Source organism: Flavobacterium gossypii, from assembly GCF_014138495.1.
In the GTDB taxonomy this organism is placed as follows: Bacteria; Bacteroidota; Bacteroidia; order Flavobacteriales; family Flavobacteriaceae; genus Flavobacterium; species Flavobacterium endophyticum.
This window is the reverse complement of the sequence record NZ_JACJIS010000004.1, coordinates 288,358-346,028: the sequence shown is the minus strand read 5'-3', so window position 1 is coordinate 346,028 and position 57,671 is coordinate 288,358. Positions and strand designations below refer to the sequence as shown.

General features: G+C 35.7%; 61 protein-coding genes, 1 tRNA gene and 1 other RNA gene (2 of these 63 only partly in view). 40 read left to right on the top strand and 23 right to left on the bottom strand.

What is annotated here, in order from left to right:
- The 3 genes in view from GGR22_RS16295 to GGR22_RS16285 are tightly spaced (at most 45 nt apart) and all read left to right on the top strand, a layout consistent with a single transcriptional unit that may run on beyond the window.
- Positions 1-39: the 3' portion of a SixA phosphatase family protein gene (locus GGR22_RS16295; protein ID WP_121376955.1), read on the top strand. 465 nt of this gene lie to the left of the window's left edge; only the last 39 of its 504 coding nucleotides appear in the window; its start codon lies off the left edge, out of view; its stop codon occupies positions 37-39.
- Positions 23-2,191, top strand: a complete 2,169-nt coding sequence (gene ppk1, locus GGR22_RS16290; RefSeq protein WP_121376956.1) for a polyphosphate kinase 1 — start codon at positions 23-25, stop codon at positions 2,189-2,191. Before GGR22_RS16295 ends, ppk1 begins: the two co-directional genes overlap by 17 nt.
- A gap of 45 nt (positions 2,192-2,236) precedes the next feature.
- Positions 2,237-3,127, top strand: coding sequence for a Ppx/GppA phosphatase family protein (locus GGR22_RS16285; protein WP_121376957.1), 891 nt, complete (start codon positions 2,237-2,239; stop codon positions 3,125-3,127).
- 10 nt (positions 3,128-3,137) lie between these two features.
- On the opposite strand, the gene GGR22_RS16280 is transcribed toward GGR22_RS16285, so the two are convergent.
- The 5 genes from GGR22_RS16280 to GGR22_RS16260 all read right to left on the bottom strand — a co-directional run bounded on the left by GGR22_RS16280 (position 3,138) and on the right by GGR22_RS16260 (position 6,959).
- Entirely contained in the window at positions 3,138-3,599 is a 462-nt protein-coding gene (locus tag GGR22_RS16280; protein WP_246336975.1) for a hypothetical protein, read from the bottom strand.
- Positions 3,600-3,772: 173 nt separating this feature from the next.
- The gene (gene dnaX, locus GGR22_RS16275; protein ID WP_121376958.1) at positions 3,773-4,858 is read right to left on the bottom strand and encodes a DNA polymerase III subunit gamma/tau; all 1,086 of its coding nucleotides are present in this window, start codon (positions 4,856-4,858) and stop codon (positions 3,773-3,775) included.
- A gap of 86 nt (positions 4,859-4,944) precedes the next feature.
- The gene (locus GGR22_RS16270) at positions 4,945-5,553 is read right to left on the bottom strand and encodes a hypothetical protein (RefSeq protein ID WP_182494512.1); all 609 of its coding nucleotides are present in this window, start codon (positions 5,551-5,553) and stop codon (positions 4,945-4,947) included.
- A gap of 13 nt (positions 5,554-5,566) precedes the next feature.
- Positions 5,567-6,646, bottom strand: coding sequence for a DNA topoisomerase IB (locus GGR22_RS16265; protein ID WP_182494511.1), 1,080 nt, complete (start codon positions 6,644-6,646; stop codon positions 5,567-5,569).
- Positions 6,647-6,650: 4 nt separating this feature from the next.
- Positions 6,651-6,959 (bottom strand): hypothetical protein, encoded by a 309-nt coding sequence (locus GGR22_RS16260; protein WP_182494510.1) that lies wholly within the window; start codon positions 6,957-6,959, stop codon positions 6,651-6,653.
- 193 nt (positions 6,960-7,152) lie between these two features.
- Here GGR22_RS16260 and rnpB point away from each other — a divergent pair.
- Positions 7,153-7,467: RNase P RNA component class A (rnpB, locus tag GGR22_RS16255), an RNA gene on the top strand.
- A gap of 2 nt (positions 7,468-7,469) precedes the next feature.
- On the opposite strand, the gene GGR22_RS16250 is transcribed toward rnpB, so the two are convergent.
- Both GGR22_RS16250 and GGR22_RS16245 read right to left on the bottom strand, forming a co-directional pair.
- Positions 7,470-8,168 (bottom strand): response regulator transcription factor, encoded by a 699-nt coding sequence (locus GGR22_RS16250; protein WP_317169799.1) that lies wholly within the window; start codon positions 8,166-8,168, stop codon positions 7,470-7,472.
- 45 nt (positions 8,169-8,213) lie between these two features.
- Positions 8,214-9,584 (bottom strand): sensor histidine kinase, encoded by a 1,371-nt coding sequence (locus GGR22_RS16245; RefSeq protein ID WP_182494509.1) that lies wholly within the window; start codon positions 9,582-9,584, stop codon positions 8,214-8,216.
- Between the two features lie 154 nt (positions 9,585-9,738).
- On the opposite strand from GGR22_RS16245, the gene GGR22_RS16240 reads away from it, so the two are divergent.
- Positions 9,739-10,713: an alpha/beta hydrolase gene (locus tag GGR22_RS16240; protein ID WP_182494508.1), complete on the top strand. Its 975-nt coding sequence runs from the start codon at positions 9,739-9,741 to the stop codon at positions 10,711-10,713.
- A gap of 1 nt (position 10,714) precedes the next feature.
- Positions 10,715-12,811, top strand: a complete 2,097-nt coding sequence (locus tag GGR22_RS16235) for an outer membrane beta-barrel family protein (protein ID WP_182494507.1) — start codon at positions 10,715-10,717, stop codon at positions 12,809-12,811.
- Between the two features lie 70 nt (positions 12,812-12,881).
- On the opposite strand, the gene GGR22_RS16230 is transcribed toward GGR22_RS16235, so the two are convergent.
- Both GGR22_RS16230 and GGR22_RS16225 read right to left on the bottom strand, forming a co-directional pair.
- Positions 12,882-13,472: an RsmD family RNA methyltransferase gene (locus GGR22_RS16230; protein ID WP_182494506.1), complete on the bottom strand. Its 591-nt coding sequence runs from the start codon at positions 13,470-13,472 to the stop codon at positions 12,882-12,884.
- Positions 13,473-14,291 (bottom strand): DUF3822 family protein, encoded by an 819-nt coding sequence (locus tag GGR22_RS16225; RefSeq protein ID WP_182494505.1) that lies wholly within the window; start codon positions 14,289-14,291, stop codon positions 13,473-13,475.
- A gap of 105 nt (positions 14,292-14,396) precedes the next feature.
- Here GGR22_RS16225 and GGR22_RS16220 point away from each other — a divergent pair, with 105 nt between their 5' ends.
- The gene (locus GGR22_RS16220) at positions 14,397-15,821 is read left to right on the top strand and encodes an ATP-dependent DNA helicase (protein ID WP_182494504.1); all 1,425 of its coding nucleotides are present in this window, start codon (positions 14,397-14,399) and stop codon (positions 15,819-15,821) included.
- A 69-nt stretch (positions 15,822-15,890) separates the two neighbouring features.
- Positions 15,891-16,616, top strand: coding sequence for a 3-deoxy-manno-octulosonate cytidylyltransferase (gene kdsB / locus GGR22_RS16215; RefSeq protein WP_182494503.1), 726 nt, complete (start codon positions 15,891-15,893; stop codon positions 16,614-16,616).
- Here the strand turns inward: kdsB and GGR22_RS16210 are convergent, their stop codons facing one another.
- Positions 16,617-17,279, bottom strand: coding sequence for a spermidine synthase (locus GGR22_RS16210; RefSeq protein ID WP_182494502.1), 663 nt, complete (start codon positions 17,277-17,279; stop codon positions 16,617-16,619).
- 58 nt (positions 17,280-17,337) lie between these two features.
- Here GGR22_RS16210 and GGR22_RS16205 point away from each other — a divergent pair, with 58 nt between their 5' ends.
- The gene (locus GGR22_RS16205; protein WP_182494501.1) at positions 17,338-17,889 is read left to right on the top strand and encodes a 1-acyl-sn-glycerol-3-phosphate acyltransferase; all 552 of its coding nucleotides are present in this window, start codon (positions 17,338-17,340) and stop codon (positions 17,887-17,889) included.
- 66 nt (positions 17,890-17,955) lie between these two features.
- Positions 17,956-18,975, top strand: coding sequence for a YncE family protein (locus tag GGR22_RS16200; protein WP_182494500.1), 1,020 nt, complete (start codon positions 17,956-17,958; stop codon positions 18,973-18,975).
- A 75-nt stretch (positions 18,976-19,050) separates the two neighbouring features.
- On the opposite strand, the gene GGR22_RS16195 is transcribed toward GGR22_RS16200, so the two are convergent.
- Positions 19,051-19,452, bottom strand: a complete 402-nt coding sequence (locus GGR22_RS16195) for a helix-turn-helix domain-containing protein (RefSeq protein ID WP_121376972.1) — start codon at positions 19,450-19,452, stop codon at positions 19,051-19,053.
- A 304-nt stretch (positions 19,453-19,756) separates the two neighbouring features.
- Between GGR22_RS16195 and GGR22_RS16190 the strand changes: the two genes are divergently transcribed.
- From GGR22_RS16190 to GGR22_RS16175, 4 genes are all read left to right on the top strand, one after another.
- A complete protein-coding gene (locus GGR22_RS16190) occupies positions 19,757-20,911 on the top strand; it encodes a M14 family metallopeptidase (RefSeq protein WP_182494499.1) in 1,155 nt (384 codons plus the stop codon).
- A 76-nt stretch (positions 20,912-20,987) separates the two neighbouring features.
- Positions 20,988-21,467 (top strand): Lrp/AsnC family transcriptional regulator, encoded by a 480-nt coding sequence (locus tag GGR22_RS16185; protein WP_056067456.1) that lies wholly within the window; start codon positions 20,988-20,990, stop codon positions 21,465-21,467.
- Between the two features lie 79 nt (positions 21,468-21,546).
- The gene (locus GGR22_RS16180; protein WP_182494498.1) at positions 21,547-24,126 is read left to right on the top strand and encodes a phosphoenolpyruvate carboxylase; all 2,580 of its coding nucleotides are present in this window, start codon (positions 21,547-21,549) and stop codon (positions 24,124-24,126) included.
- A gap of 12 nt (positions 24,127-24,138) precedes the next feature.
- Positions 24,139-24,654, top strand: coding sequence for a DinB family protein (locus tag GGR22_RS16175; RefSeq protein WP_182494497.1), 516 nt, complete (start codon positions 24,139-24,141; stop codon positions 24,652-24,654).
- Here GGR22_RS16175 and GGR22_RS16170 read toward each other — a convergent pair.
- The 5 genes from GGR22_RS16170 to aroB all read right to left on the bottom strand — a co-directional run bounded on the left by GGR22_RS16170 (position 24,649) and on the right by aroB (position 29,437).
- Entirely contained in the window at positions 24,649-24,966 is a 318-nt protein-coding gene (locus tag GGR22_RS16170; protein WP_182494496.1) for a hypothetical protein, read from the bottom strand. The genes GGR22_RS16175 and GGR22_RS16170 overlap by 6 nt on opposite strands.
- Positions 24,967-25,165: 199 nt before the next feature.
- Positions 25,166-25,564 (bottom strand): DNA primase, encoded by a 399-nt coding sequence (locus GGR22_RS16165; protein ID WP_121376977.1) that lies wholly within the window; start codon positions 25,562-25,564, stop codon positions 25,166-25,168.
- A 9-nt stretch (positions 25,565-25,573) separates the two neighbouring features.
- Positions 25,574-26,545 (bottom strand): deoxyhypusine synthase family protein, encoded by a 972-nt coding sequence (locus GGR22_RS16160; RefSeq protein ID WP_182494495.1) that lies wholly within the window; start codon positions 26,543-26,545, stop codon positions 25,574-25,576.
- Between the two features lie 130 nt (positions 26,546-26,675).
- On the bottom strand, positions 26,676-28,076 hold the full coding sequence (locus GGR22_RS16155) for a type III PLP-dependent enzyme domain-containing protein (RefSeq protein WP_121376978.1): 1,401 nt from the start codon (positions 28,074-28,076) through the stop codon (positions 26,676-26,678).
- Between the two features lie 293 nt (positions 28,077-28,369).
- Entirely contained in the window at positions 28,370-29,437 is a 1,068-nt protein-coding gene (aroB, locus tag GGR22_RS16150; protein WP_182494494.1) for a 3-dehydroquinate synthase, read from the bottom strand.
- Between the two features lie 173 nt (positions 29,438-29,610).
- Here aroB and GGR22_RS16145 point away from each other — a divergent pair, with 173 nt between their 5' ends.
- Positions 29,611-30,780 (top strand): proline dehydrogenase family protein, encoded by a 1,170-nt coding sequence (locus tag GGR22_RS16145; protein WP_182494493.1) that lies wholly within the window; start codon positions 29,611-29,613, stop codon positions 30,778-30,780.
- A 96-nt stretch (positions 30,781-30,876) separates the two neighbouring features.
- Here GGR22_RS16145 and GGR22_RS16140 read toward each other — a convergent pair whose 3' ends face one another.
- Positions 30,877-31,530, bottom strand: coding sequence for a YceI family protein (locus GGR22_RS16140; protein WP_182494492.1), 654 nt, complete (start codon positions 31,528-31,530; stop codon positions 30,877-30,879).
- 185 nt (positions 31,531-31,715) lie between these two features.
- Between GGR22_RS16140 and GGR22_RS16135 the strand changes: the two genes are divergently transcribed.
- Entirely contained in the window at positions 31,716-32,606 is an 891-nt protein-coding gene (locus GGR22_RS16135; RefSeq protein WP_182494491.1) for a winged helix-turn-helix domain-containing protein, read from the top strand.
- Between the two features lie 62 nt (positions 32,607-32,668).
- Here the strand turns inward: GGR22_RS16135 and GGR22_RS16130 are convergent.
- The 5 genes from GGR22_RS16130 to porX all read right to left on the bottom strand — a co-directional run bounded on the left by GGR22_RS16130 (position 32,669) and on the right by porX (position 36,506).
- Positions 32,669-32,743, bottom strand: a tRNA-Val gene (locus GGR22_RS16130).
- 60 nt (positions 32,744-32,803) lie between these two features.
- Positions 32,804-33,190, bottom strand: a complete 387-nt coding sequence (locus GGR22_RS16125; RefSeq protein WP_182494490.1) for a DUF4258 domain-containing protein — start codon at positions 33,188-33,190, stop codon at positions 32,804-32,806.
- A 29-nt stretch (positions 33,191-33,219) separates the two neighbouring features.
- The gene (locus tag GGR22_RS16120) at positions 33,220-34,413 is read right to left on the bottom strand and encodes an alanine dehydrogenase (RefSeq protein ID WP_121376985.1); all 1,194 of its coding nucleotides are present in this window, start codon (positions 34,411-34,413) and stop codon (positions 33,220-33,222) included.
- 120 nt (positions 34,414-34,533) lie between these two features.
- A complete protein-coding gene (tsaE, locus tag GGR22_RS16115; RefSeq protein ID WP_121376986.1) occupies positions 34,534-34,941 on the bottom strand; it encodes a tRNA (adenosine(37)-N6)-threonylcarbamoyltransferase complex ATPase subunit type 1 TsaE in 408 nt (135 codons plus the stop codon).
- Between the two features lie 11 nt (positions 34,942-34,952).
- Complete coding sequence (gene porX, locus GGR22_RS16110; protein ID WP_182494489.1) at positions 34,953-36,506, bottom strand: T9SS response regulator signal transducer PorX; 1,554 nt, start codon at positions 36,504-36,506, stop codon at positions 34,953-34,955.
- Between the two features lie 305 nt (positions 36,507-36,811).
- Between porX and GGR22_RS16105 the strand changes: the two genes are divergently transcribed.
- A complete protein-coding gene (locus GGR22_RS16105) occupies positions 36,812-37,063 on the top strand; it encodes a hypothetical protein (protein WP_121376988.1) in 252 nt (83 codons plus the stop codon).
- Between the two features lie 412 nt (positions 37,064-37,475).
- On the opposite strand, the gene GGR22_RS16100 is transcribed toward GGR22_RS16105, so the two are convergent.
- Complete coding sequence (locus GGR22_RS16100) at positions 37,476-37,796, bottom strand: hypothetical protein (protein WP_182494488.1); 321 nt, start codon at positions 37,794-37,796, stop codon at positions 37,476-37,478.
- A gap of 175 nt (positions 37,797-37,971) precedes the next feature.
- Between GGR22_RS16100 and GGR22_RS16095 the strand changes: the two genes are divergently transcribed.
- The 23 genes from GGR22_RS16095 to GGR22_RS15985 all read left to right on the top strand — a co-directional run.
- Positions 37,972-39,210, top strand: coding sequence for an HD domain-containing protein (locus GGR22_RS16095; RefSeq protein ID WP_182494487.1), 1,239 nt, complete (start codon positions 37,972-37,974; stop codon positions 39,208-39,210).
- Positions 39,211-39,240: 30 nt separating this feature from the next.
- Positions 39,241-40,284, top strand: a complete 1,044-nt coding sequence (gene lpxD / locus GGR22_RS16090) for a UDP-3-O-(3-hydroxymyristoyl)glucosamine N-acyltransferase (protein ID WP_182494486.1) — start codon at positions 39,241-39,243, stop codon at positions 40,282-40,284.
- Positions 40,277-41,665, top strand: a complete 1,389-nt coding sequence (locus GGR22_RS16085) for a bifunctional UDP-3-O-[3-hydroxymyristoyl] N-acetylglucosamine deacetylase/3-hydroxyacyl-ACP dehydratase (RefSeq protein ID WP_182494485.1) — start codon at positions 40,277-40,279, stop codon at positions 41,663-41,665. Before lpxD ends, GGR22_RS16085 begins: the two co-directional genes overlap by 8 nt.
- 10 nt (positions 41,666-41,675) lie before the next feature.
- Positions 41,676-42,461 (top strand): acyl-ACP--UDP-N-acetylglucosamine O-acyltransferase, encoded by a 786-nt coding sequence (lpxA, locus tag GGR22_RS16080; protein ID WP_121376993.1) that lies wholly within the window; start codon positions 41,676-41,678, stop codon positions 42,459-42,461.
- Positions 42,462-42,509: 48 nt separating this feature from the next.
- Complete coding sequence (gene efp / locus GGR22_RS16075; protein WP_121376994.1) at positions 42,510-43,076, top strand: elongation factor P; 567 nt, start codon at positions 42,510-42,512, stop codon at positions 43,074-43,076.
- Positions 43,077-43,157: 81 nt separating this feature from the next.
- Positions 43,158-44,090, top strand: a complete 933-nt coding sequence (locus tag GGR22_RS16070; protein WP_121376995.1) for a UDP-3-O-(3-hydroxymyristoyl)glucosamine N-acyltransferase — start codon at positions 43,158-43,160, stop codon at positions 44,088-44,090.
- Positions 44,090-44,452, top strand: coding sequence for a nuclear transport factor 2 family protein (locus tag GGR22_RS16065; protein WP_182494484.1), 363 nt, complete (start codon positions 44,090-44,092; stop codon positions 44,450-44,452). Before GGR22_RS16070 ends, GGR22_RS16065 begins: the two co-directional genes overlap by 1 nt.
- A gap of 96 nt (positions 44,453-44,548) precedes the next feature.
- The gene (sucD, locus tag GGR22_RS16060) at positions 44,549-45,421 is read left to right on the top strand and encodes a succinate--CoA ligase subunit alpha (RefSeq protein ID WP_121376997.1); all 873 of its coding nucleotides are present in this window, start codon (positions 44,549-44,551) and stop codon (positions 45,419-45,421) included.
- A 118-nt stretch (positions 45,422-45,539) separates the two neighbouring features.
- Entirely contained in the window at positions 45,540-46,025 is a 486-nt protein-coding gene (locus GGR22_RS16055; RefSeq protein ID WP_182494483.1) for a DNA-deoxyinosine glycosylase, read from the top strand.
- Positions 46,026-46,065: 40 nt separating this feature from the next.
- Positions 46,066-46,941 carry a pirin family protein gene (locus GGR22_RS16050; protein WP_182494482.1) on the top strand — a complete coding sequence of 292 codons (876 nt, stop codon included), beginning with the start codon at positions 46,066-46,068 and terminating at the stop codon, positions 46,939-46,941.
- 153 nt (positions 46,942-47,094) lie between these two features.
- Positions 47,095-47,787, top strand: coding sequence for an HAD family hydrolase (locus GGR22_RS16045; RefSeq protein WP_394367924.1), 693 nt, complete (start codon positions 47,095-47,097; stop codon positions 47,785-47,787).
- Between the two features lie 9 nt (positions 47,788-47,796).
- On the top strand, positions 47,797-48,642 hold the full coding sequence (locus GGR22_RS16040) for a phosphoribosyltransferase family protein (protein ID WP_182494481.1): 846 nt from the start codon (positions 47,797-47,799) through the stop codon (positions 48,640-48,642).
- Positions 48,611-49,165, top strand: coding sequence for a TerD family protein (locus GGR22_RS16035; RefSeq protein ID WP_182494480.1), 555 nt, complete (start codon positions 48,611-48,613; stop codon positions 49,163-49,165). The genes GGR22_RS16040 and GGR22_RS16035 overlap by 32 nt, the downstream gene beginning before the upstream one ends.
- 5 nt (positions 49,166-49,170) lie before the next feature.
- Positions 49,171-49,782 carry a TerD family protein gene (locus GGR22_RS16030; RefSeq protein ID WP_182494479.1) on the top strand — a complete coding sequence of 204 codons (612 nt, stop codon included), beginning with the start codon at positions 49,171-49,173 and terminating at the stop codon, positions 49,780-49,782.
- Positions 49,783-49,793: 11 nt separating this feature from the next.
- Positions 49,794-50,882, top strand: a complete 1,089-nt coding sequence (locus GGR22_RS16025) for a toxic anion resistance protein (protein ID WP_182494478.1) — start codon at positions 49,794-49,796, stop codon at positions 50,880-50,882.
- Positions 50,883-50,894: 12 nt separating this feature from the next.
- Positions 50,895-51,872: a hypothetical protein gene (locus GGR22_RS16020; protein ID WP_182494477.1), complete on the top strand. Its 978-nt coding sequence runs from the start codon at positions 50,895-50,897 to the stop codon at positions 51,870-51,872.
- The gene (locus tag GGR22_RS16015) at positions 51,872-52,423 is read left to right on the top strand and encodes a TerD family protein (RefSeq protein WP_182494476.1); all 552 of its coding nucleotides are present in this window, start codon (positions 51,872-51,874) and stop codon (positions 52,421-52,423) included. Before GGR22_RS16020 ends, GGR22_RS16015 begins: the two co-directional genes overlap by 1 nt.
- A gap of 30 nt (positions 52,424-52,453) precedes the next feature.
- A complete protein-coding gene (locus tag GGR22_RS16010; RefSeq protein WP_182494475.1) occupies positions 52,454-53,113 on the top strand; it encodes a TerD family protein in 660 nt (219 codons plus the stop codon).
- A gap of 6 nt (positions 53,114-53,119) precedes the next feature.
- The gene (locus GGR22_RS16005; RefSeq protein ID WP_182494474.1) at positions 53,120-53,524 is read left to right on the top strand and encodes a hypothetical protein; all 405 of its coding nucleotides are present in this window, start codon (positions 53,120-53,122) and stop codon (positions 53,522-53,524) included.
- Entirely contained in the window at positions 53,525-54,160 is a 636-nt protein-coding gene (locus GGR22_RS16000) for a vWA domain-containing protein (RefSeq protein ID WP_182494473.1), read from the top strand.
- Positions 54,160-55,212 carry a TerY-C metal binding domain-containing protein gene (locus GGR22_RS15995; protein ID WP_182494472.1) on the top strand — a complete coding sequence of 351 codons (1,053 nt, stop codon included), beginning with the start codon at positions 54,160-54,162 and terminating at the stop codon, positions 55,210-55,212. The genes GGR22_RS16000 and GGR22_RS15995 overlap by 1 nt, the downstream gene beginning before the upstream one ends.
- Positions 55,212-56,603 carry a PP2C family serine/threonine-protein phosphatase gene (locus GGR22_RS15990; protein ID WP_182494471.1) on the top strand — a complete coding sequence of 464 codons (1,392 nt, stop codon included), beginning with the start codon at positions 55,212-55,214 and terminating at the stop codon, positions 56,601-56,603. The genes GGR22_RS15995 and GGR22_RS15990 overlap by 1 nt, the downstream gene beginning before the upstream one ends.
- Positions 56,604-56,612: 9 nt before the next feature.
- Positions 56,613-57,671, top strand: the 5' portion of a protein-coding gene (locus tag GGR22_RS15985) for a helix-hairpin-helix domain-containing protein (protein WP_182494470.1). Its footprint extends 459 nt past the window's final position; the window shows 1,059 of its 1,518 coding nt (coding positions 1-1,059); its start codon is at positions 56,613-56,615; its stop codon lies beyond the right edge, outside the window.

The window sequence follows — 57,671 nt, the reverse complement described above, 5'->3', positions numbered from 1 at the left end:
TTTCCTAGAGATTTAAGAAAATATGATTCAACCAATTGATTACCGTTATATTGATCGCGAAAAAAGCTGGCTTGCTTTCAATGCTAGAGTACTCCAAGAAGCCGCCGATAAAAATGTACCTTTATTAGACAGACTCCGTTTTTTAGGAATTTTTTCAAATAATCTTGATGAATTTTTCAGGGTACGATTTGCCGCTATCCGCCGCTTGAGCCATTCTGGTATTTCAGGAGAGAAGCTTTTAGGAGGCATCAGTTCTCAGCAATTGGTTAAGGATATTACAGAAATCGTTATCCAGCAACAGTCCGAAAGCCTTAGGATTTTGAGCAATATTGAAAATGAACTCGAAAACGAAAACATTTTCATCATTAATGAGACTGAAATTTCTAGGGAACAAGAGAATTTTATAAAAGACTTTTTCATTCAAAAAGTAAGCCCGGCTCTTGTAACCATCATCTTGAATGATTTGGCTGAATTTCCGGTGTTGAAAGATACTTCAGGCTATCTTGCCATTAAATTGGTCATGACCAAGCCAAAAGCAATCACCAAGATTGTCGTAAAGGATACAGTGCTGAAAATCAAGAAGCCTAAAAAAGATGTGCGTTATGCCGTTATCGAAATCCCGAAAACGATAAACCGTTTTGTAGTACTTCCGTCGAGCAATAACAAGCAGTATATCATATTGTTAGACGATGTAATTCGATACAATCTCAGTAGCATATTCAATATTTTTGATTACGAAAGCATTTCGGCTCACATGATAAAAATTACCAGAGATGCCCAGTTGGATATCGATAGTGATTTGAGCAAGAGTTTGATGGAGAAGATTTCTTCGAGCGTAAAAGATCGTCGAATCGGAGAACCTGTTCGTTTTGTATACGACCAATCGATCGAAAAAGATACGCTGAAATTTTTCCTGAATAAGATGGGAATCGATTCTACCGACAGTATCATTCCTGGAGGAAGATACCATAATCGCCGTGATTATATGGACTTCCCGAATCTTGGAAGATATGATTTATTATACCAATCAAATGTTCCGTTGCCCGTCGATGGGCTTAGCTTGGAAGGAAGCATGCTTGAAAAAATTGCCGAAAAAGACTATTTGGTAAATGCACCTTATCAGTCGTTTTCGTATCTGATTAAATTTTTGAGAGAAGCGGCGCTTGATCCTAAAGTAGTTTCTATAAAAATCACTTTGTATAGGCTGGCAAAAAATTCCCAAATTATCAGTTCCTTGATCAATGCGGCAAAAAATGGCAAAAAAGTAACCGTTCAGATTGAGTTGCAGGCGCGTTTTGATGAAGCCAGCAACATTTCCTATGCAGAACAAATGCAGACTGAAGGTATAGAACTAATTTTCGGAATAAAAGGCCTTAAAGTCCACAGCAAAATATGTGTCATAGAACGCTTGGAAGAAGGAAAAGTAAAACGCTACGGACTGATTTCTACGGGAAACTTTAACGAATCCACTGCTAAAGTCTATACCGATGTAACGCTATTTACGAGCCATTCTAAAATTCTGAAAGACGTTGCCAAAATCTTCGACTTTTTTGATATTAATTATAGAATACATCGCTACAAACACCTGATTGTTTCGCCACATTATACAAGAACGCGCTTTGAAAAGCTAATTGATAGAGAAATTGAGAATGCGTTGGCTGGAAAAGAAGCCTATATCAGCTTAAAAATGAATAGCTTGTCAGATTACGGAATGATTGATAAGCTATACGATGCCAGCAGGGCGGGAGTCAAGATTAGGTTGATAATTCGAGGGATTTGTTCCCTTATTCCTGGTATTCCTGGCATGAGCGATAATATTGAGGCTATCAGTATTGTAGATAATTATCTAGAACATTCTAGAGTATACATATTTGGAAACGAAGGCGATCCCGAAGTTTATATTTCCTCAGCAGATTTTATGACCAGAAATCTAGACGGAAGAGTAGAAGTTACCTGTCCGATTTACGATAAGAACATTAAACAAGAATTGATCGATACGTTCAATATCGGCTGGAAAGGAAATGTAAAAGTGAGGCTTCATTCCGAAAAATTAGACAATCTCTACAAAATGCGAAAAGACGACCGCGTTTTCAGGGCACAATTAGAAACCTACAATTATTACAGAGACAAGTTAGAAGTCATATCATCAGAAGAACTGACTCCCGGAACTGTAATCGAACCTAAAGAATAGCTATCATTTCTCAAGGTTCCATTTAAAAATGCTATAAAAGAATTTATGATTACGATAAAAAAATATGCGGCAATAGATATAGGTTCAAACGCAATGCGATTGCTTGTAGCAAATATTGTCGAGCAAAAAGGAAAAGAAACACAATTTAGCAAAAGTTCCCTTGTCCGAGTTCCGATTCGTCTCGGTCAGGATGCTTTCACGGTAGGAGAAATTACCGATGAAAATATCGAACGGATGATCGATGCCATGAAAGCTTTCAAGCTTTTGATGAAGGTACATAAAGTCGAAAAATATATGGCCTGTGCGACTTCGGCCATGCGTGAAGCCTATAACGGAAAAGAAGTAGTAGAACTGATCAAGAAAAAAGCGGATATAAAAATTGAGATTATCGACGGAAAAAAAGAAGCCGCGATAATTGCTTCTACAGATTTACATCATTTATTAAAAACCGACCAGACGTATCTTTATGTAGATGTTGGCGGCGGAAGCACTGAGTTTTCGCTTTTTGCTGAAGGAAAGATTGTAGCCTCAAAATCATTCAAGATCGGAACGGTCCGCTTGCTGAATAATATGGTCAATGATATCGTATGGCAAGAAATCGAAAAATGGATCAAGCACGTGACAGAAGATTACGAGCAGATAAACATGATTGGTTCTGGCGGCAATATCAATAAAGTCTTTAAGATGTCAGGAAAACTGCAGGAAAAACCTTTGTCTTATATGTACCTGAATTCCCAATTTTCTTTTCTTAATGGACTTTCGTATGAACAGCGAATTGCCGAATTAGGTCTTAATGCCGATCGTGCCGACGTCATTATTCCAGCGCTAAAAGTCTATCTGAATGCGATGAAATGGAGCGGTGCCCGTAATATTTATGTTCCAAAAATTGGACTGTCTGACGGTATAGTAAAAGCGATGTATTACAATAAAATTTAGAGAATTTGGTCTAGAAATCTAAATCAAAGGTCTTTCTCAAAAGATCCAAGCTCGGATTGATTTCATTCAATCTGTTGAATTTGTCTTGTGGCGTGAAAGCAAATTTGTTTTCTACAGATTCGTTAACGATGACCTCAATTTGGATATCATAATTATGAAGTTTTCCACGTAAGTGGCCCAAAAGATCATGTTTCTCGGATTCAAATTCGATTTTTGAACCTTCGTTAGGAAGTTCATGATAGATGGTAGTTTCTTTTAATTTTGGATCATTGATTAACAAGAGCGCTTCAAGAATTTTATAGCCTTTATCACCCAAACGCTGTGCATATTTGTTCCATTGCAAAAGCATGTCGGTTTCGGTAAAAGGCTCTTTTGGCAATTCAGCTTCATGTTTTACAATAGCACTATTTGCTTTTTCCAACTCGCGTTTCGCCTTAATGCTAGAAAGGGAAAGCGCTGAAACTTTCGGCAAGTTATTCTCAACGGGAGTTTCGATTTTTTGAACAGTAGCTATTTCTTTTTTAGGCTGTTTTTCTTCTTCTGCAGGAGCAGTTTCTTCAACAACAGGAGCAGTCTCTACTTGAATGATTTCTGGAGATTTTACAGGAATTTCGAATACTCTTCCGTAGAAGTAATTTGGAGGAATTATATATCCGTCAACTTTTTTTTTTCTCCATCAAAAGTGATAGAGGCTAATTGCATCAGGCAAAGTTCCACAAGCAAACGCTGGTTTTGGCTCGATTTGAATTTCAAATCACAATCGTTTGCCAAATCAATTCCTTTTAAAAGGAAATCTTGCGAAGCCTTTTGAGCTTGCAGTCCGTACATTTTTTGAGCTTGCTCGCCAGCTTCTAACAAAGCTAAAGTACTTGGTGTCTTTGAAACCAGCAAATCTCTAAAGTGAGAAGCAAGTCCGGCTATAAAATGGTGGCCATCAAAACCTTTAGAAAGAACTTCATTATATGCAATCAGCAATTCTGGAATCTTGTTTTCCAAAATCAGATCGGTCATATTGATATACGTTTCGTAATCCAGCACATTTAAATTCTCTGTAACCGCTAGACGCGTAAGATTGTTACCCGAAAAACTTACAACCCTGTCAAAAATTGACAAAGCATCACGCATGGCGCCGTCAGCTTTTTGGGCAATAATGTGCAAGGCATCGTCTTCAAAAGTGATTCCCTCGCTTTGCGCTACATCTGCCAAATGGTTTTTAGCATCTTTTACCGTAATTCTCTTGAAATCAAATATCTGACAACGTGATAAAATTGTAGGAATGATTTTGTGCTTTTCAGTCGTCGCCAAGATGAAAATGGCATGTTTTGGCGGTTCTTCCAACGTTTTCAAAAAAGCATTGAAAGCAGCCTGTGATAACATGTGTACCTCGTCAATGATATAGACTTTGTACTGTCCGGTTTGTGGTGGGATTCTAACTTGGTCAATCAGGTTTCTGATATCGTCGACAGAGTTGTTTGAAGCCGCATCCAATTCAAAAACATTGAATGCAAAATCTTCTGTAGGATCGTCATAACCTTCTTGGTTTATTTTTCGCGCCAAGATTCTGGCACAAGTCGTCTTTCCAACACCTCTAGGGCCTGTAAAAAGTAAGGCTTGAGCAAGGTGATTATTTTCTATGGCATTCAATAAAGTATTTGTAATAGCCTGCTGACCCACAACATCTTTAAATGTTTGCGGACGGTATTTGCGGGCTGATACAACGAAATGTTCCATAGAAATTTGACTGGAGGACAAATATAGTTTTAAATTTAAAGATTAGAAAAAATACTGATTGAAAAATTTAAAATTAATTTTTGTGCCTAAAACCGTTCCATATCAGGATGGAGAGTAATGTATTCTTCGGTCACTTTCTTGCCTGTTTCATGGATAATTATACCAATACACGAATCATTTTTAATTTCGAAAGCAACGCCTGCATCAGTAGCATCATACAATTGCATTGATTTGCCATCTGCATTATATTTTCCGACCAGTTTTATTTCTGGATAGCTTTTTTGAATGTCGGTTAGCAATTTTCCGATCGCAATTCCTTCCGAAGTTTTAAATTCAGGAGAAGTAATACGAATCTGCCGAATTACCTTTTCCTTCATTTCGGAATCTTTATATGTAGTGTAGATATTTAATTCCTTTTTTTGACCGTCTTTTGAATACCAAGTCGCCCAAGCCTTGCCCATAGCTGCATCGGAGAAATCGGGTTTTCCTAAAGACGAAAGTGTTTCGGCGTTTTGTCCTAATTGAGTAAGACCAATACTTTTCCCTGGAATGATGAGCTGTTTGCGGTCTATTATTTCTGGCGGAACGTATTTCACGATGCTGTCGGAAGTTTTTTCAGTTTCAACAGCGGAAGCTTTTTTATCAGAACAAGATAGAAGACTTATTCCAATCAAAGCTAAAGCGATTTTTTTCATAATTGTATTTTTATTATCCTAAAACTTCAGCTATGGTTTCTTTTTTCAAAAGCCTTACTAATGCTTCTTCTTCAGGATTTAGCTTATTATTTTTGATATTCTTTTTCAATTTGTAATTCCAAATAGAACCTTTTTCATACGAAGCGATAACAGTAGGATGGACGTAGTATTTCCTACAAACGGTTCTTGTATTGCCCAATTTTTTTGCCACGCAATCTACAACAGCCACGATATTTCTCTTGCATTCTGTTTCGGTTTCAAACCGACCGATTTGCTGAAAAGCAAACAATGCATTCACGCTTCCGGCCCAGACTCTGAAATCTTTGGCCGTAAAATCTTCTTGCGTAATTTCTTTAAGGTAGTTGTTGATATCGGCAGAACCAATTGAATGGTGTTTTCCATCATCGTCATAGTATTGAAAAAGTTCCTGTCCTGGAATTTCCTTGCATTTTTTGACGAGATTGGCCATTTTCCGACTCTGCAGGCTTATTTTGTGCGTGACGCCTTTTTTTCCTTTAAAGTCAAAATAGATGGTAGAATTAGAAAATTTGACATGTTTATCTCTTAATGTTGTAAGTCCAAAAGAGCCGTATAACTTTTTATAAGCATCATTTCCGATACGTATGTTGGTCATTTCTATAAGCTTTACGACCAAAGCCACGACTTTTTCATACGGAAGTCCTTTACGTTCCAAATCTTTGTCAATCTGTTTTCGTATAATAGGAAGGGCATTTGCAAATCGTCTCAATCTGTAAAATTTAGACTGATTCCGGATCTTGTTCCAATTCGGATGATAGCGGTATTGCTTCCTTCCTTTGGCGTCGATTCCGGTGACTTGCAGATGCCCATTTTCATAGGGAGAAATCCAAACTTCTTCCCAAGCTGGGGGAATGACCAGCTTTTTTATTCTTTCGATCGTAAGCTTGTCCTTGACAGTTTTATTGTTTTCATCTTTGTAGATAAAAGCACTATTCTTGTCCTTTTCACGATAATAACCTTTATGTGTAGGAGACGAATACCGCAATCCCACAGCTTTGGCTGTTATCTTAGGATCACTGCCTATTTTTTGGAGTTTTGCTTCTAATCGGTTCATGCTTTTAATTAGAAGATTGTCTGCCTTTGATGACTAGCTCGTGTAATGTTTTTGCGGCTTCGTCTTCTGAAAAAGATAAATCTCCAGAAACATAAACTCCTTTTTCTCCTTTGTCTGATTTGATGCCATAAACGGTAGCTTCGTCTCCAGGATCGGAAGCTCCTTCGTAACGATAAATATGTACGATTTCAAAACAATCGCCACAATCTTTGATACGATCTGACTCTAAATTAAAATCTACTGTAAATCCTTTTTCAGCCAATTCTTCTAAGGCTTTAGAAACAGTGGCATAATGATACATTTGATGGTCCATGACTTTTTCTTTTATAGTTGGTTTTTATTATTTCTAATTTACAATTTATATTTTTCCCTACCTGCCAATAGAATGTTAATAGAGTTTACAAGATTATGAGGTGAAATTATAGTTATACTCTTTTTAGAATAGAAGGCGAGCCACAATCTGAAATCTTATATCTCAAATCTTAAATTTATTATCTTACTTTTGCACCGCAGGCCGCCTTATCGCCGTCTTGAATAAAGAGGGAGGAAAGTCCGGGCACCATAGAGCAGCATAGCGGGTAACTCCCGTCACCAAAAGCAATTTTGGGAGGACAAGTGCAACAGAAAGTATGTACAGGTAATGCTGTAGTGAAACCAGGTAAACTCTATGCGGTGAAATACCAAGTATATCGGCATTTAAGGATTGCTCGTCCGTTGCCGAAGGGTAGGTAGATTGAGTTTGGCAGTAATGCCAAATCTAGATAAATGATAAGGATTCGCTTTCGCGGATACAGAACCCGGCTTATAGGCCTGCATTTTTTTGTTATAACTTCAGTTTAAACTCCAATCCGATATTCCGAATGCTTTCAATCGTGATTCTGGAATCTTCATTAAAATATTTTCGAAGTCGGCTGATAAAAACATCCATACTTCTTCCCGAAAAAAAGTCGTCGCTTCCCCAAACTGCTTTTAAGATTTCTTCGCGTTTGAGCAGCTGATTTTTATTTTTGTGTAAAAAGGAGATAAGAGCACCTTCTTTTTCCGTCAGTCTTTGAATGGAACCATTCATTTTTAACTCCAATCGCTGCGGATTAAAAGTATAATTGCCAATATGGATTTCTTCTGAAGAAAATACGTTTGTTTTCTGTTCGCTTCTCTTTAAGATGTTGTTCAAACGAAGAACCAATTCATCGGCTTCAAAAGGTTTTACGATATAATCGTCGGCTCCTAACTTGAGCCCTTTGATTTTGTCGTCTTTCAGTTTTCGGGCTGTCAGGAATACAAAAGGAACTTCAGGATTGATTTTGATGATTTTTTCGGCTAAGGTAAATCCGTCAATTTTTGGCATCATCACGTCGAAAATACAAATCTTGAAATCTTCTTTTTGAAAAATGTCTAAAGCCTCTTCACCATCTTTTGCCCAAAAAACTTCAAAATTATGGATGTCGAGATAGTGCTTTAAAATCATCGCAAAATCAAAATCATCCTCCGCTAAAAGTATTTTTCTTTTTATGTCTGACACGTTCCTGTAGTTTCAATAATAACCCTAAATCCTAAATCAAAAATCCTAAATCAAAAATCTCAAATCAAAAGTAGCTCCTTTCCCCAAATCACTGACTACATTAATGGTTCCCTGATGTGCCTTTATAATCTGGTCGACATAATAAAGTCCGAGACCCAAACCTTTAGCATCATGAAGATCGCCTTGTTCCACTCTGTAGAATTTATCAAATAGGAGGGAATGCTTGCTTTTTGAAATGCCGATTCCGTCATCGGAGATGCTTATTGAAAACTCATTATTGAGTAATGAAGCTTTGACAGCAATGTTTTTACAACCGTATTTTACGGCATTTTCCAAGACATTCGTTATTGCTGTTGTCAAATGGAATTTATCGAGATTGAGGCTGATTTTCTGCGTATCCAATTCTTTTGCAATTGAAATATCAGGATAGGCAATTTGGAAATCATTGACGATTGAATTCAAAAAATCGGGCATTAATACTTTTTCTTTGTGAAGCTCAATTTCTTCATAACCCAAAGAATTGGTCATTACTTGATCGATCAAATTCTGCAATCGGTTATTCTGACGATTGATTGTTCCTAAAACAGTAGAAAAAGTCGCATCATTTTCCCGAATTTCTTTTCGTTCAAGAATTTTCGTCGAAACAGAAAGTGTTGTCAGAGGCGTTTTTAATTCGTGGGTGATATTGTTGATAAAATCGGTTTTGATATCGCTGATTTTTTTCTGTTTGATCAATGCTTTTAATGCAATTACGAATAAGGTGATTAAGGTTAATATAGAGAAAATAGCCAATACCAAAAGCAGCGTCATTCTTTTCAAAACGATAAATTCCCAGTTTTTGATGGAGACGTATAAAGTGTCTTCTGTCAAAAGTTTATAATCAGAACTTAATTCTTGCTTTTTCAATGAACCGCTAGTCGTTCCGACATAATTCCGAATCAAGAAAGCATCGTCTAAGGAAGCCAAATCGCCATATAATTTATTTTCAATAAAAGGCTTTTCGGCAAAAATAGTATCGGCTTCTTTTGTCGCGTCATAAATGACAAACTTGTCCAAGACGATGGCAAAATCAATGGTCAAATCTGGAATCTCATTTTGGAATTCTTCTTGCAGTTTTCGAGTCAGTTCGCTTTTGAATTCGTTTTGCAATAAAGCATTTTTGATGTGAAAACGAGTGCTTTTATCCCGAATATAATTTTCAGCAAGCTGTTTGTATAACAAGTCCTTTTTGTTGAAAATAGTCGTATCGATGTCGCTGTAGTCGTTCGTTATCTTGGCAATTTTCGCCTTGATCTCTGAACGGAATTGCTCGACTTTATATTCATAAGTCGTCTTCACCAGATAATATTGTATGGCAGAAAGCACGACCAAAACAACAGCCGAAAATCCTATCAATAAGTTTATCTTTTTCTTCATGTTTAATGAATTACAAGCCAAAAATAAGCGATTTCTTCTTAAAAATAGACATTAACCCAGCATTAACCCAGCATTAACTTTCGCAATCTGTTTTTGAACCAATTTTGCCATAAACAATCGAATGACAATGCCAACTAATATAATAATGCTAGTTATGTTACTATTCTCAAAAATCTATTCGTATTCTCAAAAAGTTCCAGAAGATTTCGGCTACAGACACATCGCTATGAAGTATCAAGACGAACCCGTCGATATTATTGTTATTTCGAAAAAAGGCGAAGAAAAGATTGCCAAGCCTGTTTTCTTTTTCTGCCAAGGAAGCCTGCCGCAGCCGGTCGTGAAATACGACGAAAAAGGATTGTTCAGTACGTTGCCGTTTGATGAAAATCCCTTTTTAGAAGACTATCATATCGTTATTGTCGGAAAGCCATTTATCCCGATAATTTCGGATGTAAATAAGTTAGGTCCCAATTATATGTACCTAAAAGACATGGAAAAGGAGATTGCTCCGAAAGGATATACCGAAAGGAATTATTTAGATTATTATGTATTCCGGAACAATTTTGTGTTGAAGCAGCTAGCTAAAGAACGCTGGGTGAAAGGCAGAAAATTAGTCGTGGCAGGACATTCTGAAGGAAGTACAATTGCTTCAAAAATGGCTTCGATTAATAAAAAAATCACACATTTGATTTATTCTGCTGGCAATCCTTACGGAAGAATTATGAACATTTTGGCGCAAAGCAGAAGTTTCGATAATGATTCAATAAACGAAGGAAATAATACGATCGAATATTGGAAAAAAGTCGTGGCACATTCTAATGAAATCAATGCAACAAATGGTGATTCGTATAAAACAACCTATAGTTTTTCATTACCACAAAAGGAAAATCTCATGAGCTTGATGATTCCAGTCTTGGTTTCTTACGGAACAAAAGATTGGTCGGCTTCGTTTAATGATCTATTCCAGATTGAGGCCATTCGCGAGAAAAAAGACAATTACACTTTTAAAAGCTATCTGAATCTAGAGCATAATTATTTTCCGATCAACAATGACGGAACAGTCAACCAAGAAATCTACAATTGGGATACGATAGCTGCTGACTGGTTAAAATGGCTTCATACTTTATAAGATGAGATATACTATATTTTTAGCTGTCCTAGCTTTGGCTAGCAGTAGTTCTTTTGCCCAAAATACAACGGAAAACGATACTTTAAACCAGATGGATGAAGTCGTGATTGAAGGGAATACCAAGACTTTTATTTATAAAAACGGAAACATTAAAGTAGATGTGGCGAATTCTATTTATAAAACTCTTCCGAATACTTTAGATCTTCTGTCAAAACTTCCAAAAATCCAATTAAGCCCAGATTTAGAAAAAATCTCGGTCATAGGCAAAGGAACTCCATTGATTTATATCGGCAATCAGAAAGTAGAAATGAATGACCTGAAGGCTTTGTCTGTGGAAGATGTTAAAACGATAGAAATCATTGAGAATCCATTGTCTAAATATGAAGCCGAAGGCCGATCGGTTATTCTCATCACTAGAAAATTAAGCAAAAAAGAAGGTTTTCAGCTTGTTTTTTCTGAAACGGCGGCGTTTAAAAAGAAATTCAACAATTATTTAGGAGTAAACTCCAGCTTGAAATTAAGCAAGACCGAATTCAAAGCAAATTTCAATTATAATAAAGTAAATCCTTGGGAAAGCAACGGTAGCGATTATAGGATTCCGAGTAGCAATATCGAATCCGATTATCTGGTTGCAGGCTACACAAAACGTGATAAATATGTTTTTGGAGCAGGAATTTATCATCAGATCAATGAGAACGAAGATTTTTCGTTGACGGCAAACGGAAATTTTAAAAAAGATGACTTTGATTTTTCCACTGCGACGCATAGCAAAATTGATGAAGCTGAAAACAATATTAAGACTTTAGGAAAAACCAAAGGCGATGAAGGATTTATCAATTCCTTTCTCAATTATAATAAAAAGATAACCCAATGGGACGCTTCTGTTTTTGCTGGATTACAGTATTCAAATTACAATTCGGTATCTGCTAATAGTTCATCAAATAATTATAATGAAACCGTTTATCAGCCTTTCCAACAATTGAACGATGATTTTAATGTAAATGTTTTTTCGGGCCGAATTGATTTTGAGAAAAAATTCCATAACGAAATAAAACTAGAATTGGGAACCCAATATTCGTCAGCCGTTGCAAATACGAGTCTTGATATGGAGAATTTTGAACAGAATCTCAATCTAAATTCAAAATACAGGCTCAAAGAGAAGAACACGGCCGCATATGCTCAATTGTCAGGAACGCTTATGAAAATGTCTTGGACGGCAGGAATTCGAGCAGAGAAAACAATAATATCAGGTCGCTATGCAGATGAATCAGCAGCTTCTATTGATAAAAAATATACTAATCTTTTTCCAAAAGCCCAGATAACGATTCCCATAGACAGTACAAAAACGTTAAGTTTTAATTATGCCAGAAGTATTTCTAGACCTGATTATTCCTCTACAAGCCAAGGTTTTACATATATCAATCCTTATTTTGCCTTTTCTAGCAATATCAACTTGAATCCGGCTATTACTAATGAAATTGCGGCTAACTTCCAGTACAAAGACAAATCATTAAAGTTCGCCTACTTTGAAAATAGAGATGTGATCAACTACGGATTTTTATATGACGAACCGAAGCATTTATTGCTATACAGGCCTGAAAATTTTGATAAAGAAACAGGATATACTCTTGAAGCGACACTGCCTTTTAGCCAGGGATTCTGGACATCAGCAAATACAGTTAGCCTTATATTGAACAAGATTGAAGATGCCTCTGCTGTTGTAGGAAGTGCCAAGCCGTATGCGTACTATTATTCCAATCATGTTTTTAAGTTCGAAAATGAATGGCAGTTTTCGTTGACAGGCTGGGGACTCACAAACCGGAATGAAGGCGTTTTCCAAAGAAATTCTTTTTTCTTAATGGATATGGCGGTTTCAAAGACTTTTTTCAAGAACCTTTCTTGTACTATAAATTACAATAATGTATTCAAGAATAGGACGTTTACTGAAAATTTTGAAGTCAGTAAAGTGAATTCTAGAGCTATTTTCTTTGTGGACAATTGTGAATTCTCAATAGCAATCCGATATACTCTAGGGAAAGTAAAGGATTCGATTTTTAAAGAAAAAGAAGTAAACGAAAATTCAAATAGGATAAAGTAATGCCACGGATACACACATCAATCAATCAGAAAACAAACAGTTAACTAGTGAATTCGTGGGTTGCTCTATCTTAGCCTTCTTCTGTAGCGTCGATTTCATTTTTTACTTCTTCGTCATCATCACCATTCATCTCAAAAAATGAAAAAATGGAACCGCCATAACTTTTCTTAAAAGAAAAATTGATCATATGGTCCAGCTTTGTGTATTTTGAATGCTCGATAATCATCATTCCGTCTTCTTGCAGAAGTTCGTTGGCAAAAATAAGCTCGACCAATTTTTCAAAAGTAGCTTGGTCTAGATTATACGGAGGATCTGCAAAAATAATGTCGTATGAACTTTTGTTCTTTTCCACAAATTTAAATACGTCGCTTTTGATTCCGGCAATATTAAAATCAAATTCATCGGCTGTTTGCTTGATGAATTTTACGCAACCAAAATCGCCATCAACGCAAGTAATATTGTCGCTGCCGCGCGATGCAAATTCATAGCTGATATTTCCAGTACCTGCAAACAGGTCTAAAACTTTTAATCCTTCGAAACTAAAATAATTGTTCAATACATTGAACAACGCTTCCTTGCTCATGTCTGTCGTTGGACGGACTGGCAGGCCTTTGGGTGGAGAAATTCTTCTTCCTTTATATTTCCCGGATATGATTCTCATTTATGAATTGAATAGTATAAAATATTTTAAATTTTCTGCTGTTGAAAAATCGTTGTGCTTTTGCGTATGAAATACATTCATCAGCGCTATATTCCTAATATATCGATAAGCTGTCTTGAATAAATCGCTTTCTTCTGAAATTTCGCCTAATAATTGCAGTTTAAAGGTTTCCGGATTTAACTTTAGCTGTTCGGCTGTAAAAAGTATATAATAAATGAAATCCTCTTTTGTCTGGTATTCGAAAGAATTAAACAGTAACAGTTTTTGGTTTTCTATCACAATAATCTCGAAATGCTCTTTTCCAACATGGACAAACATTTGCGTTTCCGAAATATTTTTTGAGCTCTCTAAAAGCTTGGCAACTAAAATACTGTTCACGTGCAAATATTCAAAACTATCAAACTGATCCAGCAGATAATTGTTGAAATTCACATATGGAATGTAGACATTCACCATATCAAAAGGCTCTAAAGTGTCAAAAGCAAAAAAATCAGATTCAAAAACTTTTGTACTGTATTGCAGGTAGCTTCCCAAATAATTTTCATCAAATAGGGCTTTTGGCACAAATGCAGAAAGATTATTTTCGTGAATGACTACCACTTCGTCATAGGTTGTCGTGAGCTCTCTATGGTTGACAAAAGCCTGCCAATAGTGGTCTTCAACCTTGATTGATTTTTCAAAATCATTAAAATCAACTTCTTTTACGAACAAAACAACCTGATTCAGAGTGTCAAAACAGCAAAATCGAAATCCATTCAAAGATACTTGAATCGAAAGTTTTCTGTATTTTTTTTCTGTTATGTTTGTGTTAGCCGACATTGAATTTTACTGATGTTCGCAAACTTACAATTTTTTGCGTCATGCTCTCATATTTATGAAGCAAAACTTGTCTTAAAGCTATAACTTTACACCAAATAACAAACCATGAATACGGCACTTTTCTACAAAACTCTAAAATCAAAGTTTCCTTTTAATCCTACGGTTAAACAGGATATTTTTTTTCAGAAAATTGCTGAATTTTTGACCAATACCAAACAAGACGAAATCTTTGTACTGAAAGGGTATGCCGGAACGGGAAAAACAACTGTGATTTCAACCTTGGTCAATAATCTTACAGAGATTAATAAAAAATATGTACTTCTGGCGCCAACGGGTCGTGCAGCGAAAGTTATCGCCAACTATTCTCAAAAGCCAGCGCATACGATTCACAAGAAAATCTATTACCCGAAGACAAAAGCAGGCGGAGTCAGTTTTACGACACAGCAGAACAAGCACAAGAATACTATTTTTATTGTCGATGAATCTTCGATGATTTCAGATTCTAGCAACGAAACGAGCATGTATGAAAATGGTTCGTTACTCGACGATCTTATTTATTATGTGTATTCTGGAACCAACTGCAAAATGATTCTTTTGGGGGATACCGCGCAGCTGCCGCCTGTAAATCTTGATATTTCTCCAGCGCTTGACATTGACTTGCTCAATAGGAATTATGATATGGAGGTTTCTCATATCGAATTTGACGAAGTGATGCGTCAGGAAGAAAATTCTGGGATTTTATTTAACGCCACAGAACTTCGCGAACAGCTCAACGATGACTTCTTTGAAGATTTTAAATTCGACGTAAAACATTTCAAAGATATTGTACGGCTGACAGACGGTTATGATATTCAAGATGCGATTCATGGAGCGTATAGCAATTACGGATTGGAGGACACGGCATTTATCGTGCGTTCCAACAAAAGAGCCAATGCCTACAATCAGCAGATCAGGACCAGGATTCTCGATAAGGAAAGCGAACTTTCGACTGGAGATTTCCTGATGGTCGTAAAAAATAATTATTTTTGGCTCAAAGATTCCACCGAAACCGATTTTATTGCCAACGGTGATATCATTGAAGTGCTGGAAATTTATAAGATACAGGAATTATACAGTTTTAAATTTGCAACTGTAAAAATAAGAATGGTGGATTATCCGAACCAGATTCCTTTTGAAACCGTACTGATTTTAGATACGTTGACCAGCGAATCGGCTTCATTGACTTATGACGAATCCAATAGATTGTATCAAGAAGTAATGCTGGATTATGAGGACGAAAGAAGTAATTATAGGAAATTTCAAAAAGTAAAAGAAAACAAGTATTTCAATGCATTACAAGTAAAATTTTCATACGCAATTACCTGTCACAAATCGCAAGGCGGCCAATGGAATACGGTGTTTGTCGAACAGCCTTATTTGCCAAACGGAATTGACAGGGATTATATCCGCTGGCTATATACGGCAATTACGAGAGCAAAAGACAAGTTGTATTTGATTGGTTTTAAAGATGAGAATTTTATAGAGAGTTGATAGGTTATAGTTGATAATTGATAGCCAGAAATCTAAAATCAAAAATTTTAAAATGATAATTTCAAGTTAATGAAAATAATAGCAGTTATTCCAGCGCGTTATGCTTCAACACGATTTCATGCCAAGCTCATGCAGGATTTGGGAGGAAAGACAGTAATTACAAGAACCTATGAAGCAGCGGTTTCTACTCATCTGTTTGATGATGTTTTTGTAGCAACGGATTCCGATTTAATTTTTAATGAAATTGTTTCCAATGGAGGCAAAGCCATCATGAGTAAAAAGGAACATGAATCTGGAAGCGACAGAATAGCAGAAGCTGTTGAAGATTTGGATGTTGATATTGTTGTAAACGTGCAAGGCGACGAGCCTTTTATCAATAAAGAACCGCTTGAAAAACTTTTAGATGTTTTTAGAAATGATGCGTCACATCAGATTGATTTGGCTTCTTTGATGCGTGAAATAAAAGATAAGGAAGAAATTGCAAATCCGAATAACGTAAAAGTAATTGTTGACCAAAACGGATTGGCGTTATACTTTTCGCGTTCCGTAATTCCATATCCAAGAGATGAAAATGCAGGTGTTCGTTATTTTCAACATATCGGCATCTATGCTTTTAGAAAACCAGCTTTGTTGGATTTTTACAGCCTTCCGATGAAATCTTTAGAAGCTTCAGAAAAACTAGAACAGCTTCGTTATCTCGAATACGGCAAGAAAATAAAAATGGTCGAAACCACGCATGTCGGAATCGGAATTGATACAGCTGAAGATTTGGAAAAAGCGAGAAAGTTAGTGTAGCTATTTTTTCTCTAAAATAATCAGCTCATTATGCTCTTCGACTCTTGGAATCGTTCGGGCAGTATATAATTCTGTATTTACGCTTTCAAGGTATTTTTTATTTCGGAGATTGTCTTTGTCAGAAAGACACATCGTATTGAAAAGAATGATTCCTTTATTCTTTAAAAGAAAGCAAGTGCGATTTTGGAAAAATTCTTCGAAAAGAAAATTAGGCATGGTCGTATCCTGAAAAATATCAATAATGATCAGATTGTATTTGTTTTTGGTTTTTAAGACAAATTCAAAAGCATCATCAATGACGATTTCCAGATTAGAAATTTTGTCGAGATTAAAATAAGAGTTGGCAATTTTTATTATTTCGGGATCAATTTCTACGCCTGTAATTCTTCCTTTAAACTTGATTTCTTCAGTTAAAGTTTTGATTACGCTTCCGCCTGCAACTCCAAGAACAAGAATATGTTCCATTTTTAAAATAGTCTTAAAACCGATACTGTCTAATCCTTTACGGAGAATTCTCTGTAGGCTTCCGTAGGAGTAATTTGTGTTTTTAGAATCTAATACCAATTCGCCATTAGCCCATGTGATTTCTAGATTTTTACTCACGGATGACTTTTGCTTATGGATATTTATGGGGATGATGTAGCTGAATAATCGTTTTAGCACAAAATTTATTTTGCCCAAAAATAAGGATAAATGTTACATTTACAGAAAATAATACGGCATGAAGCGCTTTATTTATAAAATTATTTTTTTCAATATGATGGGATGGCGCATCACAGGAAAGATGGATCCCGAAACCAAAAAATGCATTATTATAGTTGGACCTCATACCAGCTGGCATGACTTTTATATTGGCCTTTTTGCCAGAGGAATAATCAGTCTTGAAATGCATTATGTAGCGAAAAAAGAACTGTTCAAATTTCCTTTCGGATTTTATTTCCGATGGATGGGAGGCGCACCGTTAGACAGAAACTCCAGACAGAACACGGTGGAGGCTATTGCCGAAATTTTCAAAAAAAGAGCAATTTTCCGATTGGCGATTGCTCCAGAAGGAACCCGTAAAAAGGTTTTCGACTGGAAGACAGGGTTTTACTATATTGCCCTAAAAGCAGCAGTTCCGATAGTTCCAGTTGCTTTTGACTATTCAAAAAAGGAAGTCGTACTTCACGATGCTTTTTATCCTACAGGCGATATACAAAATGACTTCTTATTGCTGAAAAATAACTATAAAGATGTGGTAGGAAGAATTCCAGAATATGGTTTTGAAGTTTAAATAAAACCATACTTTATTTTTTTTCGTAATTAAGGTTATGTCCAACCATTTAATAACCAAAAAATTATGAAAAAGAATTTATTTTTAACTGTATTGTCATTTGGAAGTCTAGGATTTGTCTCGTGTACAAGTGATGACGATTCTAATGGAGGCTCTACTATGCCGCAACTTGAATTATTTGCTTCAAGCAATACCAGCGGAACGATTACTTATACCGATTTATTAGCGTCAATGCCTACAGCCAGAGCTTTTACTACAGGTTCGGTAGATGCTGATGGTATTTATTTTGATGATGATCGCGATGAAGTAATTATTGCTTCAAGAACAAACAACAGGCTAGAGGTTTATGGCAATTTTAGGAATACATTGCTGACACCTGTAACATCTTTAATGATGACGGCAAGCAGTACGACTGGCGATTTTACCAATGCTAGAGAAATTGCTGTAGATGGAAGCAGGGTAGTTGTCGTGCAAGACCAAGCCGAAATCAATGGAAATGTGAACAAGCTTTTTGTGTATCAAAGAACCTCCACAGGATTTACGTTAGAAAAAACATTTACTATTGGATTTAAGCTTTGGGGAATCGATATCGAAGACGGAAACTTGTACGCTGTAGTTGATCTTACCGGAGATATTTCTGTCTTCAATTCTGTTTTTTCAAAACCAACAGGGGCGCTGTCGCCAGACAAAAGAGTCACTATCGAAGGATTAACCAGAACGCACGGAATTACCTATTCTGATGATGATAACACGATGATTTTAACAGATGTAGGTTTGGCTACTTCAGCTACTGATGGAGGTATTGTCGTAATTGAAAATTTCAATTCTGTCTTTTCTTCAACAGCATCAGGAGGAACTATTTCTTTGTCCAATCAGAAAAGAATTTACGGTCCGAATTCATTATTAGGAAACCCAGTAGATGTTTCTTACGATGATGAAACAAATAAGATTTATGTAGCTGAAAGGCTTAACGGTGGAGGACAAGTATTAAGTTTTGCTTATCCAACAACTGCTCAAGCAGATGCTACACCATTAACAACAAGATTAGAACCAGGTGTAACCGGAATATACTTAAGAAGGGATTAAACTTTGTGTTTGTTTTATTGGTTTGGAAAGCCTTAGCTCTTGTGGTGAGTTAAGGCTTTCCGTTTTTTATACGTCCTATTGAGGCTGGTATTCTTTAAAAGTCCCGTTTTTATAGAAGATAATAATCCTTTCCACTTTATCATCGTTGGAGAAGTTCACGGGATAAAGCGCATCTTTCTTAAAATCAGATTGATTTTTATGTTCGGTCGGATTTGAAATAGGAGCGTGGACTTCTGACTGAGTATTGTTATTTTTTGGAAAATCTCCTTTTCCGTTTAAAATCCAATACAAATCTACTTCGGGAAAAACTTCCAAAATTTTTAATATAAAATCAAGACTAGGCTTGTTTCTTCCTGATAAAAGATGCGACATGCTCGAGCGCTGTACGCCAATTTTATCAGCAAAGGAAGAAGCAGTAAGGCTATAATAGTCAAGTATTTTTTCTAGCCTTTTTATGAAATCTTCAATGTTTACCATTGTGAATTTGTTTTTAAAGAAATAAGAGTTACAAATGTAAACATAATAATGATTCTGAGGTAGTTTACAATTGTAACCAAGATAGAAATGTAACAATACAACTTTAATTAACTATGTATAAGTGATTGAATAAATGTGATTTAATTTGTTGTTTGCAAGGTAAAATAACGAATGTTAAAGTTTATACAAAAGTAAACTATCTAGCCGTACTTGATTGTTTACATAGTTAAACTACAGCGGTAAAAAATCAATTTACAATTGTAAAAAATAAGATGTTTACTTTTGTAAATCTAAATTTTCAACAATGGATTTCGAAAAACTCTTCAACGATAGCAAAGAAGAATCATTATATGGCAGATATATAACTCTTGAAAAAATAGAGCCGTTGCTGAAGGCCTTAAACAAAAATAATAACCTACATATAATTGGACAATCTGTCTTAGGAAATCCAATTTATTCCTATACTATTGGAACCGGCAAAACCAAAATACTTTTATGGTCGCAGATGCACGGGAATGAAAGCACGACTACAAAGGCGCTTTTTGACTTATTAAAATTGCTGAATAGTAATTCAGATCTTGCAGCTGAGTTATTGAAAAGTTTTACTTTTTTAGCTATCCCAATGCTTAATCCTGACGGCGCGGCAAGCTATACCCGAATAAATGCCAATGGAATTGATCTGAATAGAGACTTCCAAGATTTGACACAGCCCGAAAGTCAGTTGTTAAGGAAGGTCTATGAAGATTTTAAGCCCGATTTTTGCTATAATCTCCACGATCAGCGTACAATCTTTGCAGCTGGAGATACCAATAAACCAGCAACAGTTTCCTTTTTAGCGCCTTCTTTTAATAAAGCAAGAGACGTTAATAGTGTGCGTGAAAAAGCAATGGAGGTAATCGTTGCAATGGATGCTGTCTTGCAAGAATTTATTCCAAACCAAGTAGGGCGGTTTGATGATGGATTCAACCTAAATTGTGTCGGTGATACTTTTACCTATTTAGGAGCGCCGACGATTTTGTTTGAAGCTGGACATTATCAAAAAGATTACCAGCGAGAAAATACGCGAAAATTTATTTTTATTGCGCTTGTTTCAGGATTGAAATTCATTTACGAAAACGATATAGTTCGTAACGAAACAAATAAATATTTCAATATTCCTCAAAATAAACCTATTTTTTATGATTTGATTTATAAAAATATCAAAATTCGCTATGATAATAAACAAATTATTACGAATTTTGCAATTCAATTTTCGGAAGTTTTAGATAAAGGCGAGATAAAGTTTGTGGCCGTAATTGCTGAAATCGGAGAATTGTATCACAATTTCGGACATTTTGAATATGATGCTGAAGGTGCTGCATATTCTGATCAGAATGATAATATTCCGAAATTAGGTCAAAAAGCTGATTTTTATTTATCAGAAAAAGTTAAAATTGTTAATGGATTGCCAAATGTTTAACGATTTACTTTTTTTATTGAAAAAAAATTAATTTTTTTGTAGTCGAATTTGAAAACAAATACAAACATAAAATTATATGAATAAGTTTCGTTTAGATGAAGTTGATCATCAGATATTAGATATGCTGATTGACAATACAAGAGTTCCTTTTACAGATATTGCAAAAAAATTATTAATTTCTGCAGGAACAGTTCACGTGAGAGTTAAGAAAATGGAAGAAGCTGGTATTATCATGGGCTCTTCTTTGACGTTGAATTACGAGAAATTAGGATATTCTTTTATTGCATATGTGGGAGTTTTTCTTCATAATACATCACAAACTAAGTTTGTCTTGGAAAGAATCAACGAAATTCCTTTTGTGACAGTAGCTCACGTTACTACAGGAAAATTCAATATTTTCTGCAAAATCCGCGCAATGGATACAAAACATGCTAAAGAAGTCATCTTTATGATTGATGATATCGAAGGTGTTTACAGAACAGAAACAATGATTTCTCTTGATGAGAGCATCAACGATAAAAAACGCCTGATGCACACTATCTTCAAGGATATGTAATCTTTTGATAAAATATTTTTTAAGACCCTCTTGTGAAAACTTGAGGGTTTTTTTATTAATTTAAGGCAAAATTATTGAAATGTATACATCCCCAAAATTAGAAAGATTTGAAGAAAACGTACTTGCTAAGTATCAGATATACAATAGTATTTTAATTACCCTTCCATTCGATAATATTGGCAATACCGGAATCTTGTTGCCGCTTTTTGCCGAAGTCTGTGAGTCTGGCTTCAAAAAGCAATGGAAGCCGCAGCAGATAATCGACTATTTTTCAGAAAAATACCTAGATAATGCCTCTGAAAAAGAAAAAATCGATCTGATGTTCCGGTTTATTCAATATGTAGAAAGGCAGGTTGTTTTGTTTGATGCCATTGAAGACGCTGCTTTTTCAACTGTCAACAATTTAGATGGCGCAAATTCGCTTAGAAATACAAAAGATAAGGCGGAATCAAAAGACAATCTCAAAGAACTAAAAGCTTTTTTTGAAGAATTTAAAATCCGTACGGTACTGACGGCGCATCCTACACAGTTTTATCCAGGGTCAGTTTTGGGTATCATTACGGATCTCGAAGAAGCTATCAAAGGCAATAATCTAAAAAGGATTAAAGAATTATTAGCTCAATTAGGAAAAACACCTTTTATTAAAAAAGAAAAGCCTACTCCGTTTGATGAGGCCGTGAGCTTGACATGGTACTTGGAAAATGTCTTTTATGAAACAGCCGGAAAAATGATGCATTTCTTTCAGAAAAACATCTTTGAAGGTGAATTGCCGAAAAACCAGATATTGAATTTAGGATTCTGGCCAGGAGGCGATCGTGACGGAAATCCTTTTGTGACTACCGACATCACTTTGCAGGTAACAGAAAGGTTACGGACATCTATCTTGAAATGCTATTATAAGGACATCAGAAATTTGAAAAGAAAGCTCACTTTCCATCAGGTTGATAACCTATGGACAGAACTAGAGCACAAGATTTACCGTTCCGTATTTTATTCTGAAGGCGATCTTTATATAACGCTCGATGAGATGAAAGCGGCATTACAAGAAGTAAGAAACAGGATAATCGAAAATCACCAATCGTTATATCTGGATGATCTTGACGAATTCATCAACAAAGTAAATCTTTTCGGTTTTTATTTTGCGACTTTGGACATCCGCCAAAACAGTAAAATCCATGATGCCGTTTTTAAGGATATAGTCAAAGTGACTAATGAACGTAAACTGTCGCTTTTTCCTGAAAACTATTCTTCATTAGCTGAAAAAGAAAAAATTGCTATACTCACAGAAGCAAAAGCAAAATTGGATTCCGGATGGTTCGAAGACGATATAACAAAAGCAACAGTTGAATCAATCTATGCAATCAAGAAGATACAAGAACAGAACGGCGAGCTAGGGGCAAACCGTTATATTATCAGCAATAACCAAAGCGCTTTGAATGTTTTGGAAGCTTATGCTCTGTTTCAATTGTGCGACTGGGAAGACCCAGCAGTAGATATTGTGCCGCTTTTTGAAACAGTTGATGATTTAGAAAATGCTGAGCAAGTTATGAAGACTCTTTATACCAATCAGTCGTATTCTGCACATCTAAAACGCAGAAACAATAAACAGACAATCATGCTAGGCTTTTCTGACGGAACAAAAGATGGGGGATATTTGATGGCCAACTGGAGTATTTATAAGGCTAAAGAAGCATTGACTTCAATTTCAAGAGAATATGGAATTGAAGTAGTTTTCTTTGACGGAAGAGGCGGACCGCCAGCGAGAGGAGGAGGTAAGACGCATAAGTTTTATGCCTCACTTGGACCGAATATCGAAAATAATGAAATTCAGATTACCATACAGGGCCAAACGATCAGTTCTAATTTTGGCACTTTGGATTCTTGTCGCTATAATTTGGAGAATCTGTTGAGTGCTGGTGCGGCAAATCAAGTCTTTTATAAAGGAGAAAACGAACTTTCAGAAAAAGAAAAACAGATTTTGGAAGAACTTTCGCAGATCAGCTACAAAGAATACTCAGACTTTAAAAACCATCCGAAATTTATTCCTTATCTCGAAAGAAGAAGTGCGCTTAAATATTATGCGATGGCAAATATAGGAAGCCGTCCTTCAAAAAGAAGCCAATCGGCACAGCTTGATTTTAATGATCTAAGAGCGATTCCTTTCGTTGGAGCTTGGAGTCAGCTCAAGCAAAATGTTCCAGGTTTTTTCGGTGTAGGTTCTGCGCTGAGACATTTTGAAGAAAATGGCAACTGGCAGCAGGTAGAAGATCTGTATGCGCATTCGCTTTTCTTTAAGACGTTGATTGAAAATAGTATGATGTCTTTAGCAAAATCTTTCTTCCCGCTTACAGCTTATATGAAAGAAGATGCTGAATTTGGTGAATTTTGGGAAATTATATTTAACGAATTTAAAGAAACCAAAAGACTCCTCTTAAAGATATCCGGATTTGAGTCGCTTATGGAAAATTATCCTGACGGAAAAGCGTCAATACAGATGAGAGAGCAGATCGTACTTCCGCTATTGACGATCCAGCAATATGCTTTATCAAAGATTAACGAGTTGGGTAATAAAAACCAAGATGAACTGCTCAAAATATACGAAAAGATTGTAATGCGTTCTCTTTTTGGAAATATTAATGCCAGCAGAAATTCCGCTTAAAGATATTAAACTATGAAAACAAGCCAACTGTTACAGGCAGAATATGCACCTTATTACGCTACTTATATTTCAAAGGTAGAAGAAGCCGATTTAGTTGAAGAACTTGAAATTTCTGTACACGAATTTATAAAATTTGTACAAAATATTCCTTTAGATAAATATGATTACAGCTACGCTGAAGGAAAATGGACCATAAAAGATATTATCCAACATCTGATGGATTCGGAAAGGATTTTTGCTTACAGAGCTTTGAGAATTGCCAGAAACGATAAGACTCCGTTGGCTTCATTCGAAGAAAATGAGTATGCAGCAATAGCAGGTGCCAATCAAAGAAGCATTCGGGATTTATTGACAGAACTGTCGATCGTGAGACAATCGACTATAGCTTTATTCAAGACTTTTAGTGAAGATGTCTTGAAAAGAATTGGCGTAGCTTCCGGATATGACGTATCAGTCCGTGCTTTAGGAGTTATAATTATAGGACACCAAAAACACCATCAGAGAATATTTATGGAACGCTATTTATAGCTTGGAGAAATAACGCGTTCCTGTTAAGATATCGATTATCTGCACGATTGCAAACAAGATAAATACAAATAAAAACAGAACAATGCCTTTTTCTTTGACGTGTTTGTTTCTTGAAAATAGCGATATCACAAATAGGAGGAAAGCTATAGGTATTACAAGTTTGAAACCTCGCGTGATTTCAAACATTCTTAAGTAGATTCCTAAAATGGCCAGGCCCCACAATAAGAAGATTATTTTTAGCGCGATTAAAGTCTTAAAGTCAAACCATTCCTGGCAATGTTTCTCTTTTCCGTTGCTTCTAAATAAATGCATGATGTGTTTAGATTGGTGGTAGACTATAAAAATATAAAAATTCTATTTATTTTAAGATAAATATCGCTATAAGTATAAAAATAAACGATAAATTGCATGTATTTATTCTTTAAATTGTTAAAATTAAAACTTATAAGATTTGGTTTAAAATAGAAAAGGAGCTCCAATGGAGCTCCTTTTCTATTTATCGAGAAAGTGATTAGTCTTCGTCGTCTTCATCTTCATCGTCAGCGATATCAGAAATATCCCTGTCGTCTTCATCTTCGTCGTCAAGTTCTATTTTTTCTTCTTTTTCATCCTCGTCGTCATCGTCAGCATCATCATCTAGATCAAGATCTTTGATAGCGTCCATTGGCACTACTACATCTTCAAGATCATCATCTTCATCAAAGTTTTCAATTCTGCTGGCAAGCTTAGTACTCACTTTTACCAGATAGATAGTGTCTTCTGTTCTAACTTCGACAGCCTCAACCAATTCGTTTTTGGCATTCCTAAAGCGGATGATGTTGGAATCATCATATCCATCAGGAAATTTTTCGACGAGCAAAGTCAGAATTTCGTTGGTTAGTTTAGAATAATCTACAATAATTCTTTTCATAAATTTTTATTATAAGTCTAGTAGGTAAGCAAAAATTAATGGCGCCACAATGGTAGCATCCGACTCAATAACAAATTTTGGAGTGTTGATATCCAATTTACCCCAAGTAATTTTTTCATTTGGAACTGCTCCAGAATACGAACCATAACTGGTCGTTGAATCTGAAATCTGGCAGAAATAGCTCCAGAAAGGAACATCATGCATTTCCATATCCTGATAAAGCATTGGAACAACACAGATAGGGAAGTCACCGGCAATTCCTCCACCAATTTGGAAGAAGCCAACTCCGTTGCTGCTGTTCTTAGTGTACCAATCAGCAAGGAAAGTCATGTATTCGATTCCTGATTTCATGGTAGATGCTTTTAATTCTCCTTTGATAACATAAGAAGCAAAAATATTACCCATTGTGCTATCTTCCCATCCTGGTACGATGATAGGCAGGTTTTTTTCAGCAGCGGCATACATCCAGCTGTCTTTTAAGTCAATTTCATAGTATTCTTCCAGAACGCCAGAAAGTAACATCTTGTACATGAATTCATGCGGGAAATAACGCTCTCCAGCATCTTCAGCATCTTTCCAGATTTTATGGATGTGTTTTTGCAATCTTCTGAAAGCTTCATGCTCAGGGATGCAAGTATCTGTAACACGGTTTAATCCTCTTTCTAATAAATCCCATTCTTGCTGTGGCGTCAAATCACGGTAATTTGGAACTCTTTCGTAGTGAGAATGCGCGACAAGATTCATGATATCCTCTTCAAGGTTGGCTCCTGTACATGAAATAATCTGAACTTTATCTTTTCTGATCATTTCAGCGAAAATCTTTCCGATTTCGGCTGTACTCATAGCTCCAGCAAGAGTTACCATCATTTTTGCACCGTTCTGTAATTGTTGCTCGTAAGCTTTTGCTGCATCAACTACAGTTGCAGAATTGAAATGCAGGTAGTACTTTTCAATAAACTGACTGATTGGTCCTTTACTCATTTTGTTTTTTGTTAGTTTCTTTTTCAATGTTTGTTCCGAATCAATTCAAAATTTGGATTTTTTGAAAAGTGGTTAATCGGATGGTTTTGATACGAGACAAAATAGTCTCGAATTATTTTTCAAAAATAAATTATTTTTTGGCGTATCCTAATATTTTTAGAACATCTTCTGAACTTTGTTGCTCAGAAAAAACTTCGGTCGCCAAAATTCCATTTTCATCGCGATCAATCAAAATGTGTTTTGGCTGTGGAATCAAGCAGTGATGCAATCCTCCATAACCTCCAATGGTTTCTTGGTAAGCTCCTGTATTGAAAAATCCAATATACAAAGGCTTTTCTTTATTATACTTTGGAAGATAAATCGCGTTCATGTTCTGCTCTGAGTTGTAATAATCATCGCTATCGCATGTCATTCCTCCTAAAAGGACTCTTTCATATTGGTCGTTCCAACGGTTTACAGCCAGCATGATAAAACGCTTGTTTATAGCCCAAGTATCAGGAAGCGTGGTGATGAAAGATGAATCAATCATGTTCCATTTCTCTCTGTCGTTTTGCTGTTTTTGATATAACACCTGATAGATCGCTCCACCACTTTCGCCAACTGTAAACGAACCAAATTCGGTAAAAATGTTTGGAACGTCAACTTCTGCCTCGTCACAAGCAATTTTAATCTGATTGATAATTTCGTCAATCATGTATTGGTAATCATACTCAAAAGCTAGAGAATTTTTTATTGGGAATCCTCCTCCAATATTAAGACCGTCAAGAGTAGGACATTCCTTCTTAAGAGCAATATATACTTTGATACATTTTACAAGCTCATTCCAATAATAGGCATTATCATTAATACCAGTATTGATAAAGAAGTGAAGCATCTTAAGCTCCAGATTTTTATTTTCCTGAATCTGCTTTTTGTAAAAGTTTACGATGTTTTTATACCCTATTCCTAATCTTGAAGTATAAAACTCAAATTTAGGTTCTTCTTCCGCTGCAATCCTGATTCCAATTTTGAATTTTCCTTTTATTTCAGCTTGAAGAAGATCTAATTCTTCATAATTATCGATAATCGGAATAGCATTCTTGTGGCCATTATTGATTAGTCGCGCAATATTGGTAATATATTGGTCTCTTTTGAAACCATTACAGATTACATAAGTGCTCTTGTTAATCTTGCCATTTTCCAATAAGTTTTCGACAATATTGATGTCAAAAGCCGATGAAGTTTCGATATGGATGTTGTTTTTAAAAGCCTCATTCATCACAAATTCAAAATGAGAACTTTTAGTACAATAGCAATAGTAATATTTTCCTTCGTATTTGTTTTTTTCCATCGCTTTTCTAAACCAACCTTTTGCTCGGTTGATATTGTTGGAAATTTGAGGAAGATATGTGAATTTTAAAGGCGTGCCATATTGCTCAACAATTTTCATCAGGTCGATGTTGTGGAACAAAAGGTTGTCTTTATTTAGTTTGAACTCGTCTTGAGGGAAATAATAAGTTTGGTTGATTAGATCAAAATATTTTGTATTCATTTATTTGTCAGGATTTTAAATTAAAAATAAGAAAAAATAATTTTTTAATCTAAAGTTCAAACCCTAATATTTGCATAAATGATTGGCAACTTTTCCTGGTATGTATTGGAGTATTGAAAAATATCAAAATTTAAGATGCTTTTTATGCCAAAAGAACCTTTCAGGAAATACTGAAAAGCTGCTTTGTTTTCGCTACTGCAGGCGGAAAAAGGAATCGCGTTTTGACTTTTTTTCATTGGGGCAAATGTAAAAAATATTATAACTGATATGCAACGATTTTTATTAAAAATATATTAAGAATTGTATTCTAAAAACGAATCTACAATCAATTCATTGTCAATGATTTGTCCTGTTTTTATATTTCCGATTCCGTCAAGAAGTGCAAATTGGATTGTTCCGTATTCGTTTTTCTTGTCATGAACAAGTAATTCCAGTATGGGTTGCAGGTCTTTTTCTTCAAAAACGATGCGTTCGAAAATTGCATCAATCCCTGTCTTTATTTCTTCGTATTCTTCTTCAGAAATTAGATTTCTTTTTAAGGAGATATAGCTTTCAAGTATCATTCCTGCTGCAATCGCTTCGCCGTGGAGTAACGTGGTTTTACTTTCGCTTTCAAGGAAATAACCTTCAATTGCATGTCCTAAAGTATGTCCGAAATTTAGCGATTTTCGGATACCATTTTCTTTAGGATCTTGCATTACAATTGTATTTTTTATTTCAACTGACTGATAAATTAAAGTGTCTAAATCATCTGTATTTAAGTTGTTTAAGTCTAAAAATAAAGACCAATATCTTTTGTCAAAAATCAGTCCGTGTTTTAGCATTTCGGCTAGTCCTGAACGCATTTCGTTTTGAGGAAGCGTGGCTAAATAATGCGTATCGATCAAAACCAGTTGCGGTACATTTATAACGCCAATCTGGTTTTTAAGATTTCCCAAATCAATGCCATTCTTTCCTCCAACGGAAGCATCGACCATTGCTAATAAGGTGGTTGGGACATTGATAAAATCGATTCCTCTTTTAAATGTCGAAGCCACAAAACCTCCCATATCGGTCACGACACCGCCACCTACATTAATTATAAGGCTTTTTCTGTCGGCGCCCAGTTCTGTCAACACATTCCAAAGCTCGATGCAAGTTTCTATATTCTTATTGCTTTCGCCTGGTTCAAATTCGACAATCTCAATATTTAAGTCCGTTTCAAGATTAGGAAGAAATAGAGGAAGGCAGTGCTCATTCGTATCGCTATCGGCAAAAATAAAAATGGCAGAATATTTATTTTCTGCAAGATGCTTGTTTAATGCTTCGTAGGCGTTTTCATTAAAATGTATTGGGTAGCCGTTAGCTTGGATTGATTTCATCAAGGTATTTTTTCGTGCCATAAAAATTAAGCAGTATTCGTATGAGGAATACCCAGTCATATTAGTAGTTATGGCAAATTGTTTATTTCTAACTTTTAAAAGGCAAAATAAGGCAATTTTTAAGAAAAAATCACTTAGCTCTATTTATATTTGCAGCATTATTAAACAAACGAATGGAAAAGATTTTCAACAATACACAAGTTGCTTTTGCGCTAAAGAGTGATACTGAACTTGATAGGGCTTATTTTCTTTTTAAAATGATTGCATCGGAACCTTTGGTACGAATTGGTACGGCAGTTACGAATTTTGCCTTAAAGGCACATTTACCAGTAGAAGGTCTGATTAGGGCTACAGTTTTTGATCATTTTTGCGGAGGCGTAAATGAAGAAGATTGCCTGTCAGTCGTAGATAAAATGTTTACGAAAGGCGTTTCGTCTGTTTTGGATTATTCTGTTGAAGGAAAAGAAGAAGAGGAACAATTTGACCAGGCATTGGAAATGACCCTAAAAACCATCGAATTCGCAAAAGAAAGACTTGCTATTCCTTTTGCTGTTTTTAAGCCGACTGGCTTTGGAAGGTTTGAATTGTATGAAAAGCTAGGAGAAGGAAAAACTTTTTCTGTAGAAGAAGCGGCAGAGTGGAAGCGTGTAGTTGAACGATTTGATTTAGTATGCAAGACAGCAAATGCGAAAGATGTGGCTTTGCTGATTGATGGTGAAGAAAGCTGGATGCAAGACGCGGCAGATGATTTGGTACTGGAAATGATGCGTAAGTATAATAAGGAAAAAGCAATCGTATTTAATACCTTACAGATGTATCGTTGGGATCGATTGGATTATTTGAAAAAGATCCACGAAATAGCAAAAATCGAAAATTTCTATATCGGAATGAAGCTGGTTCGAGGTGCCTATATGGAAAAAGAAAACAAACGCGCTGAAGAAAAAGGCTATATTTCTCCGATTTGTATTTCAAAAGAAGCTACCGATATCAACTATGACGATGCAGTGATGTATATGGTGGAACATTTAGAAAAAATGTCAATTTTTGCAGGGACTCATAATGAGGAAAGCTCCTATAAGCTAATGAAGCTTATGGATGAAAACGGAATTGAAAAAGGCGATCACAGAGTTTGGTTCGGACAATTGTATGGAATGAGCGATAATATCAGCTATAATTTAGCATCTAATGGTTATAATGTTGCCAAATATTTGCCATTTGGTCCCGTAAGGGACGTGATGCCGTATTTGATTCGTAGGGCTGAAGAAAATACTTCCGTTGCAGGACAGACAAGCAGAGAGCTAAATCTTATTAAAACAGAAAGAGATAGGAGGAAAGGGAAATAAACTTTCTTTTAGATTACAAAACAAAGCCGGTTTCTTAGAAGCCGGCTTTGTTGTTTTATTTAGCAAAGATTAGACGTGCCTAAAACTTACAGCTGTTTATTTTTTTGCTATGATATTTATATTGAATTCAATGGAATCCGATATAGTCTGATCAGCTAAAAGATCATAGAATTTTCTCGATTTATATCGAATATCCCATGCTGTTCGATCAATGACCAATTTGCCATTCATTTTGACTATACTATCCTTAACTTCGATTTTGGCTGGAAAACTAACTGGGTGTGTAATATTTTTAATGGTCAAGTTTCCAGTAACTCTTTTATTCTCACCATTTATTGGTATGGCTTTGCTAAGTACAATTGTAGAAAAGGGGAATTTTTCAACATCGAAAAAATCAGGATCTTTTAAGTGCTTAATAAGCCCATCATCACTCTTATGGGCTTCGTCTTCAATCGTATTCATGTCGACTTCAGCTGTACCACCTATAAGTTGGCCGTTTTCAATTATCAATTTTCCTTTTGATATAGAAATATACCCTGTGTGAGTATTTAAACCATTTAGTGTTCCGCCTTTCCACATTACAACACTTTCTTTTGAATCTATTGTGAAATATTCTTCATTCCCATCGTGTAGGGATACGGAATTTGCCAATGCATTGTTTTTATTTTCCTCTTTTACAGTTCCGCGGCAACCGAAGAGCAAAGGAGTGATAATTAAAATTAAGTAATTGATTGATGTCTTGTTGTTCATACTACAGAAATTTATTGATTAATAATAATTGATTAAATGATTTTAAAATTTATTACTGACCGGCTGCATCTTTAAAACTTGTGACGGTCTTTCCTTCATAGTGCGAAACTACTTTGAAATTTTTCGGCTTGAAGGATCTGAATTGTAAATAAAATTGTAAACTTTGTAAATAAAAACTTGACGCTATGTATCATAGTCGAAATCACCTCTTTGGAAAACGCAAATACCTATTCGGATTGATATTACTTTTGTTTGTCTCAGTAATCTGCGTGGCTTTCAGTACGGAGGATAGTAATGATTTTGATATAGCCAAAAGAGAAGTTTTGCTCCGTAAAATCGGACATGAGCTACTTTTACAATCGGGAGACAATACTTCAAGAGTGCTTCCTGTAAAAAAGATCGCCGAAAATGAGTACCAGATTACGTTTGAGAATGACCTAACTTTTCAACCGGACTCGCTAATGAATACTACTAGACATTTTTTAGACAAAGCTCCGCTCGTAGGTGATTATATTGTTAACGTTCTGAACTGTAGTAATGGCAGTGTAGCTTATGGGTATACTATATCAAAAAATAAGGAAGATGAAATTGTAGCCTGTACGGGAAGAAGTCAACCTAGAGCATGCTACATAATCAATATTAAATTCAAACCAACTGGTATAAATACAGCTAAGAATGGGTACCTTCTGGCCAGCCTGCCATTTTTAGCATTTGTCGGGTTTGTTTTTTTTAAATCTGTTAAACCACGAAGAGTTTTGCGTGACAATCATCACGCAAATAAGTTCACTTTAGGCTCGGTGCTGTTTGATGCGAAAAACAGGAAACTCATCATAAATGAAAAGACAATAGATCTGACTGGAACTGAAACTCGTGTATTGCTCATTTTTGCGTTGTCTCCCAATGAGATTATAGAGAGAAGCCGGCTGCAAAAAGAAATCTGGGAAGATGATGGTGTTATTGTGGGACGTAGTCTGGATATGTTCATATCAAAACTTAGAAAAAAATTAGAAATTGATCCGAATATCAAAATTGTTGTTATACGTGGTAAAGGATATAGGCTTGAAATTAGCTCTTAAAAAAGTTTGTTTCGTAGTTTTGCAAAATGAAAAAAGCCGAAACTTTCGTTTCGGCTTTTTTGTGGGCGATGAGGGATTCGAACCCCCGACCCTCTGGGTGTAAACCAGATGCTCTGAACCAACTGAGCTAATCGCCCTGATTGCGAGTGCAAATATACACGAACTATTTGTATTTGCAAGGTTTTCTGTCGCTTTTTTTAATCTTTTTTTATCTCCTTTAAAATAACTTTGTCGGAGTAATTGACCATTGAAACCGTAATGGGTTCACCTTTAGTGTTTTTTCCTTTGATAAAATAAATTTTTCCGTGCTCAAAAGACTTATTGCTAATTGAAAAATCTACATCGCCATATTGCATGCAATTCTTCACGTCTTGTAAGGTTACCCAATTTTCTTTTAATATCGCTTCAGATTCTGGAGAATAATGCATCGGCTTGCTTCTCAAATCCTGTAAAACACGGCAGTTTGGGAAATAGCAGAAATTTACATTTCTTGATTCGGCTTTTGCTTGAAGGAAATAAACGACGATTATGGTTCCTAATAATAATCCTCCTAAATAATAGGCAAGGCGCTGTGAAAACTTCATTATATCTTAATTTTGGCGCAAAGATAAGATTAAAAAACAATTAAATTGATGTCGCTTCCTGGCAAATCAAACCAATCTCCAATAGCTTTGTTGGTTAAAATGCCATGATATAAATATACGCCGTTTTTTAATCCTTTATTGCAGCGAATAGCACTTTCGATGCCGCCATCTTCGGCAATTTGTAATAAATATGGCGTAATGATATTGCTAATAGAAAGCGAAGCAGTTTTTGAGTACCTTGAAGGAATATTTGGTACACAGTAGTGGATTACATTATTTTTGATAAAAGTAGGCTTTTCGTGTGTAGTAACTTCCGAAGTTTCAAAACATCCGCCCGTATCGATACTTACGTCGACAATCACGGCTCCCTTTTTCATGTGTTCTACCATGGTTTCTGTTACAACGACTGGGCATCGGTCTTTTCCTCTCATGGCTCCGATGGCGACATCACATCTACGCAAAGCTTTTAGAAGTGACTTGGGTTGTATGGTAGAAGTGAAGATTCTTTGATTCAAGTTGTTTTGTAATCTTCGCAATTTTGTGATGGAATTGTCAAAAACTTTTACGTTGGCACCTAATCCGATGGCGGTTCGGGTTGCAAATTCTGCTACGGTTCCAGCGCCGATAATTACGACTTCAGTAGGAGGTACTCCTGTAATATTGCCAAACAACAAGCCTTTTCCGAATTGATTGTTAATCATCAATTCTGCTGCAATCAAGATAGAACCTGTTCCTGCTATTTCACTTAGCGATTTTACAGCAGGATAGGAGCCATCGTCATCTTTTATAAATTCAAAAGCAAGCGCTGTGATTTTCTTTTTGGCCAGGGCTTCAAAGTATTCTTTTTTTCGGGTTTTTATCTGCAGGGCCGAAATGACAAGCGAATTGCTATTCATCATTTCAATTTCTGCAATCGTCAAAGGCTCGACTTTTAAGACCATCGGGCATTTGAATACTTTTTTTGTGTCTTGAGTAATTTCAGCACCGGCATCGCTATATTCTTGGTCAGTATAGCTTGAGCTTTCGCCTGCGCCAGCTTCGATTAAGATGCGATGTCCATGGGAAGTTAAGGAATTCACAGCATCCGGTGTCAGGCAAATTCGACGTTCCTGATAGGAAGATTCTTTAGGTATTCCAATAAACAGGTCGCTTTTTTTGCGTGCAACTTCCAGTTTTTCCTCTTGAGGCATCAACTGTTGTTTTGTAAAGGGTGTGAATGACATATTTCCTGCTGTGAATTAAAGGTCTAAGTTAAGAAAAAGTTGTGAAGTTGCAAGAACTCAATGCTATAAAAATTAATAACCCTGCTAAGGCACGAAACGCAAGCAGGGCTAGCAATAATTCTATTTTAAGGTAAGCTTTCTCTTTCCGTCTTTTCCGACTTTTATAGTAACGGTCGAATGTTCTGATGGAATAAGACTCGGAATCTTTTCGGCCCATTCAATAAAGCACCATTCGCCAGAATAGAGATATTCGTCAATCCCCATGTCATAAGCCTCGCTTTCGTTATTAAGTCGGTATACGTCAAAATGATAGACAATTTCACCTTTATCAGTCTCGTATTCGTTTACTAATGAAAAAGTAGGGCTGGAAGTCGCATTCGAAACCCCTAATGCTTTAGAAAGCGCCTTAATCATAGTCGTTTTTCCGGCACCCATATCGCCGTGAAACAATACGACTTTGTGTAATTTTTGAGACAGTATTTTTTGAGCTGCTTGATGGATTTCTTCAAGCGTGAATTGTATTTCCATTTATTTAAAATCTATTTTGGGTTGAACACCAAAAACGGAATGATCATTTCTTCAAGAGAAATTCCGCCGTGCTGGTAGGTGTTTCGGTAATAGCTGACATAGTGATTGTAATTGTTGACGTAGGCCAAAAAGTAATCATTTTTTGCAAAAATATAAGAACTGCTCATATTTATAGCAGGCAGTTGGATACTTTTCGGATCTTTTACAGCATATACGTCCTTGTCTTCGTAGGTCAAGCTTCTTCCTGTCTTATAGCGAAGGTTTAGGCTGGTATTTCTATCGCCAATAACTTTTGACGGATTTTTTACGTTAATTGTTCCGTGATCGGTTGTCAAGATGAGACGAAAGCCCATCTGTTGTGCTTGCTGGATGATTTCTAAAAGCGGTGAATTTTTAAACCAGCTCAAGGTTAGAGAACGGTACGCTTTATCATTGGAAGCCAATTCTTTAACCACATCCATCTCTGTTTTGGCATGGGAAAGCATGTCAACGAAATTATAAACAACCGTTACCAAGTCGTTGTTTTTTAAGGTCTTGAAATTATCAACAAGTTTTTTTCCGCCAGCAAAATTCGTGATCTTAAAATAATCCTGCTTGATATTCATTCCAAGGCGACGCAATTGTTCTGTCAGGAATTCGGCTTCGTATAAATTTTTTCCGCCGTCTTCTACGTCATTTTTCCAGTATTGTGGGTATTTTTTCTCCATTTCCAATGGCGTCAATCCAGAAAAGATAGCATTTCTAGCATACTGTGTTGCTGTAGGAAGTATTGAAAAAAACGGCGTCTCTTTTTCTAATTTGTAATGATTGCTAACCACGCCTTCAAAAGCCTTCCATTGATCGTATCGCAAATTGTCGATTACGACGAATAGGATAGGGCGGTCCTTTTTCTTCAATTCAGGAAGGACGAGTTCTTTGAAAAGTGTATGCGACTGCACAGGTTTGTCGGCTTTTGGCAAGAACCAATCTTCGTAGTTGCGCTCGATGAATTTTCCAAATTGTGAATTTGCTTCGACTTTTTGGGATTCTAAAATCTCAAACATGCTTTGGTCGTCAATATTTTCAAGCTCCAATTCCCAATAAAGTAATTTTTGGTAGAGTTCTATCCAGTCTTCATAAGAATTAACCATCGATAATTCCATAGAAATTTTTCGGAATTCTTTTTGGTAATCCAGCGTAGTCTTTTCAGAAACCAACCTAGTATTGTCTAGGTTCTTTTTCAGGCTCAAAAGAATCTGGTTAGGATTTACAGGCTTGATGAGATAATCTGCAATTTTTGATCCGATGGCCTCTTCCATGATATATTCTTCCTCGCTTTTCGTAATCATGATTACAGGCGTAGCAGATTTTTTTTCCTTCATTTCCGAAAGCGTCTCTAGGCCGCTCATTCCAGGCATGTTTTCATCTAGGAAAACGATGTCAAAATTACCTTCTTCAAAGATATCGATAGCATCGCGTCCGTTATTGCATGTGGTTACATCATAGTTTTTTTTCTCAAGAAATAATATGTGTGGCTTGAGCAGATCAATTTCGTCATCAACCCAGAGTATCTTTATTTTGTCCATATTTTAGGGTGTAGTTATCTTAGCTATTATGTCGCAATTTAACACTTTTGTCATTCGAATATCTTAAAATTTATGTAAAATAAACGTGCTAAATGGACAACGATATTTTCAAAGAATTATTGAGGATAAAACAAAAAATATTGCTGTATTTTCAACTTTTAAAACAGTAAAGCGCTAGATTGATATTTTTTAGCATGCAAAAATGATTATAATTCATTGAAATCTAGTGTTTTAATTTGTAGTTATTGGTTTTTTTTGTAAATTTGAGAGGATAATTTACTTTATTAACTTAAATCTCAGCAATCATGGACACGAACAGCAAAAAAACAATTGAGGAATGGGATGTAGAATGGTTTGGTGGAAATTCTACCGTTGCCTTCAACAATATGCAAAATCTGAAGTATCTTGAATCTGAAGAATTCAATCAAAAAGCAAAGGTAATGTTTGAAAAATCCCTAGAAGAAGATCATGTAGATTATAGGCCCCATTCTTTTACCAGATCCTCTTTGAGAACACCGGAAGCTAGAGTAATTACTGAAAATACTCCAGATAGGTAAGTCAAAGCGAACCTAAGAATGTAAGATATGCTAAGTATCAGAATCTGATAGTATTATTTCTTGTGCTATAATTTAAATTATAAAAAAAGGCTCACATAAATAGTGAGCCTTCTCTTTTTACTTGACGAAAGTGCTATCACTTACGACATTATTTTTTTGTTGGTTGCTGTCACTTGCACTGCCATCGTCACAATTGCTGCAGCTTGCTATAAATGCCCATGACAATAATAGCAAGGAAGAAATGAGTTTCATTGAATTTTTCATAAGATTTTGTTTTTGTTTCTTCCAAGTTATAAAATCATAAAGCTTGTTATTTTATATTTAAATAAAATTTTTTTATACAATTTTTAGCATTAAAAAAGGTCTCCTGAACTACTAGGAGACCTTTTTCTTCAATACTCTAAATAGAAAGCTATTTATTTCTTGGTTTTTTAACAGGTTGTACGCCAGCAGTGCTGTCTTTTCTCACAGGCGACAATTTGTCGGGATTCACTTTCGTGTAATTTTTTGACTGTCCTTTATCTTTCGATTTCTTTTCAGCTTCTATGGCATCATCATTTTTCTTCTTTTCAGCATCAATCCGAGCGGCTCTTTCTACTTCCGACTGAGTATTTCTTGGCGGTTGTTGCTGTATTTGGTCTTGATCTGGCTGTTGATCATCGACTTTGTCAACTTGTGCTGAAGCAAATCCAATGCTTGCAAAAAAGGCAGTGGCTATTAATAACTTTTTCATGATTTCTTTTTTTAGCTTTTTTGTATATTTAAAGTTACGGCATAAAAATGTATTCTTAACTCTTTTGCATTTCAATTAACTGCAATTTAACTGCCTATGCTAAATAGTGTTAATTATAGGATTTTAGTTGAAAACTGCCTAACTTGCTTATATTTGTACTCCAATTTTAACAACAGTGAGCCATACCAATAAATTAAAGATATTTAATGATCCTATTTATGGATTTATAACTATCCCGGATACGCTTTTATATGATTTGATTCAGCATCCTTATTTTCAAAGGTTGCGTAGAATCTCGCAGATGGGATTGTCCTATTTGGTATATCCAGGCGCGCACCATACTCGTTTTCACCATGCTTTGGGTTGCATGCACATTATGCAAAAGGCAGTGGAAGTGCTTCGATATAAAGGGGTCCTTATTTCCAATGAAGAAGAAAGAGCTTTGTACGTTGCTATCTTGTTGCATGATATTGGGCATGGGCCTTTTTCTCATGCTATGGAGCATAGTATCGTAGAAAATGTTAACCATGAGGCCATATCGATGCTCTTTATGAATAAGCTAAATGAAGAATTTAACGGACAGCTTACTTTAGCCATACAAGTTTTTAAAGGCGAATATCATAGGAAATTCATGCTGCAACTGATTTCAAGCCAATTGGACATGGATAGAATGGATTATTTGAAAAGAGATAGCTTTTATTCAGGCGTTGCTGAAGGAAATATCAATTCCGATCGTCTGATTCAGATGATGAATGTAGTTGACGATGTTTTGGTAATTGAAGAAAAAGGAATCTACTCGGTCGAAAAATTCCTTATGGCAAGAAGGCTAATGTATTGGCAAGCCTATCTGCATAAGACAAGTCTTGTCGCCGAAAATATGCTCGTTAGAGTATTAAAAAGAGCAAAAGAGCTAGCCCAGAAAGGAACAATCTTGCCGGGCAGTGAACCCTTGCTGTATTTTATGCAGCATAAGGTGGAATTAGCTGATTTTGATGATGCAGTTTTAGAAAAATTCTCGCAATTAGACGATTCAGATATTATTTCAGCATTAAAAGCATGGCAGCACCACAACGATTTTATATTGAGTGCTCTAAGTAAAATGATTATCAACCGTGACTTATTAAAAATCAAGCTCAACAGCGAAAAATATACGCCAGAAGATGTAGAAGAATTAAAGTCAAAATTGGCTAATTTTTATCGAATTTCACAACAAGAAGCCTCTTATTTCATATTCAAAGGAAAAATCAAGAACCAAGCCTATAACAAAGATGTAGAGCCTATCAAAATATTAAAGAAAGACAAGACGATTGAAGATGTCGTAGAAGCTTCAGACCAGCTAAATTTAAAGGCGCTCTCGAAGCCTGTAACCAAATATTTTATTTGTTTTCCAAAAGTACTTGCGGAAAATTCATAAATAAAATCAAATTTTTATATTTTTGTCAAGATGAAATTCACAGCAGAACAAATAGCAGGCATTTTAGAGGGTGAAGTAGTGGGGAATCCCAATGCGGAGGTTTACAAGCTGTCAAAAATCGAAGAAGGTTCAGAAGGTTCCTTGACATTTTTGGCCAACCCTAAATACCTTAATTATATTTATACGACTCAAGCAACGATTACGATTGTAAATACTACATTTATTCCTGAGTCAGAAATTACAACTACACTTATCAAAGTAGAAGATGCCTATAAATCATTTTCCAAACTATTAGAATACTATAATCAGGTAAAGCTGATGAAGTCAGGTATTGAACAGCCTTCTGTAGTTTCTGAAAATGTAACCTACGGTGAAAACCTTTATTTGGGAAGTTTTTGTTACCTTGGAAAAAATGTGACTATTGGCGAAAACGTAAAGATCTATCCTAATAGTTTTATCGGCGATAATGTATCAATAGGTGACAATACTATTATTTTTGCAGGAGCAAGAATATATTCCGAAACTGTAATCGGTAAGAATTGTACGATTCATTCAGGTTCTATCATCGGTTCTGATGGATTTGGTTTTGTTCCGAATGAAGAAGGAATTTACAGCAAAGTGCCTCAAATCGGGAATGTTATCATCGAAGACAATGTCGATATTGGATCATGCACAACAATAGACAGAGCTACTTTAGGATCTACCGTAATCCGAAAAGGCGTAAAGCTGGATAACCAGATACAGATTGCTCATAATGTCGAAATTGGTGAAAATACGGTTATTGCCGCCCAAACAGGTGTTGCCGGTTCAACTAAAATAGGAAAAGGCTGCCAAATAGGCGGACAGGTTGGTATTGCAGGGCATTTGGTAATAGGGGATGGTGTAAGAATCCAAGCGCAATCTGGAATTGGAAAAAACATTAAAGAAGGAGAAGTAATCCAAGGAAGCCCGAGCTTCGGATATTCCGATTTTAATAAATCATATGTCCATTTCAAAAACTTGCCAAAAATTGTATCCGATATAGAAGCATTAAAAAAACAAATAACAAACGAAAATAGCATAAACAATGGTTAAACAGAAAACCATCAAGAATGAAATCTCGCTAACAGGTGTGGGATTGCATACTGGGAAAGATGTAAAAATGACTTTTAAGCCTGCTCCAATCAACAATGGTTTTACATTCGTAAGAGTAGATTTAGAAGGACAGCCTATTATTGAAGCAGATGCCAATTACGTAGTAAATACACAGCGAGGCACTAATTTAGAAAAAAAAGGAGTAAAAATTCAAACTTCTGAGCATGTCTTGGCAGCGTTCATTGGCTGTGATATCGATAACGTTATCATTGAATTAGATGCTTCTGAACCGCCGATTATGGACGGTTCTTCTAAGTTTTTTGTTGAAGCTATCGAAAAAGCAGGAATCGAAGAACAAGACGCAGAACGTAACGTATATGTCGTAAAAGAAGTTATTTCTTATACTGACGAAGCTACCGGAAGTGAAATTTTGGTAATGCCTTCAGACGATTATCAAGTCACTGCAATGGTAGATTTCGGTACTAAAGTTTTAGGTACGCAAAACGCTACTATGAAAAGCATTGCCGATTTCAAGACAGAAATTGCAGATGCTAGAACGTTCAGTTTCTTGCATGAACTTGAAGCTTTATTGGAAAATGGACTGATTAAAGGTGGCGATTTAAACAATGCCATCGTTTATGTCGATAAAGAAATTTCTGAAAGCACTATGGAAAACCTAAAAGTGGCTTTTGGAAAAGAAAAGATATCTGTAAAACCAAACGGAATTTTAGACAACCTGACTCTGCATTATCCTAATGAAGCTGCCCGTCACAAATTGCTTGACGTTGTCGGTGATTTGGCTTTGATCGGAACACGTATTAAAGGAAAAATTATAGCAAACAAGCCTGGACATTTTGTGAACACGCAATTCGCTAAAAAAATGTCTAAAATTATCAAGATAGAACAAAGAAATCAAGTTCCTGTTTTCGACTTGAACCAAGAGCCTCTGATGGACATTCATAAAATCATGAGTATTTTGCCTCACAGGCCGCCATTCTTGTTCATCGACAGGATTATCGAAATGTCTGACACGCACGTTGTGGGACTTAAAAACGTGACAATGAACGAAAGCTTCTTCGTAGGGCATTTCCCTGGAGCACCTGTAATGCCAGGTGTTATCATTGTTGAAGCTATGGCTCAATCAGGAGGAATCTTGATATTGAGTTCTGTTCCAGATCCTGAAAACTACCTAACTTATTTTATGAAAATCGACAATGTAAAATTCAAGCACAAAGTATTGCCTGGAGATACCCTGATTTTCAAATGCGATTTGATTTCTCCGATCAGAAGAGGGATCTGCCACATGCAAGCGAATGCTTATGCTAACGGAAAGTTAGTAGCGGAAGCCGAGCTAATGGCGCAAATCGCAAAAATTAACTAAAAAGAAATTTATGAATCAACCATTAGCATACGTTCACCCTGGCGCAAAAATCGCTAAAAATGTTGTAATAGAGCCGTTCACTACAATCCACAATAATGTAGTAATTGGCGACGGAACCTGGATTGGTTCTAATGTTACCATCATGGAAGGCGCTAGAATAGGGAAGAACTGTAATATATTTCCAGGTGCCGTAATTTCTGCAGTACCGCAAGACTTAAAATTTGGAGGTGAAGATTCACTAGCTATTATCGGCGACAATTCAACAATAAGAGAATGCGTAACCATTAATAGAGGTACAATTGCTTCTGGACAGACTGTAATTGGCAAAAATTGCTTGGTTATGGCCACTGCCCATATTGCGCACGATTGTCATATCGGAGACAATGCGATTATTGTAAACGGTGTAGCGTTGGCTGGTCACGTTACCGTTGGTAATTATGCAATTATTGGAGGTCTGGCGGCAGTACACCAATTCATCAATATTGGAGATCATGCTATGATTTCTGGCGGCTCTTTGGTTAGAAAAGACGTACCTCCTTATACTAAAGCCGCAAAAGAACCGCTTTCTTATGTAGGAATCAATTCAGTAGGTCTGAGAAGAAGAGGCTTTTCAACAGAAAAAATCAGAGAAATTCAAGAGATTTACAGAATTTTATACCAGAAAAATTACAATACAACCCAAGCTTTGGGAATTATTGAGGCTGAAATGGAAGCAACTCCAGAAAGAGATGAAATTATTCTGTTTATCAGAAATTCATCAAGAGGAGTAATGAAAGGATATACAGGGATTTATTAGTTCCCAAGAATAAAAATTTTACAAAAAACGAAATAACAAACAAACAAAATGGCAAGTACTGCAGACATCAGAAACGGATTGTGTATCAAATTCAACCACGATATTTATAAAATTATTGAATTCCTTCACGTAAAGCCTGGAAAAGGACCAGCTTTCGTCAGAACAAAATTAAAAAGCTTGACTTCAGGTAAGGTTTTGGATAATACTTTTTCTGCGGGACATAAAATTGATACTATTCGTGTCGAAACTCATACGTTCCAATTTTTATATGCTGAAGGAGATGAGTTTCACTTTATGAATGCTGAATCTTTCGAACAAATTTCTTTGAATAAAAATGTTTTGGACGCTCCAGACTTATTAAAAGAAGGTACTAACGTAATGATTCAGATTAATACTGAAACTGACTTGCCGCTTTCTGTAGATATGCCAGCATCTATCATTTTGGAAGTTACCTATGCAGAGCCAGGTGTTAAAGGAAATACAGCGACTAATGCAACAAAACCTGCAACTGTAGAAACGGGAGCATCTGTAAACGTTCCTTTGTTTATCAACGAAGGTGACAAAATTAAAATCGATACGGCTACAGGAGCCTACATGGAGCGCGTAAAAGAATAATTAATTGGTATATTTGGAAATGAGATAGCTTGATAGTTATCTCATTTTCTTATTGCTATAATTTCTAATGAGACGACCAATATGAAATTCCCTAAAATACAAACGTTACAAGAAGTTGCCGAAATTATCGACAGCAAATATATTGGCGATCCAAATTTTGAGGTTCATGGGATGAACGAAATTCATGTCGTGGAACCTGGAGATATTGTCTTTGTCGATCATCCAAAATATTACGACAAGGCATTGCAATCTGCAGCGACTATTATCTTGATCAATAAAGAAGTAGAATGTCCAGAAGGAAAAGCATTGTTGATTTCCGATGATCCGTTCAGGGATTTTAATACGCTTACAAGGCATTTTAGGCCGTTTAGAGCTATAAATACTTCCATCTCTTTAAGTGCTACTATTGGCGAAGGAACTTACATCCAACCTAATTGTTTTATTGGAAACCATGTCAAGATCGGCAAAAACTGTATCATCCATTCCAATGTTTCTATTTACGACCATACAGTAATAGGCGATAACGTGATTATTCATGCTGGAACTACTTTGGGAGCCGATGCATTCTATTATAAAAAACGCCCGGAAGGATTTGATCAATTGCTTTCTGGCGGAAGAGTTGTGATCGAAGATAATGTCGGAATTGGAGCGCTTTGTACAATTGATAAAGGAGTTACCGGCGATACAACTATCGGAGAAGGAACAAAAATAGACAATCAGGTACATGTAGGGCACGATACGGTAATAGGAAAAAGATGTCTTATCGCAGCACAGACAGGAATAGCGGGTTGTGTAAAAATTATGGATGAAGTAACTTTATGGGGACAAGTGGGCGTAATAAGCAGTATCACCATTGGAGAAAAAGCTGTAGTCATGGCCCAAAGCGGAGTTACAAAATCAATAGAAGGAGATAAGGTCTATTTCGGAACTCCTATCGATGAAGCTCGTGAAAAACTGAAGCAGTTCGCCAACGTCAAGAAAATACCAGAAATTCTCAATAAATTGAAACAATAATGACAGCAAAGGAAATCGTACAGAATTTTTATAAGTCAGATGCACTTTTAGATGAAAATATCATGGAATCTTCATTGCATCCTGAAGTTATTTTAGATTGGAATAGTTCGAAAGGCTTCTTGCAGATGAACCGATCTGAAATTCTGGCTTTGTCAGCAGAACTTCGCGTCGCTTATATAAGATCAAAAATTAGGATCAGTCATATCTTAGAAGAAGGAGACCTAGTTTCTGTCCGATATTCTCACTATGTAAAGACATTTGAAAATCCAAGAGAAGAAATGCTTTTGGCCCATTTTATGGTAATCTGGGAAATAAAAGACAACAAACTCTACAGAGGATTTCAGATGAGCCAATTGTCTTGATTTCATTAAATATTTTCAGCCTAAAAACTTTCCCATTAGGCTTCAAAACCTTACTTTTGCATCACCATTTCAAAAAATAAATTTAAAAAATATATTATGAGCGTTTTAGTCAATAAAGATTCTAAAATAATTGTTCAAGGTTTTACAGGAAGCGAAGGAACTTTTCACGCTTCTCAAATGATTGAATACGGAACAAATGTTGTAGGTGGAGTAACTCCAGGAAAAGGAGGAACGACACATTTAGATCGTCCGGTTTTCAACACAGTTAAAGATGCTGTTGACCAAGCTGGAGCTGATACAACAATTATTTTCGTACCGCCAGCCTTTGCTGCTGACGCAATTATGGAAGCTGCTGATGCAGGAATCAAAGTTATCATCACGATTACAGAAGGAATTCCTGTTGCAGATATGATCAAGGCTTACGCTTATATTCAAAATAAAGAATGTCGTCTAATCGGACCAAACTGCCCAGGTGTAATCACTCCAGGTGAAGCTAAAGTAGGTATCATGCCAGGCTTCGTCTTCAAAAAAGGTAACGTTGGTATCGTTTCTAAATCAGGAACTTTAACATATGAAGCAGCTGACCAAGTAGTAAAACAAGGTTTAGGAATTACTACAGCAATCGGTATCGGAGGAGATCCAATCATCGGAACTACTACAAAAGAAGCTGTTGAATTATTGATGAACGATCCAGAAACAGAATGTATCATCATGATTGGTGAAATCGGAGGGCAATTAGAAGCGGATGCTGCTAAATGGGTAAAAGCTGACGGTAACAGAAAACCAGTTGTTGGTTTTATCGCTGGTGAAACTGCTCCGAAAGGAAGAACAATGGGCCATGCTGGTGCTATTGTTGGTGGTGCTGACGATACAGCGGAAGCTAAAAAACGCATCATGAGAGAAAACGGAATCCACGTTGTTGACTCTCCGGCAGAAATTGGTAAAAAAGTAAAAGAAATTATGGGATAATTTTCCGTAAAACGATATAAAAAGCCTTGCAAAAACTGCAGGGCTTTTTTATTTATTGGAATTTTGTTTCTCTTTTTTAATATTTTACAATGTTTGATTTTTTTCATAAATTTAAAAGATGAAAAAAGCCTTTCCGCCATTAGTAAATCAAAATTCTAAAATCTTAATTCTCGGAACAATGCCAGGCGAAAAATCTTTGGAATTGCAAGAATATTATGGAAATAAAGGAAACAGTTTTTGGAAATTACTTTTTACATTATTTGACCAGCCTTTGCCAGCAACGTATACTGAAAAGAAACAATTATTAGAAGAAAACGACATTGCGCTTTGGGATGTTTTGGCCTACTGCGAAAGAACCGGAAGCCTTGATAGTAACATCAAGAACGAAAAAGCGAACGATTTTGAAAGCTTCTATAAAAAATATCCAAGTATCAAACATGTTTTTTTCTCCAGCAAAAATGCTTCTAACTTCTATGATAAATATGTAGGAAGGAGAAAAGACATACAATACACAATTCTTCCTTCGCCAAGCGGTGCTAATGCTTCTAAAAGTTTTATGCAGAAATTAGAAGAATGGGAAACAATCATGGAAGCTTTGAAATAAATATGTATTTTTAGATTCAAGAAACTCATAAATAAAAAACATGTCAAACATAGATTTAATTATAGAAGAAAGACCACGCGATATCGGAGATTTTTTAGTGGGAAGATTGTTACCATTTCGTAAGAAAAGAATGGTCGGACCGTTTATTTTTATTGACCATATGGGGCCGACAAAAATGGGGCCTGAGCATTATATGGATGTCGGACAGCACCCGCACATTGGCTTGGCAACCCTGACTTTTTTGCTAGAAGGAGAAGTCATGCACAAAGACAGTATTGGAACAGAACAAAAAATCGCTCCAGGCTCTGTCAACTGGATGATTGCAGGAAATGGAGTGACACATACAGAAAGAACTCCAGAAGAATTACGACACGGTTCCGAATATATGATGCACGGTTATCAGATCTGGGTGGCACTGCCAAAAGATAAAGAAGATATGGAGCCTGAGTTTCATCATTTCGACAGAAACGATTTGCCGCGCTGGAAAGACGAAACAGCCGAATTTACTTTAGTAGCTGGAAAAGGTTACGGAAAAGAATCTCCTGTTCCGGTACATTCTGAATTGTTTATGGTTGAAATAAAAACTCAAGATGAGTACTTGCTACATACTGAATGTCAGTTGTTTGGTGAAATTGGTATTTGTGTTGTTGAAGGCGCCATTCAAGCCTGTGAACATCATGTAGAAAAAGGTAATATGCTCGTGTCAAAATTAGATGATGCTTGTTCAATGACGCTACTACCTAATACACATATCATTCTATTTGGTGGTGAACCGCTTCCAGAAGAGCGTTTTATTTACTGGAATTTTGTTTCTTCCAGCAACGAAAAATTAGAAGAAGCAAAAGAACGATGGAGGAAAAAGAACTTTCCAAAAGTGAAAGGAGATGATAGTTATGTGGTGATGCCTGAAGTATAAAAAATAGTTTGGATATCCCTGAAGCTGGCACTTTATCAATTGATTAATTTTTTTGCCCATAATTGTTATAATTCATTTAAAATTCTATATTTACAATTATAATTATTCATTGGAGCCGAAAGACATGAGCTGTAAAAAATATGTCTTCATTTTGTGGAGCCGATTTTTAGCAAATCACAAGAATTGATACAAAAACTTTACAATTATAAACATATTTCATTTGATTTGTGGCTCACGCTTATCAAATCCAATCCTCAATTTAAGCTGGAAAGAAACCGCCTTTTCAAAGACTTTTTTAGAATAGAAAAGCCCTTGGAAGAAGTCAATGCTGTGATTCGCAAGTATGATATTCTTACAAATTACATCAATGAAAGAGTAGGGAAAAACTTCGACACCCTTGAAATTTACTTACTAATTTTAGATGCCTTAGGCGAAAATCTTGATAAGTATGAAATTGGAGAATTCAATACTTTTTACGATTTAAGTGAAGAATTGTTGATGCAACACAAACCAATCATTTTAGATGAAAAACTGCCTCAATTATTAGAAAATCTAAAACTGGAAGGTAAGTCAATGAATATTCTAAGCAATACAGCATTTATAAAAGGAAAATCACTAAAAAAAATAATGAAACATTATGGAATGGACGATTTTTTTTCCTTTCAGATTTATTCCGATGAAGCTGGCGTTTCAAAACCAAACCAATTGATATATCAGATTGCTTACGATGAAATTGTAAAAATCAATGACATTTCAAAAAGCGAGATTATTCATGTAGGAGATAATAGAAATTCAGATTATGACGGTGCAAAAAACTTTGGTTTTCATGCACACTTAATCGTTTAATGATAATTGATGAATACAGATTACAGTTTACATAAAATTACGGAGAAAGAAAATTGTCCGTTTTCAGAAACAGATTACAGCAAATTTAAATTTGGAGATAATGCTATTGCTAAGAAATTTGCAAAAGCCTTATTCGATGGATTTATCGAAAAACATTCTGATTTGATATTGCAACATGACGAAATTGTTATTTTGCCAAGCCCATATCTTTCAATTCCAACCGCTTCAAATTGCTTGAGCTTTCATTTCAGAATATTCTTGAACAATTTCTTGTTTGAAAACAATAAAAAAGCACTCAAGGAATCAAAAATCTATAGAAATCAGACCTACGTAACAGATTATGGAAATTTAGACTATAGCGAAAGAGTGAAGCTTATTTCAAACGACACTTATTATATTGATAAGAATATAGTTGACGGAAAACTATGCCTATTTATGGATGACATAAAAATTACCGGAAGCCACGAATTCATCGTAAAGAAAATCTTGAAAGAATATAATGTCGATGGGCATTTCGTATTCATTTATTTCGCAGAACTTTTGAACAAAGACATTCATCCGAATATTGAAAATCACTATAATTATTTCTACGTAAAAAACGTAAACCAGATAATTTCACTGATAAACCAAAATTCATTTGAATACAATACCAGAATCGTAAAATATATTTTAAGACTGGATATAAATGATTTGATACTTTTATTGCAATCAATCCCCCAACACAGAATAGATACATTATTTGATCTAGCTGTCAGCAACAATTATCACACAATAGAAGAATATAAAGAAAATTTAAAATCAATAAACAAAAAAACAGCAGACTATGGCTATAAACTTGCAAAAAGGACAACGTGAAACGTTAAACGCACCTAAATTTACAATTGGATTAGGCTGGGATACCAATGCTTCATCAACAGGAGCGGCATTCGATTTGGATGCTTCTGTTTTTATTATGGGCGACAATAAAAAAATTCTTTCAGACGAGCACTTCGTATTTTATAATAATCTAAAATCGCCAGATGATGCTGTAGAGCATACAGGCGATAACTTGACTGGTGACGGTGACGGTGACGATGAGCAAATTTTGGTAGATTTATCTAAAATTGACGCGAGAGCTTCAGAAATATGTATTGTCGTAACAATTCATGATGCCGATGCTAGAAAACAAAATTTTGGACAAGTAAGAAACTCTTTCGTTCGTATTTTAGATTCTTCAAACAATAATGAGCTTGTAAAATACGAGCTAGAAGAAGATTTCTCAATTGAAACAGCTGTAGAATTCGGAAGAATCTACAAAAGAAACAACGAGTGGAAATTTGAAGCAGTTGGAGTAGGAATGAAAGGCGGCTTGCAAGATTATTTAAATAAATACAATTAATAAAAATGGCAATTAATTTAGAAAAAGGACAGAGAATCAATCTTGAAAAAAGTAATGGTTCAAAGCTTCAAAACATTTGTGTAGGTATCAACTGGGGTGCTATCGAGAAAAAAGGATTTTTCGGAGGCGTGACAAAAGAACCTGTAGATTTAGATGCAAGTTGTGCTGTCTATGACGAAAATAAAAGAAATATCGACACTGTAAGCTTCCGTAAATTAAAATCAAACGACAATGCTATCAAGCATAGTGGTGATGATTTGACAGGAGATATGAACGGGGATGACGGTCTGGATAACGAAGTAATTACTTTAGATTTAGCTCAATTGAATCCGTCTGCAAATCACGTAGCTTTCTTTATCAATAGTTTTAGAGGTCAAGATTTTAAAGATATTCCTTTTGCTTCAATTCGAATTTATGAAGGAACTCCAACTCGCGTAAACGAAGTTTTTGCAAAATATGATATCGCAAACGACAAAAATTTTGCAGGAAACGTATCTATGGTTTTAGGTGTTTTCTACAAAAGAAATGGCGAATGGAAATTCAGTGCTGTTGGCGCTCCAACAAAAGACAGAAAATTAGAAGAAACTGTTGTAACGATTCAACAAAATCATCTATAAAATAAATAGAAATGGAAAATAATCAATTAATTGTCCAAGAACAAAATGCCTTGATTGACAAGGACGGGAATGTTAATTTGGATAATGCAACAGAATCAGATTTAAGCAATTACAGATCGCTTTCAACGCAATTGAATGAAAATGATGCGAATTCTATCTTAAATTTTGGTGCAGAAATACAAAATTCAATTTCAAAACAGAGTGATACTTTTTTGACGAATGTCAGAACCTATAATTCTGGCGAAGTCGGAACGTTAATCAACGATCTTTTGACAGAATTGAATTATGTTGACGTTGACCAATTAAACCAAAGTCCAGCGAAAAGATTTTTGTCTAAGATTCCCCTTTTAGGGAAACTAGTTACCGATGTAAAGAAACTTTTCCAGCAGTATGATAAAATTACGGTAAACGTAGAAAAAATCAGCAACAAGGTAAAAGCTGGGATGATTAATTCGGTTAAAGACAATTCTTCTTTGCAGACCATGTTTGAAGGAAATGTAAACCTTATCAAGGAAATGGAAAAGCACATTATTGCTGGACAAATCCGTTTTAAGGAACTGAACGAAGAACTGGCCGTAATGGAAGCTAATAGTGCTCAATACCAAGATTACCAAATTTCTGACAAGAGAACGTTCATCAACAGATTAGACAAGCGTCTGGCGGATATGAAAATCGTACGATTTATTATGCTTCAGTCCCTGGCGCAAATTCGTGTGGTTCAAAATAATAATACTTCGATAGCAGAAAAAGCGCAATCTATTTTGACAACTACAATGCCGGTTTGGAAAAACCAATTGACGTTAGCAGTTGCGCTTCAAAGACAAAAACAAAATATCGAAGTACAAAGAAGAGTTTCTGAAACAACAAACACCATCTTGCAGAAAAATGCTGAAATGTTGAAACAAAATAGCATCGAAGTAGCAAAAGAAAACGAGAATACAATCGTATCGCTTGAAACTTTGAAAATGACAACCAAATCTCTAATCGATACTTTGACAGAAGTGAAGCAGATTCACGAGCAAGGTGCTGAAACAAGAAGACAATTGGATGCAGGACTTCAAAGCCTAGAAGCAGAATTAAAAAAAGGAGTTATAAATTAAGGAGAAATTTAGATGCATCAGGAAGATGATGAAACATTTATTCAGATAATCAACGAAAGCAAAAAGAAACTCCAGACATTAAAGATTTTATCCAATTTTTTTAATAATCCAGTTCTTATTGCGGTCTTGATACGCACAAAAGTCATTCATAATCTTTTTGAAAATAATAAAAATCTTGACATACACAAGCTAGATTTATTTCATATTCAATATACGAAAAGTCTCATTGACTTGTTCCAAAAATTGAAAAAATCAAAAGAGCAGAGCTATCTTTTGCTTTCTGATGAAATTTATATCAACGACGATTTTATATCAAAATTAAAATCTGAAATTGAAGCTGGATTTTTTTCTGATGTAGCTTTCAGCCACGCGAAAAATCTCTCGCTTAAGATTGAGCAATTGTATAAAATCTTTGCTTTTGACGATAGTATAAATTTCCGATGGAATGAAATCAACGAGTTTTCATCAAGAAGAGCTTCTGAATTTTATAGAGAAATTGGCAAAGAAAAATTCGAGCAGATTAGCTCGCATGAATCTGACCCAATTTATGAAAATTCACTTGTCAAGATTGAAAAAAAGCTTTTAGGCAAATTAAATATTCACAAATTCCGAATCAAGTTTGCTTGTGGAATTAAGCATGAAAATGAAATTGCCGAAGTGTATGAATTTATAGATTCAAACGATAAATTTATTTTTAATGTAAACGAAAAATCATTTTATTTTTTAAATGATGCCAATACAAAAGGAATAGATTTATCTAAAAACAAATCGGTGAAAGCCCAGATTATTGAAGATTTGCAGGCGAAAAATAACAAGTTGAAAGAACAGCAAGTAAACTTAAAAACACAACTACCAAAAGATGTAGAACAAGTTTTAGAAAGTTATGCTGTAAAAATTTCAGATGTCGAGTTCTTGAACGATTTGCAAAATGTAGATGAACAGACAAATATTTTAAAAGCAATGTTAAACATAAATATTAATTCAAAATAATGGCAATTAATTTAGAAAAAGGACAACGTCAGGCAATTGACGCACCAAAATTTACAGTAGGTTTAGGTTGGGATAGCAATTCTAGCGCAACAGGAGAAGCTTTCGATTTGGATGCTTCAGTTTTTATTGTTGGAGCAAACGGAAAAATCTTGAGCGACAATCATTTTGTATACTATAATAACACAAAATCTCCAGATGAATCTGTAATCCACACAGGCGACAACCTTACTGGTGCAGGCGATGGTGATGATGAGCAGATTACTGTTGATTTGTCAAAAATCTCTCCAGACGCTGTGGAAATTTGTTTTGTGGTAACAATCCACCAAGCCGATACAAGAAGACAAAATTTTGGACAAATCAGAAACTCTTTCATTAGAATTATTGACAACATTAATACTGAATTAGTGAAATATGAGTTAGACGAAGATTTTTCTATAGAAACAGCAGTCGAATTCGGAAGAATCTACAAAAGAAATGGAGAATGGAAATTTGAAGCTGTTGGTTCAGGAATGAAAGGCGGTCTGCAAGATTTCCTGACCAAATATAATTAACCATTTAACCAACCAAAAACAAAATCAAACATGGCAATTAATCTTACTAAAGGACAAAAAATAGATCTTCGAAAAGATAACGGAGACACATTGACAAACTTTTGCATCGGTGTAAACTGGGGTGCAATCGAAACTAAAGGTTTCTTCGGATTGACAAAAAACGTACAGAACATCGATCTTGATTTGAGCTGTATTCTAATTGATGAAAACAATAACATCTGCGATCATTTATATTCTCCTTTGTATAGAGTAGAAGTATTACAGCAATTTGGTCTTCCAAAAGGAAAACTACTTACTTCAGATAATGCTATGAAACATACAGGAGATGATTTAGAAGGAGATAAAGGAGGAGATGACGGTATTGATAATGAAATTATTACTGTTGACCTTTCTAGAATCAATTCTAATGTTTCTCAAATTTTCTTCTTTTTGAATAACGCTGGAAGAGAAGATTTTTCTCAAATTCCTTATGCAAAAATCAGAATGTATGAAGGAACTCCAACAAGAGTAAACTCAGTTTTTGCTTCCTATAACGTTTCTGCAGAACCGCAATATACAGGAAAACAGTCCATCATCATGGCGAAATTATACAAGAGAAACGGTGAATGGAAATTTAGCGCTATTGGAGATCCAACAGAAGATACTTTCTTAGGACAGACGATCCATAAAATTGTAAAATCTTACCTGTAGTCTAAGATGCAAATCAAAAACATCGAAGGTTTAAGCGTAGCTCAAATAAAAGAGCTTGTAAACCAAGGAGCAGAATTTGTATATTTTCCATATACAGTTTCTTTTGTTTTAGGTACCGTAAGAAGAGCATCTTCCATTTATTTTATCAGGCCTTATGAAGGAAAATTTAAATATTCCTATAAACATGTTGGCGTGAATGCTTTGTTAGGCTGGTGGGGAATTCCTTGGAGACCAATTTATACGATTGGCTCAATGTATCATCAATTATCTGGAGGAAAGGATGTTACACATGAAGTATTGAGTGATTTAATTCAAAACGATCCTGATGCAGACACTTCGACTTACAATATAAATGGATTGTATTCTGCAAATCAAAGTGACGAAAATCCAACCTATAACATTCCAAGATAAATGAGAAGGCTGCCAGTATATTTTTTATTGGACACTTCTGGGTCGATGTATGGAGAACCCATTCAAGCGTTGAATAATGCTTTGAGCGGAATGATTAGTACATTACGTTCAGATCCTCAAGCCTTAGATTCTCTATGGATTAGCATCATAACTTTCGATAGAGAAGTTAGAGAAATTGTGCCTTTGACAGAATTGGTTACTTTTCAGCTTCCCGAAATTACATGCCCACAAAGCGGCCCGACAAACACTGGAGCCGGTTTGGATTTTGTAATCCAGAAAGTAAACCAAGATGTAATTAAAGGTTCCGAAACCCAAAAAGGAGATTGGAAACCATTATTGTTTTTAATTACTGACGGCAAACCTTCAGACATTCAATTGTATAGAGAAAAAGTTCCCGAAATAAAAGCATTAAATTTTGGAGCCGTTGTTGGCTGTGCTGCTGGGCATTTGGCTAATGATATGATGCTTAAAGAATTGACTGATAACGTGGTTCATCTTGATGCGGCTGACAGCCAGACTTTGAAAACTTTTTTTAAATGGGTTTCAGAAACTATCGAGCAAGGAAATAAAAGTCAGGGAACAGGTGAGAGCATTTCATTGCCACCGCCACCAGACGAAATAACAATTGTGATATAATGAGAAGACTTCCAATATATTTTTTAATAGATGTTTCAGAATCTATGGTTGGCGAGCCGATTCAGCAAGTTGAAGAAGGACTTTCCACTATTATTCAATCGTTAAAAACAGATCCGTATGCGTTAGAAACAGTTTGGGTTTCCATAATTGTTTTTGCTGGACAGCCTAAAACACTAGTTCCTTTGCAGGAATTGGTAAGTTTTTATCCGCCAAGATTTCCAATTGGAAGCGGTACTTCTTTAAGCAAAGGCTTAGGACATTTGATGCACGAACTTCGAAAAAATATAGTAAAAACTACCTATGAGCAAAAAGGCGATTGGAAACCGATTGTCTTTCTTTTTACTGATGGCGTTCCAACTGATGATAACAAAACAGCTATTTCAGAATGGAAACAGAATTGGCAAAGAACGGCTAATATGGTAGCCATTTCCTTTGGAGATGAAGCAGATACTGCAATTCTTTCTGAATTGACCGATACTGTTTTACATTTCAAAAATACGACGGCACAATCCTATAAAGAATTCTTCAAATGGGTTACCGATTCAATCAAGACAAGCAGCGTTAGTGTTGAAAACAATTCCAATGGCTTTGAATTGGCTAAAATTGACGGCGATACGATTTCTAAAATTGACTTGACTAAAAACGAACCTCTAAAGCCCGCAGTTGATGATAATTATGCTGTTTTAGCGGCGAAATGCCAAAATACAAAGCGTCCTTATCTGATTAAATACCGAAGGACTTTTTCGTCTTCGATTTATGCAGGAGTTGACCTGACTTCAAAATCTTATAATCTGGTGGGAGCATTTCAGGTTGATAGCTCTTATTTTGATTTAGCAGACGATTCTCAAAACAAAAACCATGTGAACAGTGAGGAACTTCTTGGAGCTCCAGCTTGTCCTTGTTGCGGCAATCAATATGGATTGGCAGTTTGCAGTTGCGAAAAAATTCATTGCATCGGATTTGAGGCTAAAAATACATGCCCATGGTGTGGCAATGTTGGAGAATATGGAGTAGGCGGCGGCAGTTTTGATGTCAATAGGACACAAGGCTAATGACAAATACCAAAAAATACATCCAACAGCTTTTAGTTTTAAAAGAAATCAATATTTCTCCAAAAAACGAGCAAGCTTTCCAAGAATTTGTTTCAAAAGAAGAAAACATAAGTAAAGTCAAATTAATTCAGGAACTACAGAAACAGATGGCAAAAGATTGGGAATTGATCAACAGAAAGCTAGATATCCAGAATCAACAGATACTATTTCCAAACGGAACTGTAGGAAAAGAATACCTTGCGCCTTTAGATTTTGATCTTCTTGACCTTTCAGATTTGAATTCAATTTCAATCGACGGACTTGAAATCTTTGGTCTTGCATACAATCCTGATAAAAAATATATTTCTGGAATTCCTTTAGAAAGCGGCAATTTAAAATTCAATCTTTTCTATAAAATCAATGAAGATGATACAAATGAGTTTTATCAAAAAACACTTTCTATAATTTTTAATCCAGATCCAAAATCACTTTGGAAAAGCATTCCTTCAAACACAGAAGATGTTTATTGGAAAAAAGATGATGTTTCTGAATTCTATTCACTAGAAGAAAAATCGGTTGTAGTCGCTTCAAAAAGAGGACGTTCGCATGCTAATAAAGGAAGTTTCCGCGATGATGATTATGCAATCAAACACTTTCCAGAAAATAATTGGAGCTTGATTGCTGTTTCTGATGGTGCCGGTTCTGCAGTTCTAGGAAGAAAAGGAGCTGAAATTGCCTGTAATGCAGTCGTGACTTTTTTCCAAAAGTATTTTGATGAAAATACAGCTTCAGTTTTTGACCAAGAGGTTTTGAATTATCGAGAGAATACGGAAAACTCTTTACGTGAGGCAAAAATACAACTGCTAAATGCTTCAAGATTTGCGAATCAACAAATTCAGGATGCAGCCAATAAAATAGAAGTATCGAGTAAAGATTTTCATGCGACATTAATTTTTACACTGCTTAAAAAGTTTGATTTCGGATATGCAATCTTGGCTTTTGGAGTTGGCGATTGTCCGATTGGTGTTATCAGTAAAGACCAAACCTCGGTTGAATTGATGAATAAAATTGATGTTGGAGAATTTGGCGGCGGAACACGTTTTATAACCATGCCGGAGATTTTTGAAGACGAAAATTTCGAATCGCGATTTAGCGCTGTGATTGTAGAGGATTTCTCTTATTTCTTTTTAATGACAGACGGAATCTACGATCCAAAGTTTGAAGTAGAGGCCAATCTTAAGAAAATTGAAAAGTGGAATTCATTTATAGAAGATTTAAAAGGCAAAAACGAAGATCAATTGGCGGTGAATTTTCAAAATAGAAACCAAGAAACAGCCACACAGCTTTCGGAATGGATGGATTTTTGGAGTCCAGGAAACCATGACGACAGAACTTTAGCCATCATTTATTAATATATTCCGATGAAAACAGTAACAGTTTGGTCGGTAAATGACCGCTATAAATCCTATCAGTTTGTTGACAACAGGGAGCCCATGAAAGGTGGCTTGAAAGATGTTTATTTCAGTCCTGACCGAAAATATGTGGTCGCAATTTATAGAGATAAATTAGACGAAAGCCAAAAACAGCGGCTTGAAAAGATTACAAATTATTACCTCCCGCAAATTAAAAATAAAGATGCCTCCGATTTCTTCTTGAATGAAGTTTTTCGCTGGCCAGAAGATATTATCGAATACAACGGATTGACAGGAATAATTGTTCCTGCATACAATCAGAAATTCTTTTTCCAAAAAGGTCAGGAGTCGGTAGATTTGATACAAGGAAAAGAAAAAAATGGGAAATGGTTTGCAGGAGCAAAATTCAGGAATACGATGTTTCCACTACGTTTGGCGAAATCAGAACTAGGAAATTGGGCCGATTACCTACAGATTTGCGTAAATATTTCCAGAGGCGTAAAAAAAATGCATGCGATGGGTCTGGCACATTCCGATTTGTCCTATAATAACGTGCTGGTTGATCCAATTGAGAAATCTGCCGTAATCATTGACTTGGACGGTTTGGTTGTTCCGGGGCTTTATCCAGCAGATGTTATTGGAACTGCAGAGTTTATCGCTCCCGAAGTTTTGGCTACGAAGCATTTAAATAAAAACGATGCCAATCGGAAATTGCCAAACCGACTGACAGATTTACACGCTTTACCCGTTTTGATTTATATGTTTTTGCTTCACAGACATCCATTAAAAGGAGGGAAGGTTCATAATCTGGAAACAGAAATTGACGATTTGCTTTCTATGGGAGAAAAAGCATTGTTTATAGAGCATCCGGAAGATAATTCCAATCGCCCAAAACTGAATCAAGTCTCTAAATGGGATCTGCCTTGGGCTGATGTTTCAAAATTGCCCTATTCGATTACAGGTCCGTATCTGAAAAAACTTTTTGATGAAGCATTTATTTCCGGACTTCACAATCCAATGTCGCGTCCCGTAGCTGAAGTTTGGGAACAGGCATTATTAAAAACAATA

Coding starts and splice junctions, on each gene's coding strand:
- GGR22_RS16160 (WP_182494495.1), bottom strand. CDS start 26,545: ATGAGTAAAGGACCAATCAGTCAGTTTATTGAAAAGTACTACCTGCAT.
- GGR22_RS16285 (WP_121376957.1), top strand. CDS start 2,237: ATGATTACGATAAAAAAATATGCGGCAATAGATATAGGTTCAAACGCA.
- GGR22_RS16225 (WP_182494505.1), bottom strand. CDS start 14,291: ATGTCGGCTAACACAAACATAACAGAAAAAAAATACAGAAAACTTTCG.
- GGR22_RS16105 (WP_121376988.1), top strand. CDS start 36,812: ATGGACACGAACAGCAAAAAAACAATTGAGGAATGGGATGTAGAATGG.
- GGR22_RS16145 (WP_182494493.1), top strand. CDS start 29,611: ATGGAAAAGATTTTCAACAATACACAAGTTGCTTTTGCGCTAAAGAGT.
- GGR22_RS16240 (WP_182494508.1), top strand. CDS start 9,739: ATGTTACTATTCTCAAAAATCTATTCGTATTCTCAAAAAGTTCCAGAA.
- GGR22_RS16155 (WP_121376978.1), bottom strand. CDS start 28,076: ATGAATACAAAATATTTTGATCTAATCAACCAAACTTATTATTTCCCT.
- GGR22_RS16190 (WP_182494499.1), top strand. CDS start 19,757: ATGGATTTCGAAAAACTCTTCAACGATAGCAAAGAAGAATCATTATAT.
- GGR22_RS16085 (WP_182494485.1), top strand. CDS start 40,277: ATGGTTAAACAGAAAACCATCAAGAATGAAATCTCGCTAACAGGTGTG.
- GGR22_RS16135 (WP_182494491.1), top strand. CDS start 31,716: ATGTATCATAGTCGAAATCACCTCTTTGGAAAACGCAAATACCTATTC.
- GGR22_RS16000 (WP_182494473.1), top strand. CDS start 53,525: ATGAGAAGGCTGCCAGTATATTTTTTATTGGACACTTCTGGGTCGATG.
- GGR22_RS16125 (WP_182494490.1), bottom strand. CDS start 33,190: ATGAAGTTTTCACAGCGCCTTGCCTATTATTTAGGAGGATTATTATTA.
- GGR22_RS16245 (WP_182494509.1), bottom strand. CDS start 9,584: ATGAAGAAAAAGATAAACTTATTGATAGGATTTTCGGCTGTTGTTTTG.
- GGR22_RS16035 (WP_182494480.1), top strand. CDS start 48,611: ATGGCTATAAACTTGCAAAAAGGACAACGTGAAACGTTAAACGCACCT.
- sucD (WP_121376997.1), top strand. CDS start 44,549: ATGAGCGTTTTAGTCAATAAAGATTCTAAAATAATTGTTCAAGGTTTT.
- GGR22_RS16220 (WP_182494504.1), top strand. CDS start 14,397: ATGAATACGGCACTTTTCTACAAAACTCTAAAATCAAAGTTTCCTTTT.
- GGR22_RS16070 (WP_121376995.1), top strand. CDS start 43,158: ATGAAATTCCCTAAAATACAAACGTTACAAGAAGTTGCCGAAATTATC.
- GGR22_RS16065 (WP_182494484.1), top strand. CDS start 44,090: ATGACAGCAAAGGAAATCGTACAGAATTTTTATAAGTCAGATGCACTT.
- ppk1 (WP_121376956.1), top strand. CDS start 23: ATGATTCAACCAATTGATTACCGTTATATTGATCGCGAAAAAAGCTGG.
- GGR22_RS16050 (WP_182494482.1), top strand. CDS start 46,066: ATGTCAAACATAGATTTAATTATAGAAGAAAGACCACGCGATATCGGA.
- aroB (WP_182494494.1), bottom strand. CDS start 29,437: ATGAAATCAATCCAAGCTAACGGCTACCCAATACATTTTAATGAAAAC.
- GGR22_RS16005 (WP_182494474.1), top strand. CDS start 53,120: ATGCAAATCAAAAACATCGAAGGTTTAAGCGTAGCTCAAATAAAAGAG.
- GGR22_RS15995 (WP_182494472.1), top strand. CDS start 54,160: ATGAGAAGACTTCCAATATATTTTTTAATAGATGTTTCAGAATCTATG.
- GGR22_RS16260 (WP_182494510.1), bottom strand. CDS start 6,959: ATGGACCATCAAATGTATCATTATGCCACTGTTTCTAAAGCCTTAGAA.
- dnaX (WP_121376958.1), bottom strand. CDS start 4,858: ATGGAACATTTCGTTGTATCAGCCCGCAAATACCGTCCGCAAACATTT.
- GGR22_RS15990 (WP_182494471.1), top strand. CDS start 55,212: ATGACAAATACCAAAAAATACATCCAACAGCTTTTAGTTTTAAAAGAA.
- lpxA (WP_121376993.1), top strand. CDS start 41,676: ATGAATCAACCATTAGCATACGTTCACCCTGGCGCAAAAATCGCTAAA.
- GGR22_RS16010 (WP_182494475.1), top strand. CDS start 52,454: ATGGCAATTAATCTTACTAAAGGACAAAAAATAGATCTTCGAAAAGAT.
- GGR22_RS16230 (WP_182494506.1), bottom strand. CDS start 13,472: ATGAGAATCATATCCGGGAAATATAAAGGAAGAAGAATTTCTCCACCC.
- GGR22_RS16170 (WP_182494496.1), bottom strand. CDS start 24,966: ATGCATTTATTTAGAAGCAACGGAAAAGAGAAACATTGCCAGGAATGG.
- lpxD (WP_182494486.1), top strand. CDS start 39,241: ATGAAATTCACAGCAGAACAAATAGCAGGCATTTTAGAGGGTGAAGTA.
- GGR22_RS16030 (WP_182494479.1), top strand. CDS start 49,171: ATGGCAATTAATTTAGAAAAAGGACAGAGAATCAATCTTGAAAAAAGT.
- kdsB (WP_182494503.1), top strand. CDS start 15,891: ATGAAAATAATAGCAGTTATTCCAGCGCGTTATGCTTCAACACGATTT.
- GGR22_RS16195 (WP_121376972.1), bottom strand. CDS start 19,452: ATGGTAAACATTGAAGATTTCATAAAAAGGCTAGAAAAAATACTTGAC.
- GGR22_RS16180 (WP_182494498.1), top strand. CDS start 21,547: ATGTATACATCCCCAAAATTAGAAAGATTTGAAGAAAACGTACTTGCT.
- GGR22_RS16020 (WP_182494477.1), top strand. CDS start 50,895: ATGCATCAGGAAGATGATGAAACATTTATTCAGATAATCAACGAAAGC.
- porX (WP_182494489.1), bottom strand. CDS start 36,506: ATGGACAAAATAAAGATACTCTGGGTTGATGACGAAATTGATCTGCTC.
- GGR22_RS16270 (WP_182494512.1), bottom strand. CDS start 5,553: ATGAAAAAAATCGCTTTAGCTTTGATTGGAATAAGTCTTCTATCTTGT.
- GGR22_RS16235 (WP_182494507.1), top strand. CDS start 10,715: ATGAGATATACTATATTTTTAGCTGTCCTAGCTTTGGCTAGCAGTAGT.
- GGR22_RS16265 (WP_182494511.1), bottom strand. CDS start 6,646: ATGAACCGATTAGAAGCAAAACTCCAAAAAATAGGCAGTGATCCTAAG.
- GGR22_RS16185 (WP_056067456.1), top strand. CDS start 20,988: ATGAATAAGTTTCGTTTAGATGAAGTTGATCATCAGATATTAGATATG.
- GGR22_RS16165 (WP_121376977.1), bottom strand. CDS start 25,564: ATGAAAAGAATTATTGTAGATTATTCTAAACTAACCAACGAAATTCTG.
- GGR22_RS16040 (WP_182494481.1), top strand. CDS start 47,797: ATGAATACAGATTACAGTTTACATAAAATTACGGAGAAAGAAAATTGT.
- GGR22_RS16055 (WP_182494483.1), top strand. CDS start 45,540: ATGAAAAAAGCCTTTCCGCCATTAGTAAATCAAAATTCTAAAATCTTA.
- GGR22_RS16205 (WP_182494501.1), top strand. CDS start 17,338: ATGAAGCGCTTTATTTATAAAATTATTTTTTTCAATATGATGGGATGG.
- GGR22_RS16200 (WP_182494500.1), top strand. CDS start 17,956: ATGAAAAAGAATTTATTTTTAACTGTATTGTCATTTGGAAGTCTAGGA.
- GGR22_RS16025 (WP_182494478.1), top strand. CDS start 49,794: ATGGAAAATAATCAATTAATTGTCCAAGAACAAAATGCCTTGATTGAC.
- efp (WP_121376994.1), top strand. CDS start 42,510: ATGGCAAGTACTGCAGACATCAGAAACGGATTGTGTATCAAATTCAAC.
- tsaE (WP_121376986.1), bottom strand. CDS start 34,941: ATGGAAATACAATTCACGCTTGAAGAAATCCATCAAGCAGCTCAAAAA.
- GGR22_RS16175 (WP_182494497.1), top strand. CDS start 24,139: ATGAAAACAAGCCAACTGTTACAGGCAGAATATGCACCTTATTACGCT.
- GGR22_RS16015 (WP_182494476.1), top strand. CDS start 51,872: ATGGCAATTAATTTAGAAAAAGGACAACGTCAGGCAATTGACGCACCA.
- GGR22_RS16100 (WP_182494488.1), bottom strand. CDS start 37,796: ATGAAAAAGTTATTAATAGCCACTGCCTTTTTTGCAAGCATTGGATTT.
- GGR22_RS16140 (WP_182494492.1), bottom strand. CDS start 31,530: ATGAACAACAAGACATCAATCAATTACTTAATTTTAATTATCACTCCT.
- GGR22_RS16120 (WP_121376985.1), bottom strand. CDS start 34,413: ATGTCATTCACACCCTTTACAAAACAACAGTTGATGCCTCAAGAGGAA.